Below are 57,671 nucleotides of genomic sequence, written 5' to 3' on the forward strand. Positions count from 1 at the left end.
AGGGACTCCAGGGAGCCCCCTTCCCCCTGGCCCCCTATGAGCTTTATCTGGGAAGCATTCTGGCCAATCCTTACTGTCTGCTCACGTTGCTCCTGATTCCGCTGGCGATCGCCTGGGACTACGAGCCCGCCGCGATGCGGGCCTGCCGCCCCGTGAGCATGGCGCCCGAGGAGAGCGCGGCGACGAAGCCAGGTCGTCGAAGGGTTGTCCTGGTCCCCCTGGCCGTCCTGAGCCCCGCCATCCTGCTGGGTTTCCCGCTCTTCTGCGGCACGCCGGTCGACATGTTCAGTGCGGCCGGCTGGCAGACGGCCTTCGGCGGCGATGGGGGACCCTATGCCCTGCTGGTCGGCAGCCTGCTGGGCCTCGGCGCGGCCTGGGCACTGTTTCCACGGGACCGCGGCATCCAGCCCGGCGAGGCAGCCAGCCAGGGAGCCGGCAGCTTGTTACCAGCGTTGCTGGTGCTGGTACTGGCCTGGACGCTCGGTAGCGTCCTGGAAGCCCTGGGCGCCTCTCAGCAGATCGCCGGCTGGTTCAGTCTGGCCCAAAGCCCTTTCTGGCTGCCGCTGCTGGTGTTCGTGGTCGGCTGCGGCATGTCGTTTGTCACCGGCAGTTCTTGGGGCACGATGGGTCTGCTGACGCCGCTGGCCCTGTCCGCGACCCTGATCGCCGGCAAGCAGGCCGGCCTGGACCCGGCAGCCTTGCAAACGCTCAGCACCATGGTGATCGGGGCCGTGTTCGGTGGTGCCACTTTTGGCGACCATTGCAGCCCGTTCTCCGACACCACCATTGTGAGTGCCCTGGCCAGCGGCTGCAGCACCCCCGCTCATGTCTGGACCCAGCTGCCATTCGCGGCCCTGTCCGCCGGTTGCTCGCTCGTCGCCTATAGCGGGATGGCCAGCGGATTGGCGGCCTGGCAGGCGACCGGGCTGGCCGCGATCTTGATGGTGCTGTGGCTGCAAGCCGCCCGGACGAGGGCTTTCACCAGAACTTAAACTCTGACACGGCAATCTGTCAGACGATTGTCACACCGGTCTTGGATATCCCTCCCGTGAGTGAAATCGGAGTCGCCCAGCCGCTCCGACTTGTGGAAGGGGAACCGCATCATGACCAGCACCAAGAACGACAACGCGTTTCGGACCATCACCCTGCGGGCGGTCGGCCGCGCGCTGTTGCTGTCCAGCCTGTTCGCCACCGCGGCCTGCAGCCCCAACGCCGGGCGCGCCCAGCTGGTCACGGTCCCTGGCGCCAAGGTGGCCGATGTTGAGCGTTTCGAGCAGGAGCAACACGGCGAAAACCATCCCAACGCAGTGGAACACCTGCTCGACGAATCGTCCGCCGACCGCACCCTGCAGGCCATTCCCACGGCGCAGATCAAGCCGGCCAACGAACTGATGATCACCGACCTTGGCGTGGTGGAGGACAAGCTGCGCGCGGCGCCCGGAGGAGCCTGGCACTTTGGCACGCTGATGCGCAAGATGGCCGGAAAGCAAAACCCCGCCGTCTTCACCCTGAACTGGCTGCGCACCTGGGAAAGCAATCAGGCCATCAACGGCGACGTCGCCGCGGCCCGCGGCAAAATCCGCCGGACCGTGATCGCCCCCTGGCTGAAGGCCAGCGGCGGGCAAAGCCTCGACCTCGCCAAGGCCCCCTTCCGGTTGCTGGCGATCGTCAACCGCATCGACCTGCGCAAGCCCGGCAATGCCGGCGAGGGCCGCTTCGTATACGGCCTGACCGACAGCCTTGGCAATTCCCTGCCCTTCACCGTGATTTTCGAGTACGGCATTCCGCTCAGCGTGGCCGGCTCCCCGGAGCGCTGGGCCACCCGCTGGCACGCCCTCGCCGGACAGACCCCCGGAACGCCCGCCTTCAATCAGACGCTGCAAGGCATCACGGATGCCTTCAGCAACGCCAACGCCGACCCCTCCAAGCCGAATGGCAGCAGCCTCAACCAGCTGCGCACGAACGAGAATGCGCTCAACTTCACCTGGGAACTGCGGGAATTTCAAATTTCGGCCGCCTCCGGCATGTTGCGCCAGGTGAGCGTGAAGCAGTCGCCGAAACAATCGCTCAACAACTCGGCCGAACTCGCCAATTTCGTCAAGGCCAACCAGACGGCTGTTGAAAACGGTAAGCACATCGTTCCGAACGCCCTGCTCGGCAGCGCCTCCTCCACCGAAGTCGGCCAGTGGAAGGTGCCTGGCGTCTCGGAGAAAGCGCGCAAAGGCCTGGCGATCGCCACCTGCATCGGCTGCCACCAGTCGGAAACCAACACCCCCTTCCTCCACGTGAACCTGCGTGCTGCCGGTCAGGCCGCCACCGTCTCCGAGTTCGTGCAAACCAAGGAGTTCCCTGCCCGCAGCCAGGATATGGCCAGCCTCCTGACCTCAAGCGCCACGGGGGTCAGCCCCAAGCCGACCGTGGTCCCCACGGTGAAGCCGACGGTCACCCCCACCGCGAAACCAACGGTCGCCCCCACCGCGAAACCAATGGTCGCCCCCACGGTGAAGCCGAGCATCAAATCCACCCCGGCACCGAAACGCCGCTGAGGCCCGCGGCGCGCTGAAGGTCACGCCGTCTTCCCCCCCCCTCCTGCTCCATCCACACACAACGACTTCCCTCACGCCCGACGCCCGCCGCTTGCCACAAGCGGTGGGCGTTCGGGTAGGAAAGGGGGGTGAACGACGTTGATTGGTTCCTCGATTCACTGGTGACGCCACCCGCAGCGCCTGCGGAGGTGATGCCAGCACGCTGGCTGCGACCATTCGCGGATTGGGCGCCACTGCAGGTGCTGACCGCGGGCCACGGCTCAGGCAAAACGGTGGCGCTGCGCCATTGCCACGACGCGGTTCCGGCTTCTCATCTCAAGGTCTGGCTGTCGCTCGAAGGGGGCGACTGGGACACGGTGGGATTGTTCCGGACCCTTCTTCACGGAATCCGGCAAAAGGTGCCAGGATTTGGCGAGGGCCTGCTGGGTCGTCTGGTGGGCCCGGGCCTGGAGGCCCGGGGCATCTGGCTGGCCCTCACCCAGGAACTCCAGACCTATGCCATTGCAGGCTTGGTGGTGTTGTTGGATGATGTCCACGTCCTGGACGGAGAAGCAGACGTCTGGCTGGCCAGCCTGGTCCACCTGCTGGCCCGCCGCCCCCCGCACCTGCGCGGCGTGATCGCCTCGCGCCGCCATCTGAACCTGGGCCTCTCCAAGCTGGAGGCCCAGGGTATTGCGAGAATCCTGGGCCCTCAGGCCTTGCATTGGCAGCCTGAAGAGGTGGCGGACTGGTTGACACGACGGGGGGGCGACCAACCGGCTTTGAATGCCCTGGCAGAGCGGCTGGAGGGTTGGCCCCTGGGGCTAATCCTGCTCACGCGCGGACATCAGGCTCCTGAGTCCGCCTTTGAGGCCGCCGCGGGCCCCACGGCGATCGCCGCCTACCTGGCTGAAGACGTCTACGCCGCCTGCGCCCCGGAACAGCGGACCTTTTTACGTCGGCTGGCGCTGCTCACCACCATCACGCCGGCGGCGGCCCACGTGTTGTGCCCCGAGTTGGAGGTGGAAGGGCTGCTGGCGCAGGCCGAACGCGCCCACCTGATTCAACGCCTGGAGGGTGGGCTGCGTTTCCGCTTTCCCGCCTATTTGCACGACTTTCTGCGTGTGGAGCTGACCCGCTGCGAGCATCCGGACCAGCTGCGACAGTGGCACCGGCAGCTCATGACCGCCCACATCAGCTGGCAACAACCCGAAGAAGCCTTCTCGCACGCGCTGGCGGCAGATGCCTGGGGCGAGGCGATGGCAGCGGCCCACCAGATTTTCCCGGCCATGCGCTACGACGGCCGGATCGACACGATCGCCCGGCGCCTGAGCGCCTTTCCGGAAAACGCCGCCCAGAATCTTCCGCTCTGGTGGCTGTGGCGCGGCCACGTGCTGGCGCATACCGGGGATTACGACTCAGCCCGTCAGGCCTACCTGGTCGCGCTTCAGCACAGTGAGGCGGGAAACCAGCAGGCCCTGTGCGCCAAGTTGCAAGTGGTGCTGGCGAACCTGGCCCTGAACACGGGAGACGACGAGGGGCTCCGGTCACGCCTGACCGCGGCTCAGCGCTTGCAAACGGCGGGTTGGGAGGAAGACCGGGTCGATCTGGCGTTGCTGCAGGCGGCGCTCGCGGAGCGCGAGGGAGACCTCGTGCGCATGCAACACGAAAACGAAGCCGTCCTGGCAGTGCCCTGCGGCACGAATGTGGAGCTGATCGCCAGCCACGGCATCGCCCTGCGCAACCTCTTCAGCCTCGCCTATCACCGGGGTGATCGCGTGCTCGGCCTGCGCCACCTCGACGCCATGGTGGCGCACGCCACCAGCCACCGCCTGCCGGCCTACCGTCTCTTCGCGGAGTTCATGCGGGCCCTGCTTCACCTGGAAGAGGGCGAGGCCGCCCTGGCGGACCAGTTCTTCCGAAGTCTCCCCACGGATTGGCAGGAACAGCTGGACTGGTTCGATCGCAGCATGGCCCGGATCGCGCTGGCCGAGTGGCACACCGCCCACGGGCGCTGGCTGGAGGGGGAACGGGAACTCAAGCTGTCACAGCTGGCACTGGCCGATGCCGGAATGCGGGAGGGCAGCCTGGTCCCGCTGGAGCGTCTCATCTGGCTTCGTCTGCGCCACGGCGGGGCCGGTGATATCGAGGACGTGTTGCTCCAGGCAGGCGAAGGGGCGCTGTTGAGCGAGGGGGGCTGGCCGTCTCTGAACCTCCACGGGGCCGGGCTCATGCTGGCCGTCGCGCGCAGCTGGCAGCAGCGCGGAGAGGCGTCCCGGGCCGAGGTGGCCTATCAGGCGCTGGGCGATCGCCTCGCGCAACTGTCGGCCCTGGGCTATGCCGCTAGGGCACGCTTGCTGCAAGCCAGCGCCTGCCTGGCCCAAGGAAAACGCGAAGCGGCCCACGAGGCCTACACAGCGGCCCGTCGTCTCAGCGTGGGCTCGCTCCAGGCCACCTGCCCGGACCGGGCCGTGTGGCTGGAGTTGGCACCACTTCTGGCCGCCGAAAGCCTCTCGGCGCAACCCTCCCCACCACCCGACTCGGTCGGGCTACCGGCGGAGTCGGGGCACCCCCGCCAAGCAGGAGCGCTGCCGACACCCGAAATGTCCACACCGCCGGAAAGTCCGGCACCGGGCGCCCTCCCCCCTGGGACACGCCAGTCCCTGGAACTCCGAGGGCTCGGCACTTTCGAGGTTCGCGTCGACGGCATTCGCATCGAAGCCTGGCCCAGAAAGCGAGCGCAGCACTTGCTGCAAGCCTTGTTGCTGTATCCCAGAGGGCTGACGCGCCCGGCGCTGGCGGAAGCCATCGGTGAGCAATCGGCCGACGGGCTGCGAACCGCCTGGTCGGCCCTGCGCAAGATTCTGGAGCCGGACCTCGGTGCGCGGGCTCCCTCGCGTTTTCTGTATTCCGACGACGAGCGCTGCGGCCTGGTGCTGGAGCAGATCAGCTACTGTGATGTTCACGCCTTCGAAAAGGCCGTGACGGAAGCGGCCCGACTGGAAGCCACAGACCCCTCGGCGGCTGCCGGATGCTACAGCGAAGCCGTTCGCCATGTCCGGGGCCCCCTGCAGGGGGGAGAAAGCTTCTCCGCTGAGCGGGAAGCGATCGCCGGCCGTGCACGGGCCGCGTGGCTCTGGCTGGTGGAGTATCACCAGCGCCGCGGCGATGGGCGTGCTGCCGAGTCGGTGTTGCAGGATGCAAGCAGCGTGGCGCCTGATGACGAAGCGATCTGCCTGGCCTTGATGAAACACCACCATCAGCAGGCGCGCACGGATCGCGTGAGGTTGACCTACTGGGACTTCCGCAAAGCGCTCAACACCCTGCAAGGTCTCAAGCCCTCGGAGGAACTCGAGCGCTTCTACCGCGAGCTAAGTGCCTGATCAGCGTCGCGGCCGTCAGCCCTTGAGCACCCCGATGGGCCGCAAGCGGGCGACGCGACGAGCCAACCCCGCTCCCGTGAGCACATCCACCACCGCCTCGATGTCCTTGTAGGCCTCGGGCGCCTCTTCCGCCACTCCCCGCCGGGAGGCACCGTACACCATCACCCCGGCTGCCGCCAGGCGCGCTTCGAGCTGGTCACAGCGCTGCAGGCGTCGAGCGGCCGTGCGGCTGAGCAGTCGACCAGCGCCGTGGCACACGCTGCCAAAGGTCCGGGCCATGGCGCCCGGCAAGCCCACCAGCACGTAGGAGGCACGGCCCATGTCACCGGGCACCAGGACGGGGTGGCCCGTTTCACGAAATGGCGCACTCAGCTCAACGTGACCCGCCGGAAAGGCCCGCGTTGCGCCCTTGCGGTGAACCAGCAGGTTATGCCGCTGACCGTCCTCGCCCTGGTGGCCCTCGACCCGTGCCATGTTGTGCGAGACGTCGTACAGCGTTCGCAGCGTGGCCTTGAAGTGCCTGAAAAAGGCCGCCCGCACCTGTTCGGTGAGCATCTGGCGATTGCACCAGGCAAAATGACTGGCGGCCGCCATCGCGGCCATGTAGCGTCGTCCCTCGCTGCTCCCGATCGGGGCACAAGCCAGCTGGCGGTCAGGCAAGACGATACCCTCGCGCGCCATGACCGCGCCCATCAGGCGAATGTAATCGCTGGCGACCTGATGTCCCAGGCCGCGAGAGCCTGAATGAAGCATGACCACCACCTGGCCAAGACCCAGGCCAAATCGCTCGGCCAGTGGCGGATGGAAGACCCGCTCGACGACCTGAATTTCGAGAAAATGATTGCCGCTTCCCAGACTGCCCAGCTGCCCTCGACCGCGTGCTTTGGCCTCAGGGCTGACGCAGTCAGGGTCGGCTTCCGGGCAATGTCCCCCCATCTCGCACGCCAGCAAATCCTCCTCCGAAGCCAATCCTCGGACCAACAGAGCAGGCAATCCCTCGCGCAGGATGGTGTCGAGTTCCCCAGGAGACAAGGACACCTTGGCTTGACTCCCGACGCCGAGCGGGATGGCATCGACCAGGGTTCGCAGCAACGCGCGGAGTTCGGGACGGATTTCCGCCTCGGTCAACGAACTGATGAGCAGGCGCACCCCGCAACTGATGTCAAAGCCGACCCCACCGGGGGAAACGACCCCATCGTTCAGCCCCATGGCGGCCACCCCACCAATCGGAAATCCATAGCCCTGATGGACATCCGGCATCACCAGAGAGGCGGTCCTGATGCCGGGCAACGCGGCGACGTTGACGCACTGAAAGAGGGACAGGTCGGCCAGGATCGCCGGCAGCAGCCGCTCAGAGGCAAATACGCGCCCCTCGACTCGCATGCCAGCCCGGAAACGGCGGGGGATCCGCCAACACCAGGGGTCGATTCGTTCCAGGACATCTCCGGGAAATCCTGAGCCGTGAGGGGGCATCTGCCCCGCCTCGAAGGGCGACGGTCCGAACTCCTGCCCCTCCCGTGTTTCCGGCAGGCAGGGCTGTCCTGGGTGGACGCATTCAGACATCGCAACTCCCCTGGCCGTCTAGCTCCAAACGGAGGCCTCAACGCGATCCTCAGACATCAAAAAACACCTGCCCGGCCCAGCCCTCCGGCGATGGTTGAAAGGCCAATTGATGGTAAGTGACCGCCTTGACGTCGTAGCCGCCAGAACGACGCCGGGCGTGCCCGGCTGCCGTCACCCGCACCGGCTCACTCTGCCGAGCGTCGACACGAAACGAGCTGAACAGGCGTCCTTCCGCATCCGCGCTCCAGACCAAGCGCGACAGCAAGTCCACCAGGCGTTCCGAATCGTCATGCCCAGCCAGCTGCCAATTCACCGCTCGTCGCCGAGAATGGTCGTCGCACACGCCCCCCAGCAGCGCCGTCAGACCGTAGGCGGCTTGCGCGAAGGCCGCTGCCCGGGTCGGCCCCCAGAAGGCCAGGCCAATATCGGCTGGGTGGGGTAGCAGCCGATACCCCGCCGTCCGGGCGGAGATTCCCGCGATGAGCGCGCTTCGCGTCGCGGCGCTCACCGCGCACTTCTCAGGAGCGGCAGCCCCCGATAGCGCAAGGTTTCCCGCGCAATCGTCAGGGCCTGCCCGGCCCGCTCGTCAAGGCGGATTTCGGTAAAGACCCGACCCGCCCCGGCCGCCAGCACGGCCCGATGGGCCTCGCGGGCCACGCGCAGCACGTCATCCAACTCACCCTGCAAGGTCGTGCCCAGCGCATCAACCTCGAAGAGGAGGCCACTCGCGCGAACCTTCGCCACCGCCGCTTCAACATAACGCCGGGTATCCTGGACCCCTCCTGCGGGGATCACCGTCAGTTCTGCGACCAGCACCATCACGCCCTCCTACACCCCGTGCGCCTACGCGAGGGCATCATGGGGCTGGCCAAGGCGTGCGCCTAGAGTCGGGCAGGCCCTGGTGATACGAATGCCCCCGCCGGAAACCCGTCTGCGCGTCGACCGAAAATCGGAGCGTTCACAGGGCGCACCCCCATGGTTCAGAGGGGCGGACGAGGGGCGGGGCGCACATCGATGGTGACGGCTCGGCGCCCCACTTCGCGTCCGTCTCGCGTGGCGGCCACGCACATCACACGGTAACGCCCAGGCGCCGTGGGCCAGAAATGAAACAAGCGTTGATTGGACCAGCCGACAAAAGAGGCTTCAGAGTCCCAGGCATAAACCAGACGCGCAGGATCGGCGCCCACGACAACCGGTTCGAAGGTCATCGGCCGCATGGATTCCCCCACGAAAGCCTCCGCCAAGTGACCATCAAACGAAATGCCCTGCAGCACCGGGCGACCCTCATCCGCAGCAAGCCGCACGACCGTCTGTGAACGCACGAGTGGCGCGACAGGTCCCTTACTGCATCCGCCCAGGCCCAACGCGAGCGCCAACGACAACACCCAGGAAGCCTGAACAAGCCGAACCGCGCGCACCATTCCCGCCTCCTGCAGCTGTCCAGCGCGCCGAGCGCCCGCCGAGTTTAAAGCAACTGAACTCCAAAATTTTATCACACCTTAACCTAGATACCCGCCACCTGACAGAGGCTCCCAGGTTTCCCGCATTGACCCTGGCCGCAACTCCCTCGGTAACCCTCACCCAGCTCTCCTCAGGGATGGGCGTTCCATCTCCCCACCCCCCGCCGCCTTCACGCGCCAAAACCTATGAGTCCAAGCGCTTCTCCATCTGAAGGGGCAAGGACTTCAGGACCACGAGCCGCGAGCAAAAAGAAAAACCCCCTCTCCGAAAAGGGGAGAGAGGGTTTGCTGTAAAGAGCCAGCGACGAGACTCGAACTCGTGACCTGCTGATTACGAATCAGCTGCTCTACCGACTGAGCTACGCTGGCAAACACGGGCCAATGGCAGGTTCCAAGTTACCAGACCACAGGCACGCTGTAAAGCGACCGGGGCCTCAACGGCGGATGGGGGGCGAGATCAGAGACTGGATCGAAGCCTCGGCCCTGCCCACCAACGGCGAGAGGCCAGGCAGCAAGGGCGTGATGTTGAAGGTACCCAGGCCGGCCCACACCACGGCACACGTCGTGTATCCAAGCACCAGCTGGGTGGCAACCGGCAATGCAGGACGAGCAGCCGCTGCATCCGTTTCTGGCTGCATGTACATGGTCACCACCACCCGCAGGTAGTAGTAAACCGACAGGATGCTGTTGACGATCGCCACCAGCACCAGTGACAGCATGTTGGCCTTCAAGGCGGCGGCAAACAGCATGTACTTGCCGAAGAAACCCGCCGTGAGCGGGAATCCAATCAGGGAGAACATGCAAACCGCCATGCAAATGCCCGCGAGGGGATAGCGCCAGGCCAACCCGGCGAAGTCCTCCACGTTCGAGAGACCCTCCTCGCGACCGCCGAGGAAGGTCACGACACCCAAAGCACCCAGGTTCGTGAAGGCATAGGCCACGAGGTAAAACAACAGCGCCGCCCCAGCATCCGGTGAAGGCAAGGCCGCCAAACCGACCAGCAAGTAGCCGGTATGGGCGATCCCCGAATAGGCCAGCATTCGCTTCACATTGCGCTGCACCAGCGCGAACATGTTGCCCACGAACATCGTCAACACGGCCAGGTTAAAGAGCAGGAACTGCGCGATGGCGTGCAATTGCTCAGCGGCAAAGAAACAAAGGGAAAGCCGCACGGCCAGCGCGAAAGCTGCTGCCTTGACGGCCGTCGCCATGAAGGCCGTCACCGGCGCAGGCGCCCCTTCGTACACGTCAGGCGCCCACATGTGGAACGGCACGGCCGCGACCTTGAAGGCCACGCCCACCAGCACCAACAGAACGCCAGCCGTGAACATCGCGTTGAGTTTCAAGGTGCTGTCAGCCGCCACCAGCGAAGCCCCAATCGACTGCAGGTTGACGCTGCCAGCTGACCCGTAAATCAAGGCAATGCCGTACAGGAAGATGGCGGCAGCCAAGGAGCCGAGGAAGAAGTACTTGAGAACCGCCTCGTTGGACCGCAGCAGATGCCGACGCCAGCCCACCAGCACATAGATGGCCAGGGACATCGTCTCGAATCCGAGGAACAGCGTCATCAGGTCATCCGAGGACACCATCACGAACATGCCCAGCAGGCTGAACAGCATGAGCGTGTAGAATTCTCCGCGATTCGCCCCTTCGCTCTCGAACTGAGGCAGGGCCATCAAGACCACCACCATCCCGATGATGGAGAACAGCACGTAGAAGAAATAGGAGAACCCATCCACGGTCACGGCGCCACCAAACAGGCTCGTCGCCTCCGGGCGTTGGGACCATTGGTGAACCGAGAGGCCCAATACCGCGAGCAACCCAGCCGCAGAGAAATACGCGACGCGCGTCGCATCGCGCAACATGGCCGACATCAGCATGGCCACCAGCGCGATGCCGGTCAGCAAAAATAGAGGGAAGAGTGGCGCGAGGGTGGTCATGATGAGGATCCTGTGTCAGTGCTCGATTTAATGGGGGTGGCGTTCGGGCGCCTTGAGCGACTTGGGAGAAGCAGTGGGAGGCGCGTCGGCCTTCAGACCGAAGGTCGCGAGGTAACGCACGGAGGCCGGGGCGATCGCCGCCACCACAGGTTGCGGGTATACACCCAGCACAATCACGGCCACCACGATCGGCATGAGGGCCGCGCCTTCTCGCAGGTTGAGGTCGGGCAAGCGAGCCACCTCGGGCTGCGAGACGGGGCCGAACATGGCCCGCTGATACCACCACAACATGTAGGCGGCCCCCAGAATAATGGAGGTGGCGGCCAGGGCCGTCGGGATCGCCTGGCCCTTCCAGGCGCCCAGCAGAATCATGAACTCACCCACGAAGGCCGACAAACCTGGCAGGCCGACCGACGCGAGCATCACCAGCATGAAGAAGGTGGCAAAAACCGGCATCACACGGGCCGCACCACCCCAGTCAGCGATCAACGTAGAGCCGCGACGCTCGGCCATGAAGCCGACCAGCAGGAACAGCGCCCCCGTGGTGACGGCGTGGCCCACAAGGTGGAAGACGGAGCCGACCACCGCTTGCTGGGTGAAGCTGAAAGCGCCAAGCAGAATCACACCCAGGTGACTGATCGATGCATAGGCCACCACCAAACGAGCGTCGTCCTGCGCCAGTGCCGTGAAGGCCGCATAGACCACCCCGGTCACGGCCAGGGCCACCAGCACCGAGGCCGCTTGTTCGGCAGCGGCCGGAAACAGCGGGAAGGCGATGCGCAACAAGCCATAGATACCAAGCTTGGCCATCACCGCGGACAGCAAGAAGGTGACCGGCATGGGAGCCTGGCTGTAAGCGGCTGGCAGCCAGGTATGGAAGGGAAACAGCGCCGCCTTGATTCCGAAGGCCAGCACGAAGGTCAGGAACATCAGCATCGCGGTGCGAGGCCCAGCCGCCAGCGGCAGGCCGGTCAGCGCATCCAAGGCGAAACTCCAGTTACCGCGGGCCTGCATGTGCTGCCATCCCAGGAAAACCACCCCTACCAGCATCAGCAGGGAGCCGACCATGGTGTAGAGCACAAACTTGATCACTGCCGGCCGGCGTTCAGGTCCACCGAAAAGGCCGACCAGGAAGAACGCCGGAATCAGCATCAATTCCCAGAACACGTAGAACAGGAAGAGGTCAGCCGCCGCCAGGACCCCGATCATGGCGCCGGACAGCATCAACATGCAGCCGAAGTACACGTGCGCGCGGTCACGGGCCAGATTCCAACTGGCAGCGACCGCCACGGCGGTCGCCACGGCGGCCAGCACGATCAGGAAGGTCGAAAAACCATCGACCCGCAGCCAGTAAGTGATGCCAAAGCTTTCCACCCAGGCCCGCTTTTCCTCAAAGGCCAACAGGTCGAGCCCGTGAGGCCCTGGCCGCATACCGGCCAGCAAGCCGAAAGAGGCCAGCGCATTGGCCACGGAGACGACCAGCGCGGCCCAACGCGAAAAGGCCGCGTCCTCCCGGCCGGAGAAGACCATCAGGGCAAGGCCGGCGAGTAAAGGAAAGACAATGAGAGAGGTCAGAAAGATCGACATCGAAAACCCTTCGTCAGAAGGACCACTTGGTCAGGACAACGTAGAGCACGGTCAAGGTGCCGAGCAGCATCACGTAAGCGTAAACACGAACAGCCCCTGTCTGGATCAGCTGAACAGACTGGGAGAGTGCCAGGTAGAAGCGGGGGATCACACGCACCAGTCCATCGACAATGAACGGCTCGATGACGTGACGGTTGCCCCAACCCACCAGATGGATGGCGGGCTTCACCAACACGGCGTCGTAGACGTGGTCGAAGTACCAGCGGTCCTGGAAGACCGCAAACAGGCCCTTGGCCCGCCCGAACACGGGTGCACGATGGCTGCCGTGGCGCAGATAGGCGAGCAGAATGCCCAACCCGCCAGCGATCACGGCAAAGGAAGCCAGCAAAAGTTCCTTCTGATGCAACCATAACGTGGTCGCTTCATCGGCCCCTGCCGGCAGGTGGGCGTGCGCGCCAACGGCCGGCGCAAGCCAGGCGGCCAAAGCCGACCCGCCCATCACCTCCGGGAGCCCCACGAACCCGACCACCAGGGTACCGAGCGCCAAGATGGCAAGCGGTCCGTTCATCACGGATGGTCCCTCGTGGGCATGGGCAAACAGGTCCGCCTGGCGAGGGGCGCCGGTGAACGTCAGGATCCACATCCGGAACATGTAGAACGCCGTCAGGAAGGACGTGAAAAGTCCCACGCCATAAAGCCAGAGCCAGCCATTCTCCCACTGAGCAAACAAGATCGCGTCCTTCGAAAAGAAGCCGGCCAAAGGAGGAATGCCGGCGATCGCCACGCAACCAATGAGCATGATCGTGGCGGTGAATGGCAGTTTCCTGCGCAAACCACCGTAGTGGTCCATCTCCTCCTCGTGGTGCATCGCGTGAATCACCGCACCAGCCCCGAGGAACAGCAGGGCCTTGAAGAAGGCGTGGGTGAAGAGGTGGAAGATACCGGCCGCGTAGGCTCCAGCGCCCACGGCCGCGAACATGTAGCCCAACTGAGAGACCGTCGAGTAGGCCAGAACTTTCTTGATGTTGTGCTGGGTGATCGCGATGGTGGCTGCCATAATGGCCGTCACCATCCCGATCACCGACACGAGGTGGCCGGCCTGCGGAGCCAGGTCGTACAACGTGGCCATGCGGGCGACCATGTAAACGCCTGCCGTCACCATCGTGGCCGCGTGGATGAGGGCCGAAACGGGCGTTGGACCCGCCATCGCATCCGCCAACCACGTGTGCAAGGGAATTTGGGCGCTCTTGCCCATGGCCCCGACGAAAAGCAACAGCCCAATCACCGCGGCCATCGAGGGGCCGACCAGGTGGGCGCTGTCGCGCACGGTGGCGAAATCAACCGTCCAAACACCCTTGCTGCCGAGGTACCAGAACAAAGTAAAGAGGCCCAGCAGGAAGCCAAAGTCGCCCACGCGGTTGACGATGAACGCCTTGTTGGCCGCCAACGCCTTCTCCGTCTCCGTGAAGTAATAGCCAATCAGCAGATAGGAACAAGCACCCACGCCTTCCCAGCCGAGGAACAGCAGCGGCATGTTCTTGCCGAGCACCAATACCAGCATGGAAAAGGTGAACAGATTCAAGTAGGTGAAGAAGCGGGTAAAGCCCCGTTCGTGCCCCATGTAACCGATCGAGTAGATGTGGATCAGAGAGCCCACGAAGGTCACGATCATGATCATCACACCGCTCAGGCGGTCGACCCAGAACTCGACGGGCACGTGCAGCGAGCCAACCGAAAACCAGGTAAAGGCCGTATGGACGTAACCCTGAGGATGTTCGGAAAGCCCAAGGAACAACCGAGTCGCCACCACGCAAGACAGCACAGGACCAAGGCAAGCAATCAAGGCCACCAGGGTTTTATTGGGCCCCTCCGGCTTGTGCGCATAGAACAGCGCGGTCAAGCCCAGCACAATGGCCCCGAGGAGGGGGAAGAGGGGTACGAGGCTGACGAGGTGGCTGGAAGTCATGGCGAGTGTCTCTGTGGTCTCAAACGAACGAGCTGGGATTTCAGTGCTTCAGGGCCTGGTAATTGTCCACGGAGAGGGCATCACTCTCCGCCGTTTCGCCGGCATTCTTGAAGATCAGGATCACGATGGCCAAGCCGATCGCGGCTTCGGCGGCCGCGAGGGCAATAACAAGGAAGGTGAAGATGTGGCCGCCGAGGTCACCGAGGTGGCGGGCAAAGGCCAAAAAGCTCAGGTTCACGCCATTGAGCATCAACTCAACAGACATGAAGATGATAAAAAGATTGCGCCGGGCAACAAAGCCGGCGAGCCCGATGCAAAACAGGGCCGCGCTGACGATGAGAAAATGGCTGGTAGGCACCATGAACGGACTCCTGCTTCAGATTCGGCGCTTGGCCAACACCACGACCCCGACGACGGCGACCGTCAGGAGAATCGAGATGACTTCGAATGGGAAGGTGTAACGCGTGAACAACTCCAGGCCGACCGCATCAATGCCACCGAAGCGCGGCTCACCGGAAGCGTGCGCGCCGTAACGAGCGACCAGTTGGGCCGGGGGGGCGGGAAGAGTTACAAAGCGCGCAATCACCGAGTTCAACAAGGAGAAAAGCACGGCCGACACAGCCAGCGCGCCACCCAGGTGCCAGGCCAGATGAGGTTCGTGCGGCAGATCAGCCTCCCGCACGTTCAATAGCATAATGACAAACACCACCAGGGCCATGATGGCGCCGGCATAGACCAGCACCTGAAGAATCGCCAGCAGGGGTGCCATCAGCATGGCATACAGCCCGGCCAAGCCCAAGAAGCTCACCACGAGCAAAAAGGCAGCGGTCAGGGGCTGTCGCTGCGTGATCATGGCGAGCGCAGCGACAATCGCCAGAGCCGAGAGCAGATAGAAGAAGAGCGGGTGCATGATGGGGGGGGTTTCCTGCTGAGATGTTTCGGTGAGACCGGATATCAGTACGTCTGGCCGGCGGGATGTGGGTCAGGCTTGACCTGCATCAGTTCTTCCTTGGTCACCCAGAAGCTTTCGCGGTCGAAGGCGGTGAGGGAGTAAACGCCCGAGTCCATCCGGATCGCATCCACCGGGCAAGCCTCCACGCACATCCCGCAGAACACACACTCCAGCAGATCGATGTCGAAACGATCCGGATAGCGCTCGATGTCGGGATCTTCGCTTTCGGCGGGCACGATGTGAATACATTCGGCGGGACACGCCGTGGCGCACATCATGCAGGCCACGCACTTGGTGCTGCCGTCCACCCGAGTGGTCAAGCGATGCTTGCCGCGGTAGCCCTCGGGAATCGCGCGCTTCACCTCAGGATAGCCGACCGTGTTCATCGGCTTGAGACCAATCAGGTTCTTGACCACGTGGCCGGCCGTGACCGCCAAACCCTTGGCAATCTCCAGCAAATAAACCGATTCCCCCAGGGTGTTGATGTTGCGGTCAACCGTCTGAACCGGCTCGTGAAAACCGTCCGGCGCGACCGGGAAGGCGTCCGAGGACTCCGCGCGGGCGAAGCGAGACAGGTCAATGGGTGCGTTGTGACTCATGGTTTCATCACCGTGATCACCACCCCCGTGAGCAGAATGTTCACAAGGGCTAGAGGGAGGAGGGTGCGCCAACCCAGGTTCATCACCTGGTCATACCGGAAGCGCGGCAGGGTCCAGCGAACCCAGACGAACACCCAGCAGAGAAAGAGAACCTTGGCAAGAAAAACGTGAAATTGCAGCACCGCGGCGAAGATTGGGGCGAACCACACCGGCAACGCCACGATTTTGACGACAATGGCCGCGCCCAAGAAGGTCACGGCGCCGCCGGCCAGAAGGCCCGCGATCAACAGCCCTTCAAAGTCACGAACGTCGTTCCAGCGTCCGGCTTGCTCCACAAACTTGACGAGCGCCACGGCCGTCAGGGCCAGGAACAGGGTGCCTACCCCGGCTAACGTCCAGAAGGCGACGGGCCCGATGTGGGCAATGATGGTCTCGGTCGGGAGGAAGGGCACCTGCCAGCCCCCGAGGAAAAGGGTGGCAAACAAGGCCGAGCTCACCACCATCGCGGAATACTCCGCCAAAAAGAACATGCCGAACTTCATCGCAGAGTACTCGGTGTGATAACCGGCGACCAGCTCCGATTCCGACTCGGCGAGATCGAATGGCACGCGGTTGGTTTCGGCAAAGGCACAGACAATGAAAATGATGGCGGCGATGGGCTGCAAGAAGATCCCCCAGGTGTGGGCCCCTTGCCAGCGTGCAATCTCGGGCAAGCTCACCGTGCCATACAGCATCAGGGCGCCGATCACCGAGAGGCCGAGGGGAATCTCGTAGCTCAGCACCGCGGCCGACGCACGCATGGCCCCCAGCAATGAGTACTTGTTGTTACTGGACCAGCCGGCAAAGATGATGCCATATACCGTCAGCGAGGCAATCGCGAAAAACCAGAGGATGCCTGGGTCGATGTCCAGCACCTGCCCCCACACGGTCGGCCATCCGGAGAGCCCCACGCGATTGAAGTCTACCGTGTCGAAAAAGGGCACGATGCAAATGGTCGAAAAGGCAATGGCGACCACGATGACCGGAGCCGCAATGTAATAGAAGCGGTTCGCGCCAGCCGGAATCACGCTTTCTTTGAAGAACAGCTTGATGGCGTCGGCCACCACGTGAAACAGACCGGCCAGGCGCAACGGACCGACCGCTGCACGTTCAGGACCAGGTCGATCCTGAATGTACGCAGCCCCTTTCCGTTCGAGCCAGATCAGCAAAGGCACGATCTGCAAGACCACGCCGATGACAACGAGATTGAGAATGATGGCGATGATGGGGTCGAGCCAGTGGGACATGAAAGGGCTCCGTCAGTGAGAAGAAGAGGTGGCCAGGGCGCGCCCACGACCAACACCGAGCGGTGCCGCCTGGACGTCTCCCAGGGAAGGAATCTGGAAGCCCTCGTCGGGAATGCCATACCAGCTGAGCGAGGCCAGTTCGGCGTGGGCAGCGCGTAGGTCCGCCCACACCTCCTCGACGTCGGCCCAGCCGAACGTCCGATCCAATTCGCGCCCGATCCGGGAGAGCAGTTCCCACTCGGGAACCGCGTCTCCGGGTGCCTCGAACGCTTGGAAAAACCGCTGAAGGCGACCCTGGAAATTGATGAAACTGCCGTACTGCTCGGCGTGAGTCGCCACCGGAAGGACGTGCGTGGCGAGCGCCGATGTCGCATTGGTGTGAGCGCCCAGGTAAATGCGGACAGGCACCTTACGCAGGGCTTCGGCCACCTCGGCATCCTGAGCCAGGTCGTTGTTCAGGATGAACAGCACCTGCAGACGCCCGCCTTGCAAGGCCTGCAGAAGGGCCTGACGGGAGCCGTCGAAGCCGAGGTAGCGCACCCCCGCTCGGTTGGGGGATTGGTCCGCCTCGCGCAAAAAGTCGTCTTGTGGCCCAGCCGCGGTCGAGTCCCAGGCCAGACGGGTGACCCCCGGCATGAATCGCGCCGCCAGCGCCAACAACGCCTGGTTCGCCTCCAGCGAACTGAACGGCGAACCGACGACCGCGTAAGCGTCCGCAGGGCGGTCGCCCAGCATCAAGCCCGACACCTCTCGCAGAGCATCCATGAAGGGCGCCTGCTGACCGCGAATCGAAACGTGCGACAGTCGGTTTTCGTGGATGGCTTTGTAACTCAGGCGACCCGCGTCACACATCCAGTGGCCGTTCACGTGAGCATTGGCGCGTGGGCGGTAACGATAGGCCACCTCATCCTTGTAATCAAGCAAGACGTTGCAGCCGCGGCTGCAACCCGTGCAAACGCTCTTGACCGTCTTCATGAACCAGACCCGCATCTTGAAACGGAAATCCTTGCTGGTCAGGGCGCCCACCGGACACACGTCCACGACGTTGCCCGAGTAAGGATTGTCGAGTTGTTTGCCCGGGAAGGTCTCGATGACGGAGGTGTCACCGCGTCCACTCACAATCAGCTCGTGCGAGTCAGAAATTTCCTCACAGAAACGTACACAGCGGGTGCAAAGGATGCAGCGCTCCTGGTCCAGAACCACCATCGGTCCAATATCAAGGGCCTTTTCCTTCTGGACCTTGTTGACGTCGGAGCGGTTGTCGTACTTCCCGTACTCCATGTAGTAGTCCTGCAGACGACACTCGCCGGCCTGGTCGCAGATCGGACAATCGATGGGGTGATTGAGCAACAAGAACTCTTGCACCCCCTTGCGCATTTTCTCGACCGCCGGCGTGTCCGTGCGCACCACCAGACCGTCTTTCACCTGCTGTGCGCAGGCGATCTGCGGACCACGCGCTCCCTCGACCTCGCAAAGGCACATGCGGCAGTTGCCTGCCACGCTCAAACCAGGGTGGTAGCAATAGTGGGGAATCTCGACGCCGTGAAGCTTGGCCGCCTCGATGAGGTTCATCCCATCCGGCGCGTCGACCTGCTTGCCATTGAGCGAGAAGGTAGCCATGACCAGTCCTCAGTTCTAATGCGCCGCGCCAACCGGCGCGGGCGAGAGTAGGTAGCGACCACGGCGATCGACGGGCCGCCCACCTTTGACAAAATACGAGACGAATTCTTCACGGAACTTCTGGATGTAACTGCGCGTGGGCATGGTGGCTGCGGCCGCCAGCGCACAGATGGTACGTCCCTCCATGTTGTCCGCGATATCGAGAATCTCCTGGAGGTCAGCTTCCGTGCCCTTGCCCTGCAGCATGCGCCCGAGAATCTTGTACAGCCAATCCGTGCCTTCGCGGCAGGGAGTACACTGCCCGCACGATTCGTGCGAATAAAAGCGCAGCAGGTTGTGCAAGGCCCAAACCAAACTGGTTTCGCGATCAATCACGATCAATCCGCCAGAGCCGAACATCGTGCCGTGCTTGGCCATCGATTCATAGGTCATTTCCACGGTGTGAACTTCCTCAGCCGTCAAAATCGGGCAGGAAGACCCTCCCGGGATCGCCGCCTTGAGTTCGCCCTTGACCCCACCGCAGTACTCGTTGATGTAGTCGATGAGCTTGATCCCTAGCGGAATCTCATGAACGCCAGGCTTGTTGACCGCCCCCGAGGCGCACATCAAGCGCGTGCCGCGCGAGTCGATCTGCGGGCGCCCGTCAGGCCCCACAACGTACTTACCGACATGAGAGTAGGCATCTCCACCGTGGCGCACAATCCAGGGCACGTTGGCGATCGTTTCCACGTTGTTGACCACGGTGGGACACTGAAACAAACCGTGGGTGGCCGGAAATGGCGGTTTGAGCCGCGGGTATCCGCGTTCGCCTTCCAGGGAAGACAGCAAGGCGGTCTCCTCGCCACAGATGTAGGCGCCGGCCCCCGTGTGGACCGTGATGTCCAGGTGAAAGTCAGTTCCGAAGCAAGACTTCCCGAGGAAGCCCTTGTTATACGCTTCCTGCACGGCCTGCCGAAGGACGGCCTGCTGGTGCCAGAACTCCCCGCGCACGTAGATGTAGCAAGCGTGGGATCGAATGGCATAACAAGCGAGGATGCAGCCCTCGATCAGCATGTGGGGATCGTTCTCGAGGATCCGCCGGTCCTTGTAGGTTCCAGGCTCGGATTCATCCGCGTTGATGACCAAATAGCGGGGACGGCCGTCGTCCTTCGGAAGGAAGCCCCACTTCATGCCCGCAGGGAAGCCGGCGCCGCCACGACCACGCAGGCCACTCTTCTTGACCTCGTTCACGACGTCTTCTGGCGACTTACCGCCACGAAGGACTTCCGCCGCCACCTCGTACTGTCCCCGCGACATCGCCACGTTGATGTGGTGGCTGTCGGGAACGCCCCAGTTGCCGGAAAGGATTTTGGGAAAAGACATCTGCAACTCCTAGGCCAGGCTCGCCAGAATCTCATCCACCTTGGCGGGCGTGAGGTTCTCGTGATAACGCTTGCCATTGATCTGCATCAGGGGCCCCGTCCCGCAGGACGCGAGACATTCCTGGGTCATCAAGGTGAATCGACCATCTGCCGTGGTTTCACCCACATGAATTCCCAGACGTTGCTCAAGGTGGTCCAGAATTTCAAACGCCCCGCACATAGCGCAGGAGAGAGTCCGGCAGACTTCAATCTTGTATTTACCGACCGGCTTCAGATTGAACATCGTGTAGAACGACGCGACGCTGAGTGCCTTGGACGGAGGGAGATCCAGCATTTCCGCGCAGTAAGCTAGTGCCTCGGGCGGCAACCAACCCAACTCTTCCTGGGCGAGCCAGAGCGTCGGGATCAAGGCCGCTTTTTTCTGCGGATAGCGAGTGACCAGATGGTCGAACTTCGCCTTGGTCTCGGGGGAAAACGAATAGGCCATAACGACAAGCGCTCCTGAGAACCCGGCTACCGCTCCAGCTCGCCGGCGATGATATTGATGGACCCCAAGGTCGCCACGGCATCCGCGATCATGTGCCCCTCGATCATCTCGTGGAAGGCATTGAATGCGTAGAAGCACGGCGGCCGACACTTGATGCGGTAGGGGTAACCGCTGCCGTCCGACACGATGTAGAAGCCAAGCTCACCGTTACCAGCTTCAGTGGCATCGTAGATCTCACCGGGCGGAACCTTGACCCCCTCGAACACCAGCTTGAAATGGTTGATCAGGCCTTCGATGTTCTGGTAGGTATCGGCCTTGGGAGGCAGGGTCACCCGCTTGTCATCCACGTTGACCGGTCCACCAGGCAGTTGCTTGACGGCTTGCCGGATGATTCGCAAGGACTGCTCGATCTCGACAAACCGAATCATGATGCGGTCGTAAGTATCGCCGGTCGACCCTAACGCCACCTCCCAATCGAAGGTGTCGTAGTAGTAGTAGGGATGCGCCTTTCGAATATCGAACGGAACCCCCGCGGCCCGCAGATTCGGACCAGTAAAGCCATAAGAGATGGCCCGTTCGGGGGTCAAAATGCAGATACCCTGGGTGCGGTCCACAAAGATGCGATTTTTGGCGACCAGGCCCTGCACCTCGGCAGCCGCCTGTTCCAGACCCTTGCAGACCTCAAGAACGTCGGCCTCGAAACCGTCGTAAGCATCACGATACAACCCCCCGATCCGGGTGAAGCTGTTCGTCAAGCGCGCGCCCGTCAACTTCTCGAGGATGGTGTAGACCTCTTCGCGCTTGTTGAAGAGATACCAGAAGTTGGTCAACGCGCCGATATCGACGAGGTTGGTGCCGATGCAGATACAGTGGTCCACAATCCGCATCAGTTCTCCCACAATCACGCGCAGGAACTTGCAGCGGTCCGTGATTTCAATCTCGAGCATCCGTTCCACCGCCTTGGCGAAACCGATGTTATTGAGAATGGCCGAGCAGTAATTGAGCCGATCGGTGTAGGGAATGCACTGGTTGTAGGTGCGCTGCTCGCAAGTCTTTTCAAATCCGCGATGCAAGTAGCCAATCTCGGTCACCGCCGCCGCGATGGTTTCCCCATCGAGTGCCACAAAGGCCCGCAAGGTGCCGTGGCTGGCCGGGTGAGATGGCCCAAGATTGAGGAACATCAGCTCCGTGTGCAGGTCCTTGTAAAACTGTGGCTGCTCGCCAGGGGCAAGGACCTGTGGCTTTTGGTCGAGTGACGGTATCTGCATGGGGTTCACCTCCTCGTCCCTACTTCAACCCCTTGAAGCGAAGACGCTGTTCCATTTCGTCCACCAAGGTGTCCGATTCGGAGAGGGCTTGGCGCTTCTTGGTGGGGTAATCCTTGCGCAGAGGATGCCCGACGAAGTCCTTATGCGTCAGCAAACGCTTCAAATTGGGATGTCCGTCGAACACGATGCCATACATCTCCCAGGTTTCGCGCTCACCCCAATCCGCGCTGGCCCAGAGGTCACTCACGGTCGGAACCGACTCCCCAGGGTTGAGCGCCACACGGATGCGCAGCCGGTGCCCCCAACGCAGGGAGTAGAGCTGGTAGGCCACCTCATAACGCTTGGGGCGAGGCGTCGGATGCGTCAGGTAGTCGACCCCGGAGACGTCCATCAGGAAATTGAATTCAAGTCCGGGCTCATCTCGCAGAAAACCCAAGACCTCGCGCAGGGACGCCGGCTCGGTGCGGAAAGCGAGGTCTCCCCCCAGCACGTCCCCGCACGGGATTACCCCAGGATAGCGAGCGGCGAGCGCCTCAGCAGGATTGGCTTTGGTTCCGGAAATGGTCATGTGGTGTGCCTTGTTGACTGAAGGTCAGCGAGAGGGGGCTTCGAGACGCCGTTGGGGCAGGGCGTCTCCGCCGCCGGTATAGCCCTTGTCCTTGACCGAAGCCGCCTCCATCTTGCCCTGGAGCTTCATAATGGCGTCCAGCACGGCTTCGGGACGCGGAGGGCAGCCCCCGATGTACACGTCAACCGGTACGATCTCATCCACCCCCTGCACCACGGCGTAGTTGTCGTAGAATCCGCCGCTGCTGGCACAAACCCCCATCGAAATGACCCACTTGGGTGAGGCCATCTGTTCATAAATGCGCCTGAGGATGGGGGCCTGCTTGTAGTTGATGGTGCCGGCGATGATCATCAGATCGGCCTGTCGAGGAGAGAAACGCACCAACTCGGCCCCGAAGCGGCTGATGTCGTAGGCCGATGACACGGTCCCCATGAATTCAATGGCGCAGCAAGCCGTGCCAAAGGGCATGGGCCACAAAGAGTGTTCCCGGCCCCAATTCAACACCGCATCGATGGTGGTCGTAATGACGCCGTCGGGCAGTCTTGATTCCAGCGAATCTAGTCCCATTTGAGCGCCCCTTTCTTCAGCACGTAAATGAACCCGGCGAACAACACGCCGATAAAGATGAACATTTCGACCAGGCCAAACAGACCGAGGTCACGGAAATTGACCGCCCACGGGAAGAGAAAGACCGCTTCCACGTCGAAGACAATGAAAAGGATGGCGACCAGATAGAACTTGATCGAAAACCGCTCACGCGCGGAGCCAACCGGGGCCGTGATGCCCGACTCGTAAGGCTCGAACTTGTGGGCCCCGACCTTGCGAGGTCCCAAGACCGTGTTCAGGGCCAGGATGATGAGGGGAAGGCCGATGGCGATCGCCAAGGCGACGATCAAGCTGAAAACGGTATGACTCATGGCGGCGTCAGATTCTCGTGAGGTGGTCGAGGCGTGGGCAAAGGGCGGCGATGCCGGGTGCGATGAGAAAAATGACCGGTCGTATCTTCGCACGCTTTGGGCGAGACGTCCACGCAGTCGCTGGGAGCAGGGGCGCGCCGGACCCGTCGGCATCCCGAACGATGGCCAGGCGTTAATTTAGCGCGCGATCTGGTTATATAGGGAATGAAGCGCCCGGGAGGTGATCAATTTAACATCCTCGGCGCTGACGCAACTCTATGCTGGGCGTGATCGGGCCGAAATCCTCCTCGGGGGGCATTCCGATGAAAACCTGCGGCTCGCTGCCGCGGAACTGGCACCATCGCAGAACACATCAATCATTGAAGAGGTTGGCGCCCCATGTTGGCAGACGCGAACGACTCCCCCGTCGAAGCGAATTCCGTGTCCACTGAACTCGACGACATCTCTTCCGAGATGTCGCTGCTGTTGCAGTTGCTCGAGCAAGCCGGCTCCACCATTGAGAGCACGGCATTGTCCGGCTGCGAGCTGGTAAGTGAAACCGTCGCGGACCAGGCCCCCAGAGATCGGTACAAGCTGATCGGGCCAGCCGTCACCAAGGTTGCGGCGGCCGGTATCGCGACTCTGCCTGCCGTCCTCGCGCCAATTCCCGCCTTTGCGGGCACCCCTCACGCCCCGAATCTGATGCTGGCGATGGCCGCCCGGCCGGTATCGACGCCTAACCACAACGTGCCGCCTGCGCTGGCGGCGACGGGGCCCCAGCTGTTTCCCTTCTCCCGCCCGATGCAAACCGTGCGAAGCCAGGCAGTGATGCCGATGGCCGAACCCACGGTGTCACGGGCTGCGGACAAGTCTGCGTTCGTGCTGAACCCTCGGCTGCGCTCGATTTTCTCCGAGCAACGCAAGGTGGCCGTGACGAGCAAACTGCAAGCTGAGCGCACCTTCTACCGCGTCCAGCAAGGCGATTCGCTCTATTCGATCTCGCGGGAATTGCTGGGCAGTGGCGCGCGCTGGCGCGAGATCTACGCAGCAAATGAGGATCTGGTGGGCACCGGCTACCTGTTGCGGCCGGGCCAGCGTCTGGTGATCAAGACCTCTCCCGTCAAGGAGGCGCCCTCGCTGGCGTCCAAGGGCTACATGGTCAGCATCGGCGACAACCTGTACTCGATTGCGGCCAAGAAGCTGGGTGATGCGAATCGCTGGCGTGAGATCGTGGCGCTGAACAAGGCCGCGCTGAAGGGCCGGACCACGATCTACCCCAACCAGTGGTTGATGCTGCCGGTACAGCCGGCCTGACCCGTTGGCCGCCTGACCGCTGAGACGGAACCTCGATGAGCGAACAAGACCTCGTCTTTCACCCGGGAGAGCGCCTCGCCCTGAACCTCGAGGGGCAAGAGGCGGTGGGGGAAGTGGTCGAGATGCGTGGTCACAACCTGGTGATGCGCGTACCCGTCCGCTACGCCGCCCAGCACTACAGTGGCCTGATCGGGCGAGCGGCACTCCCGGACGGGCGGGAATTGCGGTTCGATCTGGGCGCGGTGGGCCATTTCGTCATGCTCGAGGTGGAAATCCCGCTGGTCGCTCACACGGAGCCCATTGAGGCAGCGCCGCCGGTGGAAAGACGCAAGTTCTATCGACTGGCCTGCGAGTTGGATCTGGAAGTGCTCGAGTCGATCGGCATCACAGGGGGCGCGGTCCGCAAAGGGTTTGGCGCGGAAATCGTGAAAACACGCGGCCGTACCGTCAACCTGAGTGGCGGTGGACTGATGGCTGCATTGGACCAACCTTTGATGCCGGGACTCTATACCGTCCGCATCCATATGCCGCAGGAATCGGTGACCGTGTCTGCCAAGGTCCTGCGCAAACCCCTGGCCTCGCCAGTGTTTTCAGCGATGGAATTCGTGAACATCCACGAACTGGACCGTTCCAAGATCATCCGCATGATCTTCAATCGAATGCGGCACGTGCGAGACAAATCGAACAAAGAGCCAGAGCGCATCAAGACCAAGCGCACGGAAGGGCCCTCGCGTCACGCGCAACGTCGCGAGAAATATTACTCCCCGCCCAAAATCCGCTACTGGTAGCCGGTCGCACTTCCTCATTGACGCCAATGAGGCCCTGCTCCCAGCAATTGAGCGCACCTGGCAACCGTCAAGTCTCTCCTGCTTGTGGGTATTTAGAAGCGGACAGCGTTCACCTGTCCCTCTCTCCCGGCCGGTTTCAGGAGGCGGATTTGACAGCTCCCACAGGGCCCCGTTCGTGCCCTTCCCCCTTCATCTCCGCGCGCAAACAGACTCGGACGTCAGCGGTTCGGGGCGCTCTCGGTCTGGCCTGCTGGTTGTCCCTGGCTGCTCCCGGTCTCGCGGCAAGTGTCTCGGAGATGTCAGACCTGCCCGGTGACCACTGGGCCTACAAGGCCATCCAGCAGCTCGCAGAACGCTATGGCGTCATGGAGGGATTTCCCGACAATACCTTCCGAGGCGCCAAGACCGTCAGCCGGTACGAACTGGCGGCGGCCCTGACCAAGGTGATGCAACGGATGGACGCGCTGTCCGTGCAACCGGCTCCCCCCTTGCCAACCGCCCAGACGAATGCAGCTGGCGCACCGGCGTTAGACCACACCTCAACGGATCGCGCCACGCTGGAGCGTTTGCGCACAGAGTTCAGGAAAGAACTTCAGGACGTGGAGGAGCGCCTCAAGCGAAGCGATGAAACCCTGAAGGGCCTTCAGGACAAGCTCAACAAAATGGTCACGGTGAAGGGGCGAGTGGATACCCTGTTCGGTGACGAAACACTGGATGTGGGCAAAGACCGAACAGCCCCCTACGTGGGCAGCAATCTGTCGTTGACCTTCAAGGGCAGCGTTTCCGAGCAAACCACCTACGACGCCACGATCGGAGGCGCCCTGAAAGCGGCCGGTTCTGGCGATGTGCCGGCGGTCATGGCGGGCGCCTTGGGCCGCACCCCCACCGCCGATACGGTGTCTCTGCGCGGAGCACGGGTGACCAGCAAGGTGGGGGCCGCCACCGTCAATCTGGGGCGTTTCCCGCTCTGGCTGGTGGGGTTCGGCCCCAGTTCAGACCAACCATTCAAAGCGGGCGACTTTCTGGTAGGCGTCGGGGCCCTGTCTCCGGACTCCGCCGCCTTGCGGGTCGGCAGCGACGTGGGCCTGGCTGTGGAAGCCCCGGTCGGCCCCGTTACCGTGCTGGGGGGCCTGAACTCGAACATTCTGATCACGCAGGTGAACGCCAGTTGGGGCCTGTTCTCGCTCAAGGCCGGATTCGAAACCGACCACAAGGCGATCACGCAACAACTGCTGAATACCACCCAACGCGTCAAGACTACCTACAACACGGCGGCTGTGGTGGACATTGGTGGAGAAGGGCCGATCGGTGGAACGGTGCAACTCAATGTGACCAATGACGCGCTCACGCAATTCGGGGGAGGCATCCGGGGGACGTTTGCCGACATCGCGCTCAATGGTGTTGTGCTCTCCGCATCCGATCCGGGTCGCAGTGTGGACGTCCTCAGTTACGGCGCGCTGGCCGCCTTTCCCAGCTACAAATGGTTCGGGGAGCGTCTGACCCTGCCCAGCTTCAATCTGGCGCTGGTAGACAATTTCACTTACAACGCCCCTGCGCGTCGTGATGCCAAGGCCACCACCGGTCCAGGGGGGCAGGCGCTCGGTAAGAACGCTGGTCTCAGTCTCCAGGTCGCGCTCGAAAATCCACTCATTCCAGGCCTCATCCTGGAATACAACGCGCAAGCAAAACTGATCGAGGACATCTTTCTTCCGAATCCCCAGGACCCCATCACCTCGGAGTCGGTCTTGCTCAAATCGACCCTGCGGTTCTGAATCACGGCGGGGGACAGCGGCATGACGCGCTGGAGGCAAGGCCCACGGGGTCTCTGGACTTTCATCCCCTTGGCCTGCGTCGCGGCCACAGTCCACGGATGCTGGGGAGGCGTGGGACCTGGGATCGTGACAGGAACGGTGACTTGGAACGGGCAACCGGCGGCCGGCAAACGGGTGTTTTTGTTGGGTGGGGAGAGCCGGGTCGTGGCGACCGACGGCAACGGCCGTTACACCTTCTCCAACATCTCGGCACGCCGAGGACAGGTGCTCTATCGCGGCGAGGGCGATAGCAGCCGCATCCCCCCCAACGAAATCTCAGAGTGGCGAAGCCTCCCTTTTGAACTGGGCGAGGGGGCGGGTAAGGACGTCCCTGCGATTGAAGTGGCCTATAATGGACTGCTGTACCCGGACGAGGGAATGGCCTTGCTGGTGAGCGGGGAAGCGGTGGTGCCATTCCATTGGTCCACCCATCCGAGGGCTCAGCGTTATCGGGTCAAGCTCGAGTCCGAAGCCGGCGGGTTCCGCTGGTACAGCCCATGGAGCACGGACCCCACGGCCATTTTCGGGCAAACCGTGAACACGGGGAGATACCGCTGGACGGTGGAAATTGACGGGGGAGAAACGGGCCTCGGCGCCAGTCGCTCCCGACAGGTAGATTTCTAAATGGAACCTTACATCGGGCAAGCCCTCGACCAAGACGCGCCGATCGCCCCGGAGGCGGAGCGGACGGCGGAGCTACGAATCAAACGCCTCATGCCCAGCAGGCTGCACGAGGCCCTTCAGGACCTGCGTTTTCGAAGCCTTTACGAACCCTTTGCCGGCCAATGCCAGATCTCGCGCTACTTCAAGCGACAAGGCAAGCGGGTCTTCGCCGGGGATCTGCTGGAGGGCCATTACTGCATGGCCAAGGCCTTGATCGCCAACAACGACAAGCTGGTCTCGCCCGAACGGCTAAACACCTGGCAAGAGGTCATTCGCGACCCACGGATCGCGACGCGTTTCAGCCCCTGGGCCCACCAGCATTTCACACCGGAGGAAACGATCTGGCTGGGTATCTGGAATGCGCACCTCGCCGCCAGTGACGTGGACGTGACCGAACGTGCCCTGGGAGCTACCGCTGTGGCCTACACCATGCGTTACTGGCTCTCTCTGCGAAACAGCGAAATCAAGGGCAGCCCCCTCACGCCCTCACAGGCCTTCTCCCATTACGTACAAACGCTCAATGCGTGGGTATTCAACAATGGAGTCCAGAATCGCGCCCTGTGGGGAGACGCCTATCAGCAGGCCTCCCGTGTTGAAGCGGACCTCCTTTTCTGCTATCCTCCCACCCACCTTGGTTTCCACCAATATCCTCTGGCCCTCACCTTGTTTGAGGGATGGCTCAAGGGGGATCCCCACCTGACCCTACCCGGCCAAGTCGAAATGATCCCGGGCCCCCCAACCCTCGGGATGAGTCTCACCTCCGCATCGCTATACGCGGAAGCCCTGCGGCGTTTCCTTTCCCGTTGCACGCACATTCCGCTGTGGGTCGTGGCTTATCATGAAGGTTATCTTCTCGACGAGACGGCATGGACGGAGCTGGTGGGAGAATTCCGCACGATTGTCCGGCATGTCACGCTCAGTCCCCCGGACTCCCTTCATCCTCGGCGACACGCGGAAAAACTGTTAGTCGCCCGCTGACCACCTGGCCACCAGTACAAGGAACCCGTCATGCTCAAAGAGGGCAGCCTTCAGGACTTCAGCCTACCTGACTTGTTGCAGATTCTCGTGCTCGGCAAAGCATCCGGCACGCTCTCGATGCGACGGGATGGACGAACGGGCAGCCTGACCTTTGTGGACGGGCAACTCGTGCAGGCACGCACGGGCGAACGTTTCGGGGAAGACGTGGCCGCGGACCTGTTCCTGTGGACGTCGGGCGTCTTCGATTTCGCTGAAGGAATGCCGCCCACCGCCCCCGCAGACGTCTTACCACTGGATAGCATCACCCAGGAGGGCATCCGGCGACTGGATCGTTGGCGACAGGTGCGCGAGAGCTTACCCTCATTCTTCTCGTCGCGAGCCTGGCTGCATCCCACGCAGATGTACCAGGCCGAACCATCACCGCTGTTGCAAACCCTCGGCAGCGGTAAAACCTACGGTGACCTGGTCAAGGACTGGGCGGCAAGTGAACTGGAGTTGCTTGAAGAACTTGCCCGCCTTTACCACGAGGATCAGTTGGGCATTTCGTGTGCCCCCGAGGAACAACTGCGCCAGCTGTTCGACAATGTGGCCACTGAGTTGTTCAGCCAGTTTGCCTCGATCAGTGGCGTCAAGATGGTGGAAGGACTGGAAGCGCGGCTCAACGAAGATGCCCGTCTGGCAGCGCTCGGCCTGCGCTGGCGCGCTGGTAAGCCCCAGGACAGCCTCCCCGGCAATTGGCCGAAGGCCCAGTTGATGGGGGCTTATCGCTCCCAGTTTCACGTGATGTCGGATTTCATTTCGAGGGTGTATGGAGCGGCCTTCGTGGAGCGTGTCATCCAGCCCGTCCTCGAGGAAGCGACGGCCCCCCAGCGGGCCCTCTGGCTGGAATTGACGGCAACCGCCCCGTCGTCCTCTTCGAGCGGGCACTCGGGAGGCTGAGAATGGCGAAACCGAATGGCAATCTGGTCCTCACGGAGGCAGGGGTTCACGCCCTGAACAGTCTGACGTCCCAGTTGCAACTTGACACGCAGGCGCGGGCGGTTTTGCTGATCGAAAAGAGCGGGCAGATCATCACGGCCCAAGGCCAAACCAGCACCCTCGACACGCTCTCTCTGGCCGCCCTGATCAGTGGTTCGTTTGCCTCGACCAAAGCCCTGGCACGGCTCCTCGGAGAGAAGAACTTCAAGACCCTGTTTCAGCAGGGCAAAACCGAAAGCATCTTCGTGGTACAACTCGAAACCACGGATACCTTGGCCGTGGTGTTCGGTGCCAACGTGACGATCGGCCTGGTGAAGTTCAAGACGATGCAGGCCCTGGAGCGAATCAATTCCCAAATGCAGGCGCTTTACACCGACAAGAAGCCCACGCTGTCGAATCTTTCCCAGTCCATCGACAATCTGTTCTAGCAGACGCCCTGACATCGGAGGAACCCGACGTGGCACTGATCAACTACGCCACCCGCGAAGTCAATTGCAAAATTGTCTATTACGGGACGGGGCTCGGTGGCAAGACCACCAACCTGGAGTTCATCCACAAGCAGGTGCCTCCTCATGTGAGGGGGGAAATGGTCAATCTGGCGACGCCAACGGAACGCACCCTGTATTTCGACTTTCTCTCCCTCGACCTCGGCAGCGTGCAGGGGTTCAAGACCAGATTTGCGCTGTATACCGTGCCCGGGCAAGTGGAATACAATGCGAGCCGAAAGCTGATTCTCAACGGGGTCGATGGCATCGTTTTTGTGGCCGATTCCCAGATCAGCCGCTGGAACGAGAACATCGAATCGATGCGCAACATGGCAGAAAACCTGGCAGAATACGGACTGAAGACCGATGAAGTGCCCTGGGTGCTGCAGTTGAACAAGCGCGATCTGCCACAGGTGAGCCCGATCGATGAGCTCAATCGGGCCCTGAATCCCAAGGGAGTTCCTCATTTTGCGGCCGCAGCGCATCAAGGTTTGGGGGTGTTTGACACCCTCAAGGCCGTGAGTCGTTCCGTCCTGACCCGACTGTCATAGGGCGCGCTTGCCACCAGCGTTAAGACTGGACTAAGTTCCAGTTCCGTGGTACGTTGGAAGGCCGCTCAAGTACGGTCTGCCCGACTCCACGCTGCAAGTCGAGCCCGTTGTGTTTATCGCCGTCTGGCGGTCCCGAACCACCAAGGAGTTCCTGTCCCATGTCCAAGTTCAACGCCGGCGAAATCCTCAAGTCGATCGAACAGCCTCACCTGAAGGCAAGTGTGCCTGATATGGCACCGGGCGACACCGTCAAGGTGTTTGCCAAGATTCGGGAAGGCGGCAAAGAGCGCATCCAGGCCTACGAAGGAACCGTCATCAAGCTCCAGGGCGCCGGAGTGAACCGCGCCGTGGTCGTGCGCCGCATCTTCCAAGGTGTCGGCGTGGAACGGACCTTCCCTGTCCACTCTCCCCGCGTCGATCGCATTGAGGTCCTTCGCAAGGGCGACGTGCGTCGCGCCCGCCTGTACTACCTCCGGGGCCTGCAAGGTAAGGCCACCCGGATCAAGGAAAAATCGTCCAGCCGGCCGGCCAAGTAGCCTTCCCCCGTTGAGGCCCCGAGCGAAAACTCGCTCGGGGCCTTGTTTTATCGTCGCGAACACGGGGAAAAATACGGTCGCAACTTGTTGGAAGGACTGAACGGGATGGCCCTCTGCGCGTATCACGAAGACACCGAGAGCGAAGCCGTTTGCGTCTCCTGCAAGTCTCCCATCTGCGCCAAGTGCAGAGATTACGGGGCGGATGGCATGTGTGGCATGTGCCTGGAAATGTCGAACGCGCGTCGTTTCAAGCCGGACGTGGCGGCACCCAGTGCAGACCCGGACGCCCAACCCAAACCACGCCAACCCACCGTCCTGAAGAGCGCCGCCGCAACAGCGCGCAGTTCGCAAAAAGGACCCAAAGAAGGCGCTCCCCCAGGCCCACGCTTACCGGTCACCAGAAAGGCAGCGCCCAAGAATGCCGCTGGTAAGCGCGCAGCTGCCCCCACTGGCACGGCCCCGCGCGGGAACGCCAAAGGACCAGCCTGGCTCCATCAGACGCGGTATCGCCTCTACCTGATCGTGACCGTGGCTCTCCTGGGCTCCCTGGGGGGATTCTCCTGGTGGTCAGGCCAGTTGGGGGCCGATGATGAACTGCAGCTGCAGATGCGGCAACACATGGGCATGGTGAAAGCCGCCGTGCTGACGTTACAAGAGCGCACGGGCAATCTGCCTACCGACGTTTCTGCCATCGAGACCCAACTCCGCTTGCGGGGCGTCGACCCGGAAGGCTTGGTGCCGCCGCTGCGAATGGAGTTGAACCCGCGCACCCCGGCAGCCTGCACGGTCTTGCTACGCCAGACACCCGAGGGCCTTGAGATTCGAGCCACTGATGGCGCCGGGGCCGAGGTCACCTTGGATGACAAACCTCACGTGCTGGTCGCCCTCAAGCGCGAGGTATCAGCCGTTCCCGCCGCCACGGAGACTTTGCCATCTCCGGGGACGCCCTGAGAAGCACGCCGCCCTCGACGCGCCGGCATCAGTCGGGGAGCGAGCCCCCTCCCCCGTGTTCTGCCCCCCTGAGGCACGGCCGGCCGCTCCCGCAACGAGAGAACACCAGCCTCCGTCAGCAGGCCTTCGGGACCACACCCCCGTGGTCCCGTGTTCACTGGGTAAAGGCAAAATTGAACTGATTCCAGGCCGGCGCGTTGAAACTCCACCCGCGCAGATCCTGCTTTCGAAGTTCCCATTGACCGCCCAATTTCTCGTTCAGGTCACGAATGCCGTTGCGGTTGATATCGTCCCAGGCGAATACGTTGATCAGCCCATAGCGTGTTCGCACGGAGAAGGTCTTTTTAAAGCGATTTTCGGAATCGACCAGGACAATCTCACTCGGGACATAAATACCAGTCGCCAGGAGTCCAGCCCCTTGGGGTCCCAGGATGCGAAAACTGCCCCGGTCGGTGCTGTTGCCTTCCCCCTGCACGAAGCCCACGCGAGGATAACTGGCATAGCCCCGCGTGACGGCGCCCTCGATCATGTAGGTCTCGGCATCCGGGCGCCAGAGCGTTTCAAAATTGGGGTTCATAGGGGCACAGGCCGCCGCAGAGAGGGCAAGCAGGGGGGCTGGAAGGAGGCGGAGGCAGGCGAACATGACAGGCGGAAACGGGTATGTTGAGGGGGTGGGTCGACACGAGGCGGCCAGGCCACCCGGTCGGTATATACCCGCTGGCTCCCCCCCATCGCACCCGGAGGTTCCGCGTTGACGACGAAGCCGCTGGAAAAAGTTGAATCCAAGCAACGTCTGTTTGACCCCTACAAGGTTCTGCTTCACAACGACGACCACAATGAAATGATGCATGTGGTCCAATCCATTGTGAAGTCTGTGCCGCAGATCGCCCAGCGCGAAGCGGTCTCGATCATGGAAGAGGCCCATCTCACCGGCGTGGCCGTGGTGATTGCTGCGCCCTTGGAATACGCCGAAATGTACTGCGACCGTCTGCGCAGCTTCGGGCTGGTGGCCTCGATCGAGCAGGACGTTTAGCGACGCACCGTTCGCCCGGAAGGAAAGAATTGAGCCCCGCCCCCCTCGTTCAGCGAGACGCGGGGCTCAGTGCGCGGAGCCCACAGGCGGCAATGCCCCCATGTAGACCGGCGTCACCCAGTCCGTGAAACTCGGATGATTGCCTCGAACGGCCCGGTTGTAGATCTCCATGATCTGGCGCGTGACAGGTCCCACTTGCTCTGTCCCGCCAACAGGCCGATGGTCAATCGAGGTCACCGGCGAGATCTGGGCACCCGTCCCGCAAAGAAACATCTCGTCCGCGATATAGAGTTCGGTGCGGTCCACGGAGCGCTCATCCGTCGCGATACCCAGCTCCTCGCGGGCAATCCGCATCACAGCCCGGCGCGTGACCCCCTCCAAAATGTTGTGCTGAACGCCCGGCGTCACCAGTTCACCGTGCCGCACGAGGAACAGGTTCATCGCGCTGCCCTCCGACACGTGACCATCCGCATTCAGAAAGATCGCGTCATCAAAGCCGTTGTGGTAAGCCTCGGTCTTCGCCAGGGCAGAGTTGATGTAGGCGCCCGTGATCTTGGCCCTGGCCGGTACTGCGTTGTCATCCAAGCGGCGCCAGCTGGAAACCCCGACCTTGATGCCGGTGGTGTCGATGTAATCGCCCATGGGGGTCGCAAACATCGTGAAGTCCGTATTCAGCTTGTGCAGACGGACCCCGATAATCTCATCCCCCATGTAGAGCAGGGGACGAATGTAAACATCTTCCCGAAATCCATTGCGCCGGATCAGTTCGAGCGTGATCTCACACAGCTCATCAACCGAGTACGGAAGGTTCATGTACAGGATGCGCGCAGACTGGTGGAGACGCTCGAAGTGCGGCCGCATCTTCAGAACGAACAGCTCGTTCTTGTCGGCATTCCAGTAGCCGCGAATTCCTTCGAAGCAGCCAGTGCCGTAGTTCAGACCGTGGGTCATCACCCCCACCTTGGCTTCCTCGAAGGGCACAAACTGGCCTCGAAAAAAGACAAAGGATGGTTTGGTCGCCATGGGGGCTCCTTTCAGGTCCGGCCATCTCACGCGCGCGACGCTGCGCACTCACCGGCCGTAGGCTTGAATTCCCGATTATAGCAGTTTCGAGGGGTCCGACAGGCCCGAGAGCGTTTCAGCCCGTCCAGAGAACAAAGGGGTAAAGGAAGCCGGGTGAGGCAGCCCCAGATGCGCATAGGCCTTGGGATTCACCACCCGTCCGCGGGGGGTGCGGGCCAGGAAGCCTGCCTGCATGAGGTAGGGCTCATAAATGTCCTCGATGGTGGCCGGATCCTCACCCAGCGCGGCAGCCACCGTTTCGAGCCCCACCGGCCCCCCTCGGTGATGGTCGATGATGACCGTGAGCAACTGGCGGTCGAGGGGCTCCAGGCCAGAGGGATCCACGCCAAGACGATCGAGAGCGGCAGCCGCCACCGGCTCCGTGATGGCCCCCCCTCCGTTCACTTCGGAAAAGTCACGTACTCGCCTCAGCAAGCGGTTCGCGACGCGGGGGGTGCCCCTGGCCCGACGTGCCATGGCCAAAGCCCCGGAAGGTTCCAGGACCAGCCCGAAAATGTCGGCAGCCCGATGCAGGATCGCAACGAGTTCGTCTTCGCGGTAGAAATTGAGGCGCTGAATCAACCCAAACCGATCACGCAGCGGCGCACTGAGGGCACCCGCGCGGGTGGTGGCCCCGATCAGGGTGAAGCGAGGCAACGGCAAGCGACGCGTCCGGGCCGTTTGTCCCTTGCCTATCGTGATATCCAGGCTGAAATCTTCCATGGCCGGATAGAGCAGTTCTTCAGCCAGACGACTCAACCGGTGGATTTCATCGATGAACAGGACTTCACCCGGTTGCAGGGTGGCCAGCAAGCCCGCAATATCGCGCGGACGTTCAAGGGCAGGCGCCGAGGTGATGCGAACGGGCACGCCCATCTCTGCCGCGACAATCTGGGCCATGGTGGTCTTTCCAAGGCCCGGAGGCCCGTGCAGCAACAAATGGTCCAGCGGCTCCTGGCGACGACGCGCGGCATCGATCGCCACCTGCAGAACGTCCTTGAGCTCGCTCTGACCCGCATAATCCGCCAAGCGCCGCGGTCTCAGGCCACCATTCTCCGCCTGATCTTCGGGTTGTACTTCGGGCGTCAATAGACGCACGGGCGGCGTGACGGGCGCACTCAGCGTGTCACGCACCCGTTTCGGAATGGGGTCCTCGGAAGAATTGATGATGGCCAATGGGCTGTCTCACCACGTCGGCCGACACCGGCCTGGAGGCATGGTAGCATAGAACAAGTGTTCCAGGTACCACAGGGCTCACGCAGGGGGCGAGAGAACCTGAGCCAGAGCGTCGAGCAGCATTTGACTGCGAATGGCTTTCTCCAGACACAGGGTGTGATGGGGGCGCAGCAAGTCCATCACGCGCGTTTCCGATTCGGCCGTCACGAACACCATCGGGATGTCCCGCGTGGCCGTCTGACCACGTAACCTACGGGCCACCTCATCGCCATCCAACAAGGGCAGGTTGACGTCGAGCACAATGGCTGCCGGCAACTCAGCCTCCGCGATGCGCAGAGCGTCCAAGCCGTTCCGTGCGATCAACACCTCGTAGCCGCGATCACGCAGGCGACGAGAGAGAAACTCGACGGTGTCTGGGTTGTCCTCAACCAGCAAGATCGTGGGCATGGCAGGTACCGCGCACCCAAGCTCAGGCAGTCATCGCACGGAATGGTGACACGCAAGCCCGGCCCTGTTCGACCGGGCCACAGATTCAGTTCAATCCAAAAGTGGTTTGGAGGGCTTGGACGCAGTGAGGCAGGTCCACAGATTGCACCTGGCCCATCACGATCAAGCGCACGTCTTGTTCGGAGACACCCGCCTCTTCTGCCACCTGGCGAACTCCGAGGCCACGCCTCCCCATTTCGCGAAACAATTCTCTGACCCAAGGCTCATAGCGATCATCGGGGGGGAAAATTTTCAGCATCTCATCGGAAAGGTGACGGGCCGAGGAGACCTGGGCGGCGTATCCACGCGCCACCAACATTTTGGATACCAGCAGGTTCATAAAGACGTGTTCGATGGCCCCCGGATTGCGGTCCGCCCAGTCCTGGACCGGCGCAAGATACTCGGAGAAGGCTTCCGGCGCCATTCCAGCGGCCGTGGCAATCTTCTCAATCACCTCGGGGTTGCGCGGAAATGGGACATCTCCACGCAGAATTTCGTACATGTAGGTGCGGCTGACCGGGACCTGGCGTGCGAATTCCTGCCGGCTGAGACCGAGGTCCTGTAGACGTTCCCACAGCTTACGCGTCGAAACGGGCAGGACGCTGACGAGTTGTTGATACTCGACGAACAGCATGGGGTCGATCCGGGCCACTTCGGCGAACTTCTCAAGCGTTTCCCGGACCGCTGGAAATTTGACCTTGCTGTTGAATATGCGCGACACATACTCGTAGCTCAGGCCGGTCTCGTTGACGAACGTGCGGCGGTTAACGCCGGCCGCATCCAAGCTTCGCTTGAGAATCTCGATCGACGGTGAGCGCGGCTTGATGCCGGCAGAATCGCGGCGCACAGGCCGACGAGAAGGAAGAGCACGAGCGCGTTCGGACACGTTGAACCACCCTTTCTGCGACGCTGTTCAGGTCATCGCGAGGTGCTGATAAACGCTGTCCCACCAGCTGAGCTGATAACGCTCCAGTGTCACTATAGCACGAAGGATGGGTGAGCAAACAAGCCCCTGGCCGGCCTTCCTTGGAGCGGAGCGGGACTCCGATGACGCAAGGGCCGCCAGACGGCGGCCCTTGGGTGGTGATTCGGTCAGATCAAACGATCGGCCGCGCGCGGACGACTCCCCCCGGTGCTCGGTGTTCCTCGCTTGAGCCCAGGCAGCAGCGCGAGGCCGGCCCGCTGCCATCAGCGCGTTTCGGGAGCGAGGATGGCAGTCTGATGGGCCTCAAGTTTGTCGAGGCGAACGGAACCACCGACCACCGTGACCGTCCGCCGCGAGAGCAGGTCACGCAGCCGCGTGCCCTCAGGGTAGATCTGGCCCACGCTGAAGGCCAGATCACGCGTTTCGTCGCCGCTGTTCATCGCCACGACCACCTGTTGCCCCTGATCGGCCCGCGCGAAGACGAACTGACGGTAGTGATTGTGACGCATCAAGGTGCGAACTTCCCCCCCACGCAGGGCCGGGTTGGACTTGCGCAACGCCACCAGCCGCTTCACGAAGCGCAGCATGTCGTTGCCCTCGTTGGCCTCCTCCCAGGGAAAACAGCGCCGGTTATCCGGGTCCTTGCCGCCCAGCATGCCGATTTCATCCCCGTAATAGATCACGGGAGCGCCGGGCTGAGTGAACATGTAGAGCAAGGCTTCCTTGGTTCGAACGAGATCGCCGCCGGCCTCGGTGCGCACCCGCGCCACGTCGTGGCTGCCGAGGATGTTGAAGCTGGCCTCCGTCACCTCCTGGCCATAATGCCGGCGCAGGGAACTCTGACGCGCATCAAGGTCGTCCACGCTGGATTTGCGGTAAGCGAAGAAATCGAGAATGGCGGAACGCCCCACATAGTTCATGACCGCATCGAACTGGTCCCCTTGCAACCACTGAGAGCCGTCCTCCCAGATTTCACCCACAATGTAGGCTTCTGGATTGATGGCGCGCACGCGACGCCGCCACTCCCGCCAGAAATCCGCGTTGTCGATCTCATTGGGCACGTCGAGGCGCCAGCCATCGATGCCCTGGCGGGTCCAGTACTCGGTGACGTCGAACAGGTACTCCTGAACCTTCCGGTTGCGGGCCGCCGTCAATTGAGGCAAGGTCCCAAACCCCCACCAGGCGTTGTAATTCGGCTTTGGCGAAGTGACCACCGGGAAGCCCCAGATGCTGTAATAGCTCCAGTAGGGGCTCTGGGGACCGTTTTGCTTGCAGTCCAGGAAGAACGGATGGTCATCGCCGGTATGGTTGAAGACCCCATCCAGCAGAACCCGGATTCCCGCCGCGTGCAAGGCGTCCAGCGTGGCCTTGAAATCCGCATTGGTCCCGAAGGCCGGGTCAATCTGCATGTAGTCGGCGGTGTTGTACTTGTGGTTGGAACTGGCCTTGAACAGCGGATTGAAGTAAACCGCATTGATCCCCAGCGACTTCAAGTAGGGAATTTTGGCCTTCACGCCGGCCAGGTCGCCACCAAAAAAGTTTTCGTATTCAGGCTTTCCTCCCCAGGGTTGCGCGCCGGCAGGGTCATTGGCCCGGCTTCCGTTGGCAAAGCGCTCGGGGAAGATCTGGTAGAAAACAGCGTCCTTGACCCACTTCGGCGTGAAACCCTGGCGCTTGATGGCGGGTCCCCGCCGTTGCGCCTGCTGAACGAGACCGGAGCGCTTGGTTTGTGATTGCGCGGCCCCTAGCACAGCGCCACAGCCCGTCAAAGCGAGAGACGCGACCAGGCAAGCAGACCCCCAGGTTTTGGCACCCATTGCGTTGCGCACAGCTTCACTCCATCCAACTTATCAATGCGACCCGTCAAGCGATAGACGTCTTTTTATTTTACGCGAATTTAAACTAAATTCAACCTTTATTTTTTATTTTCTTAACTATCGCGACCAGGCGGCCAGCTGTCGGTCACTCAGGTGTCGTTCTGTCCCCAAAACCGCGTCCGGGTGGCGGTTGCATCAGGCGCCCCCCTGCCAGCCGAGAAGAGCACCCCTGCGCGCCGGCCTCGCATCCCCCCAGGGCATCGGGATTCAGATCGTGTGGCGACGAGCACCGGGCAGGCCAGGTTGCTCGCCGGGTCGCCCCGTGAGGGTCAAGCCACGGCATAAGGCCGCACATGGCGCGGGACTTGCGACACCAACCATGCCGATGGAGGGGGGCGTTCAGTACCGTTCGGCGAACAAGGGCGCTTCGACCGCAGCCCGCCAGACGACCTCGCGTGCCGGACTCACCTCGATCACGCGCTGGTTGCCCGTGTCGGCAATCAGCGTGTTCCCGTTCGGCAGACGCACCGCAGAATTGGGCAGAAAACAGGTGGCACGATTGCCGTCGCCACCAAAGTCCCAAGCCAGGCGGTGGTCTGGGGTGATCTCCAGAATTCGGCTGTTCCCGGTGTCGGTCACCAGGGTGTTGCCGTTGGGCAAGCGCGTGGCGTGCGTCGGGCGATTGAGATTGCTCAGATCGCCGTCCCCGAAGCCCCAGACAATGCGACCCGCATCATTGACTTCGATCACGCGATGATGGCCCGTATCAGCCACCAGAGTGGTCTTGCTGAGGTCGAGGCGCTCCACGCTCATCGGGCGAGCCAGATCGACCTTCAGCGTCCGCTGAACCTGCTGGGAAGACGAGACCTCGATGACCCGGTCATTGCCGGTATCGGCAATGAACGTGTTGCCGCTGGCCGCGCGATGAACACCCTGTGGCTGACTCAAGCGACCGAGCACGAGCGGCTTGTAGGACCACACAGAGGTCCCGGTCGGGGTAACCTCTTCCACCCCCTGAGAGGTGGCCAGCAACAGGTGACCATTCGCCAGCACGCGAACCTGGCCCGCCCCTCGCCGGAGTTGCGCCAGTCGACTGGTCGCAGAGTCGAGTTCCAGGACGGCCTGCGAGGTGGCGATCCAGGTGTGTCCCAACCGGTTCAGATCACGGGCAGGCACCAGGCGAAAGTCCGCCCGCATCGAAGCACCAGCCCGCAGGGCCACCCCGAGCCGTTGCTCCCGGAAACCCGGAAAGTGGGCCAAGACGATGGGAGTCCCGACAGGCACGGCTTTCAGAAGAAAAGAACCATCGGCATTGGAACGGGTTGAACCGGAAATCCCCACCACCGAAACGGTGGCTCCGTGCAAGGGGCGCCCCGTGACGGCATCCAGGACCGCGCCCCCGATGGTTCCCCTTGGCGCGTTGGCCGGCGCCACCAGCACGGTGACCAGCACAGGCGCTTCATTCTCCACATCCAGCGCGTGAGTGGCGCGCAGTTCCTGCAGGCGAGCCACGGCCTGGTATCCCTTCCCTGGCGGAACCTTCGGGAAGCTGGCGCGACCCTCGACGTCGGTCTTGATTTCCGGCCCCACGGAAGCGCCGCCGGCATCCAGCAGGGCCACACTGGCGCCTGCCAGCGGCCTGGCCGCGGCGTCAATCACGGTGATCGTCACGCCGGAGGTTCGTCCCTTGGCCTCCGCGGCAGGGGCCGCCCCCAGGGCCGAGGGAGCGGGCGTGTTGAATTCTTGACGAGAGCCGCAGGCCGAAAGGACGACACTCGCCCCGGTCAGGGCGACCATCATCCATCGGCGAGTATGCGGCAGCAGCATCAGCAGCACTCAGGGCACGAAGTAACCGAGCGGAGCGATCGCCTTGGCGATCGCCTTGGCGTTGTGCATGTTATGGGTATCCGTCCGAACCGCGCAAACGGTCCAGGTATAGCGTGTACCGACATTCAGAGGAACCGACCACTGCATCGGGCGGGTGCCTTCGAAGACGTCCATCTGTTGGCCATACATCATGACGCTGGCGTCCGTGTCGGTCCGGAAGCCACGCCACATCGGCAACGACGGAAGCACGCCCCGCACGGTCTTGAAGACCTCGACGTAGTAACCATCCGCCCCCCGAGAAGGGGTCCACTTGAAATAAGGCGTCTGCCCCACCTGGCTCGCCCCCTGGCCTGGCTCACGCAGGTAAGGAACGTCCAGTGGAGAGAGCGGCGCGCAGTTGTCCTGGCCCGCCGCAATCACGTTGCCGGCTCGGTCCAGCGCTTCGACGGTGAAGACGTATTCCTGGCCGACGTTGAGATTCCCAAGTCCGCCCATCCCGCCCCCGACGATGGCCACGGGCATCCACTGGGGCAGGTAGTAGCACAACTTGCCCTTGTCCCCGGAGGCCTGACCTTCACGGGAAGCCAGGGAATAGATGCGATAAGCCCCGGCGCCCTTCACGGGGGTCCAGGTCACGCGCGCCCGGATCACGGTGGCTTTGAGATTCCCCATGCTCGGAGCCGGCATCAAGGTGTGAGTCGAGGCCAGGGCGCGCACCTGCAAGCTGGCCGGCTCGACCGGAGTGGAGGAGGCCTTCGGGATCGGCGGAAGGTTGACAGGGCCTTCGACCGGATCGGACTCGGCCATCTCCGGTTGGGTCTCCTGGTAGACCTCGTTCACGATCGGGTTGCGCGGCGCTGCGGGAGCGGCCTTGTCGCTGAGTGCGGTCTGGCTGCCGAAATTGGGCGTGGGGCGACCACAGCCAGCCACCCAGGTCGCGCAGAGAATCGCCAGGGCGAGTGACTTCGCCACGTCGTTCTGGCACCACATTCCGGCCATCACAGGTCCCCTTCCATCACGTGGCGACTCGCCACGGTGCTCTTCACACGAGGGCCACCCTGACGTGGCACCTGATGAATCTATCGCTGATGATCCGAGTGGGGTTGCGTCCAGAAGTTGAAGAAAACGTTAAGTTATACTTAACTGGGCGCTAATTCACAGCATCTTGACGCGGCGAAGGGGAGCCGAAGCCGCAAACAAAACAGCCATCCAAAATGGATGGCTGTCGGAGGAGCGGGAAAAGGGATTCGAACCCTCGACCCCCACCTTGGCAAGGTGGTGTTCTACCACTGAACTATTCCCGCAATTTGTTTGGCGCGCCTTAACGACACCGCAAACGTGTTTAAACAATAGCACGGGTGGTGCCCGCTGTAAAGTGGGTCGGGAGATTCTCGTGACAATTGCCGGAGTCCGCTCGGCGACAAGCGCCCTGCGGGCTGAACGTCCGTCAAGTCAAGCGCAAGCGCTGCTGAAGCGCCGTGAGACGAGCCTGAAGCTCGGACGTCTCCAGGTCCCGGTACAAGGGAGGCAACAAGCGACGACTGGAACATTCGAAGATGGCCAGCAACTCCATGAAGGCGATCATGTCCCGATCGCGGTGGGGAATGTAATCCCGACACGCCGCGTCCGCATCGGAGCGCGTGATCTCTTCCCGCGCCTCCAGGGCCGCGAAGCGCGCGGCGATCAGCAAGACGGCCTCAAGTTCCGCCCCGGAATACCCTTCCAGCAGGCTCAACGGCTCCAGCGCATCGGTGGTCGCGCAGCGCAGTCGATTCTTTCGCACGAGCGCCTCCACCAGCGCCCGGCGTGCCTCCCGGTGATGGGGAAAGAACAGCGGAATTTTCAGGTCAAACCGCCCCGGCCGCTTGAGATCGACATCCAGCTTGTCGGGGCGGTTGGTCATCACCAACCAGAGCACCCGCCCACGCTGACGCGTGTCGGCCATGAAAGCCTTCAAGGTGGCAAACACCCGGCTACTGGTTCCAGAGTCGCCATCCTCCCCTCCGAAAGCCCGCTCCACCTCATCCACCACCACCATGACCGAGCCCATGGTCTGGATCAGGCCCAGAATTTTTTGCAGATTGGCCTCGGTGGACCCGACCCATTTTTCCCGAAAGTTCTTCAAGACCAGGCACGTGAGTCCCGACTCCCGTGCGAAGGCAGCGGCCAAGAAGCTCTTGCCCGTTCCCATGGGCCCTACCAGCATCACGCCCATCGGCACCTGCTGCGTCTGCCCCTCCCGGATCGCCCGGGCCGCCGCCAGCAAGACCCCCTTGGGCTCCTCCAGCCCGCCGACGGCATCCAGTCCGTGCGGGGCCTCCATCAACTCCACCAGGCCCTGGCACTCGGCCTCGATCACCTCTTTGCGACGCTGCGACACCAGGGCAAAATCCACCGGCAACGCGGATTGCCTGGCCATGCGGAACATGTTGTCGATCTGAATGAAGCGCAACCCACTGGTGATGCGCGCCAGCGTCGCATCGTCCAGCACGCTTTCAAAAGCCCCCTCGCTCCGCCGGCGTGCGATCAGGGCGCAGCGATCCGCTTCAGGGGGACGTGGAATGACCAGTTGGGCCAGTTGCGGACTGCCTGCGACGCGGCGATTCAGGTCCGCGACGTGCTCGCTGACCAGCAAGATCAGGTTGTCACCGCCCAAAATCCGGGCGTCCTTGGCCCAACGTTGCAAGGTCAGCACACAGACCCGGTCGTCGGCACTCAGCATGGCCAGGTCGGCCGCCGGGGCGATCGCCTCGGCAAAGTCGATCACGAGCGCCAAGCGCGAGCCCGGCGCCAGCAAAAAACGCTCGAGCAATGGCAGAACCTGGGCGGCCGCCGTGGGCAATTCCGCGGGTTCGAAGACCTCACCATCGGCCAGCGCCAGCGTCGCCCGCTGTTGCAAGAAGCGTCGTTTCATCTCGGGCTGCGCAAACGTGAGCCCTTCTGACGGGTCGTAGAAGACGACCAGTTCCTTGGCCGCCAGCAACCCCTCGGCCAGGAACGTTCGCAGCGGCACGAAGCCGCTCCGCCAGGGCACCAGGTCATGAACGTTTCCGTGAAGCAAGAACTGCGCGGATTCGCCAGCCAGATAGCGGCGCCGGAGGTCCTGGGCCCAGCCCGGTAGCGCCACGATGTCCTGGGAGGTGTCGGTCACGGGAGGCCCTTACAAGGTCTTTTCCGCTCCAGCTTGCTGCTGAGCGGCCATCTGACGCTTGAGGGCTTCCAACTCACTGCGTGCCACGGAGGTGGTCGTCGCGGCCTTGATCTGGCGCAATTTGTGATCGACCCCGGCCCCCTGGACCTCGCTGGCCACGTCCGCCTGAGCCTCCAGTTTGTGGATGCTCTCCCGGACCGCAGCCAGGGCACGAGTTTCTGCGGCCGTGCTGAGACCGGATAGCTGTTCTTGAATCTTGAGACGCGCCCGGGCGTGCTCTCGCTTGGCGAGCATGCGATCGCGCTCGGCCTTGAGCTTCTCGATCTCGCCCTGAAAGCTGACCAGGCCCGCTTTGGCCTCGTCGGCCTGCTGCGTGACCTCCTTGAGTTCCCGTTCGGTTTCGGCCAGTTCCGCGGTGAGCTGATTCTTCCGTTCGATCAGGAGCAAAGCGGCTTCTTCCTCCCCCTGCTGCACGGCCACGGGGATCTGGGCCGTCACCTCTTCCAGCGCCTTGCGCTGGGCCTGCAGGTCTCGGGAGAGCTTGTTGCGCAGCGTGACGATGCTCGCCACCGCGCCCAGTAACTTTTGATGCTGGGTCACCCGTTCATTGATGGCTTGCTGATAAACGATCTCCGGGTTGTCCTTTTCCAGGTCCTCGACCCAAACGGAAAAGAACCCTTTGAACACGTTCAGGAAGCGAGCGAAGAAACCCATGCCGTCGTTCCTTTCCGAGGTTGGTGCCGGGGCGCCCGGCGATCGTCCCCAGGCCCCGCAGGGCGCCCAGGCGATGGAGCGTGCCGCTCCAAGCTGCTCCCAACATACCCTCTGACAGTGCTTTAATGATCGGGCCACCGGGCGGCCTTGGCCCTGTCCATTTTTCCGGGGAGTTCCCGCGCGTGACCTTCCAGCCTGAGCCTGGCACCTTGTATCTCGTCGGCACGCCGATCGGCAACCGGGGAGACCTCTCGCCGCGCGCCAAAGCCGTCCTTGAGGGCGTGAACGTGATCGCGGCCGAGGATACCCGGGAAACCCTCAACTTGTTGCGGGCCGAGGGGATCGACACCCCACTGGTCAGCCACCACGCGCACAACGAGGCCGCCTCCGCGGCGCGCCTGGTGGGGCGGCTGCAGCAGGGGGAGGCGATCGCCCTGGTGTCGGATGCCGGCATGCCGGCCATCTCGGACCCCGGGGAACGACTGGTGCGCGAGGTGGCGGAGGCCGGCCTGCCGATGACGGCGGTGCCGGGCCCGACCGCCTTCGTGACGGCCCTGGCACTGTCGGGCCTGCCCACGGCCCGGTTCGTGTTCGAGGGTTTCCTGCCCCGCGAAGCCAAGCTGCGCCGGCGGCGGCTGCGGGCCTTGCAGGGGGAGACCCGCACGATGATCTTCTACGAGGCCCCCCACCGCCTGCTCGACACGTTGCAGGACATGGCCGGCTTGTTCGGTCCAACGCGCCCCGCCGCGGCCGCCCGAGAACTCACGAAACGCTTCGAAGAGGTTCGACGCGGCTCCATCGGCGAGTTGGAAAGCCACTTTGCGACGTCGGCACCACGCGGCGAATTCGTTCTGGTGGTCGGTGGCGGCGAGCCGGCGGCCGCCGAGGCAGCCTCTGCCGCCGATTGGGAAGCGGCCCTGTCAGCCCTGCTGGCGGAAGGAGTGAGGCCCAGCGAGGCGGCCCGCCAGATCGCGCAAAGCCACGGCGTGGCGAAAAAGGTCGCATACGACGCGGCGCAGCGCCTGCGGACCTGAGCCAGACCTGACGCGCGCGGGGGAGGCCGCGGCCATCCGGGATTTTCCCGCTGTCCCCTCGGGGAAGGGCGGCCTGGGCCGCTGGCTCAGCGCGGCGTCGGCTACAACTTGAGGTCCTGCCCGGGGGCCAGCACGTGCAGCTTGAGGTCCCGCGCACTGGCCAGGGCGGGATTGGCCAGGCTGACGCGCCCCGTCTCCACCACCACCGCGGGGGTCTCGCCCCAGACGCGCAACTGTCCGCTTTCGATGCGAACCCCATTGTTGGACGACAGGCCGACCCCCAGCGCGCCACCGGCCAGCATGGCATCCACCACCAGGCGGTCCAGCGAACCGGGCGCCCACACGTCCGCCGAGGTGATCACCCCGGGAACGATACGCAAGCCCGAGGAAAGGTCTTGCAAGCCGGTGCCCCCCCGCGTAGCCGGTTCTCCCACCGTGCCGACGGCGCCGCCCGCCGCCACCACTTGCAAGCTGGTCGCCGCCTGTCGCAACAACTGGCCTGGTTCCCCCATGAGGGCGTTGGCCAGGGACCCATCGGCATCGTCCAGCAGCACGACCCCGCCGGCGATGCCCAGATATTGCCGCAAGATCGGGCTGCGCACCTGCGCGGCTGACAACACGCGCAGGGTGGTGCGTCCCTCCGCAGCCAGGCTGCGCTGCCAGGCCTGGGCTTGCGGCATCGCCAGATGCCCGGCCAGGATCAGCAGTTCGTCAGGGAGCGGCCAGAACGGCCCTCGAAAGGAGCTACCGAGTCCGGCAAACCAGGCGGGGGGCGGCAGGGCATCACCGCCCTGGAGCCAGAGCGAGGTGGCACCCAGGGGTTCTCGGCCCCGGCTTGGCAGCATGGGCGCCCGCTCCTGGTTCTCCCGGCGCCAGCGGAAGGTCTCGCCCGCGGAGAGCGTGTGGAGGTCCACGTCACGGATCGAGACCGGCCCGCGCGCAGGGGTGGTCACCCGGGCCTTGGCCACATCCAGCACCGTCACCCGCCCACTGCCGAGAACCCGCACCCCCTCGGCGGTGAAAACGGCGGCCGTGCCTTCATCCACGCCCACGCCCAGCATGCGCGGGGTCTGGGCTGCAGCCAGCAGCAGGCGTCCCAGGCGCCCTTCTCGCCCGAAATGCGTGTCGATGATCGCGTTGGGCAAAACGGCCAGACCATCCCGCACCTCCAGGCTGCCAGGCCCGATCCCCCGCTGCAAGGCGGGCACGCTGGCCCCTGAGGTGATGTAACTGGGACCCCAGACCATGGCCCCCGCGCTGGTTCCGGCCAGCACCACGCCACGTTGCCAGGCCGCCAGCAGCGCCCCGTGGGCCGGTGTGCCGGTGATGGTTTGGACCAGGCGGATCTGGTTGCCGCCCGTGGCGTAGATCAGATCCGCCTGGGCGATCGCCTCGATGACGGTGGGCTCATAGGCCTGCTCGCGGGAGAGCAAGGGCAGCACCGAGACCTGAGACACCCCGAGGCTTTGCTGAAAGAACCGCGTGTAGACCGTTCCGCTCTGGGTCGGATTGCCGGAGGCGGTGTTCACGATCAACACCTTGCTCGCCCGGCCTCGGGCCAGTTCAATCACGTCTTGCATCAGTTCGACGTTCTCGGAACCGCCCCCCACGGCCACCAAGGTGCCGCCCTGCGCCTCGGCGTCGGCACGGAGCCCCAGCAAGGTCCCCAGCAGCACGCAGGCGAGCGCGACAGGCAACAATCGCTTGACCGGGAGGCCCCGGTTCGGTCGTGACGGGTTCAAGGCGCTTCCAACTTCCATTCCCAGACGTTCCACAAGTTGCCGCGGATCGTCGGGTTGGGACGAAATCCGCGCAGCCGCGTGCTGGTCGCATCCGTGCCCGACCAATATAACAGGGGGATCACCGGAAGATCGAGGCGCAGGTGACGCGCCACTTCACGATAGATCGCGGCCCGCTCGCGCTGTCGCAGGGTACGTAGGCCGGCGTCGAGCAGGGCGTCCACGCGGGCGTTGCGATATCGCGCCCGATTTTGCCCCAGCGGGGGAATCTGGTCCGAGCGCCAACGAAAACTCGTGTCGGGGTCCGGACGGGACATGGAGGCCAGCAAGGCCAGATCGAAGGTGCCGTCGACCAGGCGCCCGTGAGGCGAGCCCAGCAGCACGGAGGGCGGCCATTTCTCCAGCGTGAGTTCGATCCCGGCTGCCTGCCACTGCTTTCGCCAGATCTGCGCCGCCAGGGAGCGGGCCGGCTTGTCGGCCGTGGTCAGCAAGGTGAGGCTGAGACGGGCCGCGCCGCGCCGCCGGATCCCGTCCGGGCCCACGCGCCAACCCGCGGCGTCGAGGAGCGCGGCAGCGGCCCGTGGGTCGTGGGGATAGGCGTTCACCGCCTGCGGGTCGAAAGCCCAGTGAGACGGGGGCAACTCGCTCCAGGCGGGCTGCATCAAGCCCCCGTAGGCCCGGGCATTCAGCTGCTGACGGTCGATCAGGTGGGCGATCGCCTGACGCACCCGTCGGTCTGCCAGGACCGGCCGTGACAGGTTGAAGACCAGATGCTCCCAGGAGCCTGAATGGCTGACGTGCACGCGTTCTGCGGCCTCCCGTTGCAAGGCGTCGAAGGCCGTCGGGGGAGCCCCCTGCAGCAGGTCCACTTCCCCCGTGCGCCACAGTTGATAGGACGTGGCCTCCTGCGGGATGAATCGCAGATCCAGGCGCGCCACCGCCGGCTTGCCGCGGAAATAATCGGGGTTGGCCTCGGCCAGGATGCGATCCCCGGTGCGCCAACCCGCGAAGCGGTAGGGGCCGGTGCCGATCGGCTCCCGATTCCAGCGCTGCCGCGCCAGGTCGCGCGACGCCGAGGCCAGCTGATGAGCGGGCAACACGAATGGAAACAGTTCGGCGTAAGGCGCGTAGGGGCGTCGGAACTCCAGCCGCACCGTATGAGCATCAAGGGGCACCACCTGCTGAATCTGCTCGAATCCGGCGCGCGAAATGGCCGGAAAGTCCGGGTTCATCAGCAGGCGCCAGGTGGCCTGGACATCGCGCGAGGTGAAGGGCTTGCCGTCGTGCCAGCGCACCCCGCGCCGCAGCCGGTAGGTCACGTGCATGCCGGCCCCGACGGGGCGAACCCCGCCATTCTCCAGCGTGGGCACTTGCTCGGCCAGATCGGGCAACCAGTGCCCCTGCGGGTCGAGCAGCAGCAAGCCACTATGAAAGGCCGCCGCGGTGGTGCCCACCACCGCCATTGGCGAGAGGTAGGGATTGAGCGTCTCCGGCTCCTGAGCGAACACCACGACGGCCGTGTCGCGAGATGGCGCCTGCGAGGCTCCCCCCCGCGCGCAACCCGGCGCAAGCATCAGCACGGCCAGTCCCAGGCCAAGCGCAGGTCTTGCTGCCGTCTTCCAGCGCGCCAGGCCCGGCAGCGCCCCGCCATGTCGCCTCAAACGCGTCACGGCTGGTCTGCCTCCAACCAGGTGGGCGCGGCCCAGTCCTCCCCGGGTTCCGCCAATCCGTCAGGCTCAGCTTGGCCGGGCGCGCGGCGGAAGGCCTGTTCGAGGTCATCTCGGACGGCGACCAGACTCACCTCCAGTTGATCGAGGATGAACAGCGCCCCACCGACATCGAGGTCCAGCAAGGCCAGCAACAGATGCCCCGTCCCCACCTGAGCGAGGCCCGCGGCCCGGGCGATCGCCCAGGCGTTCTCGCAAACCTCCTCGCTCCAGCGCGAGAGTTTCAAGCGCCCGGGCATCGTCCCGCTTCCCCGACCAATCGCCTGATAGGCCACGGCCTCCACCTCCAGGGGGTCGACCCCGTGGGCCTCCAGCAGTTTGGCGGCAAGCCCGCTGCGCACGTACAGCAGGCCCGTGAACAGCTGCTCCGTGCCCACGATCGTGTGCCCATAAAAACGCGCGGCGGCATAGGCGTAACTGAGCACGGACTGGGCCGCCGGCGTCAGCAGTCGCCGGGCAAAGCGCCTGGGGCGCAGCGGCAGCTCCTCCGCGTGTTCTGCCGCTTGTTCCGCTTCGCTCTGCGCCGCCAGGGCCTGAAACGCCTCCAGCAAGGGCTCACGCTCGAGGCCCAGCTGGGCCAGCAGGCGCTGCGCCACCGTATCCGGCTCTTCCAGCAAGGCCTTGAAGAGGTCCTGGCTCTCGACCAGACGAAGTGCGGGTTGATTGAGTCGTGCCAGCACCCGCAGGGTTCCAGGCGCGAAGACCAGCTCTTCCTGACGTGCCAGGCTGTAGCCACGCCCGCTCAGATGCTCCACGGCCAGCCGGAGCTTTTTTGCGTGCAACCCCTGGCGCTGCAACAGACGATTGGCCAGGCCGCGCTGCTCATGCAGCAAGCCCAGCAACAGATGGTCCGTGTCGACCTGGTGGAAGGCCAGGCGCAAGGCCTCTTCACGGGCCGCGTTCAGGGCCTGGATCGCGCCAGCAGAGAATTTTTCTAACAGGAGAAACCTCCCTCGTCACGCCCGGGTGCCGTCAATCGGCGACAGCCTGGCGCACGGGCAAGGCCAGATAGACGGTGGTGCCCTGTCCTTCGGTCGATTCTACGTGAATCTCGCCCCGGTGCGCATCCACGGCCTGTTTCACGATCGTGAGGCCCAATCCGCTGCCGCCCTGAAGGCGAGAGCGGTTGCGGGTGACCCGGAAGAAGCGGTCAAAAATATGCGGCAGATCTTTGGCGGGGATCCCGATGCCGGTGTCGGCGATGGCCAGATGGACGCGTTCCGATTCTCCCCAGGCCCGCAGCGTCACCGTTCCCCCGGAGGGGGTGAACTTGACCGCATTGGCCACCAGATTGACCAGCACCTGGCGGAGCCGTGAGGCGTCCCCCTCCAGGTCCAGCGACGTCTCGGGCAGGTCGGTGCGCAGCGCCACCTCGCGCTGCTTGGCCTGCGGAGCCACCGTCTCGACGGCCTCGGCGATCACCGTGGCGATCGCCAGCGGGGCGATCTGCAGGGTGTCACGGCCCGACTCCAGGGCCGCCAGGTCGAGCAGATCGTTCACCAAGGTGTGCATCCGCTCCATCTCCCGCAAGGCATCGGCCAGGAACTCGTCCGCCACGGCAGGATCGTCCTTGGCTCCCTCGACGAGATTCTCCAGCAGCAGCTTGACCGACGTCACCGGGGTGCGCAGTTCGTGCGAGGCGTTGGCGATGAAATCCTGCCGCAACCGATCTTGTTCCACCTCCCGCGTGATGTCCTGATAGCTGACCAGAAAGCCGGCGCACCGGCCCCGGTCATCCTGAAGCGGTGCCCCGTAGCGACGCAGGAACTGGCGGGGACGCTCGAGCTGGATGATGTCGGTGCGGGGCCGGTCGGGATGATGACGCATCTCGTCTTCGATCAGGGCCAGCTGATCCGGCACGAAGCAGCGCGTGTGAAAGGCGGTGCGATAGCCGCTCAGTCCGGTGCCCTCACTGGTTTCAGCCGTGGCCATCGAGCGCAGCGCGAGGTTCGCCAGCAGCGGCTCGAAGTCGCGGTCCAGCAGCAGCACCCCTTCACTCAAGCCGTCCAGCACCAGGCCGAGCGCAGCGGGCAGGGGACGCAACTCCCCGTGTTCGACCGTGCCCCCACGGGGCTCGGAAAGTGCCGGCCCCGAGGCCTGCCCAGCGTCCGCCGGGCCGCGTGCCGCCAGACGCGCCAAGAGCGCCTCGTGGACCCGCCGCCAGGCCGCCCCATCCGGCCCAGGCAAGGGCCCCAGAGGCACGGGTACCCCCTGCGAGAGGCGTTGGAGGGCCTGCAGGAGCTGGTCCAGGGGATGCAGCAGCAGACCGACGACCAGGGCCGACAGCAACCAGGCGACGCCGGCCACCACCATCAGCGAGAGCGGCTCCGGCCAATCCCAGCGAATCGCCAGAAGCCAGAAGACCGCGCCCGCCAGGCCCACCAGCAGGAAGTGGAAAAACATCAGGCGAGCGTACAGGGAGCGAACCATGGAAATGTGGTCTCGGGCGCGCGCGGGGGTTCAGGTCACCTCGGCCGGGCGCGTGCGACGCTCGAAGCGATAGCCCACGCCACGAACCGTCTGGATGCGCATGGGGTGGTTGGGATCCTTTTCAATTTTTTCGCGCAGCCAGTGGATGTGAACATCGACGGTGCGGCCTTCTCCGGTGAAGTCGTAGCCCCACACCTGTTCGATCAGATACTCGCGGCTCAGCACCTTGTTCGCGTTCAGGGCCAGCAGTTTCAACAACTCGTATTCTTTCAGCGTGAGGTTGAGCACCCGGCCTCCCAGCGTCACCTCGTGCCGGGTCAGGTCGATGATCAGGTCTCCAATTTCGATCTTGTCGGGCTGGGCCTGCTTCTGTTCCCCGTATCGCGTCACCAGGCGCAGCAGCGCCTTCACGCGGGCCAACAATTCGCGCAAGCTGAACGGCTTGGTCACATACTCGTCCGCCCCAATCTCGAGGCCGACCACCTTGTCGATTTCCTCGCCCTTGGCCGTGAGCATGATGACGGGAATCGGCATCTCCTGGCGCAACTGCCGGCAGACCTCGTAGCCATCCAGATGGGGCAGCATCACGTCCAACACCATCAGGTTCGGCTTCTCCCGCCGGGCCACCTCGAGCGCCTGCTGGCCGTCCTGGGCCGTGACCACCACGTAGCCCTCTTTTTCGAGACTGTACTGGATGCTTTTGACGATGGAGGGTTCGTCATCCACGACCAGGATCTTGGCAGCCGGCATACGCCTCGCGCTCCTTGAGTTCTGCCGCCGGGGCGTGGTCACGCTGCGACGGGCTTCGTTTACGGACGAGAAATTGACCCTTGTCAGTTCCTTGATCCAATTTTCAAAAACTTAATCGCGTTATACCCATCCGCCGGAGAGGTAGCAGGCCTTCACGAAGATTTACCCAAAATTACCCTTGAAAGCCTGTCACAGCGCTCATTTCCGCCGCCCCAAAGGGGAACGATCGGGAGGACCATCCGAGTCCCCCTCGCGCTTGCCCCGGAGGCCGCATGCCCCCCACGGTCTTGCCCCTCGCCAGTCTGCTCACCACTCTGGCATTGCTGTGGACGGCTCCAGCCGCCCACGGGGCCGAGCCACAGAAAGAGGGCTGGCAGGTGTGGCACAGCCCTCACTTCGTGGTGCACTTCCCGCCCGGCCTGACACGCACCGCGCGCCGGGTGATCACGGCAGCGGAACGGGTTTACCCTCGTCTTCAGCAAGATTTCGAGGTGCCGCCTGGTCCCCCGATTCCGATCATTCTGACCCCGGAAGCCCTGTTCAATGGCGAGGCGGAACCGCTCAAGGAACGCATCACCCTCGATCCGGGCCTGACCGTGTCATCCGTCGTCGGCACCGAGCGATTCGTGGCGCACGAACTGGCCCACGTCCTGACCTTTCGCGCCCTCTCGACGGGGGCCCCGCTGAGCAGACTGAATGCCCTGACCGGGCTACCAACCTGGTTCCTGGAGGGTCTGGCCCAGTTCGAAGCGGAGGCCTGGACCCCAGCCCTGGACCGCATGCTGCGCCTCGCGAGCCTGGAGGGTCGCCTGCTGAGCACCTCGGAGCGACAACATTTCCGCGTCCTCGGGATGCATGCGGGTGCGGCCGGCTACAACGAGGGGTTTTCGTTGTGTCGCCACCTGTTCGTCAACCCCGAAGGGAGCCAGAGGCGACAGCTGATGCGCCTCCTCAAGGAGGGGCGAGGTTCCTTCGAACAGGCCTTGCAACGCTGTTTCGGAAAGTCGTGGCCGGCGCTCGAAAGCCAGTGGCGACAAACCCTCACGACCCATTATCAGCAGCAGGTGGTGGGCAGGGACGGCACCGTCCCAGGCGCGGTGACCCTGGTGGAAAGCCAGGAGGGAGCCTTCAACGTCCAAGCCGTGCCCTCGCCGGATGGTCGCCGCCTGGCTTACATGACCAGCGCGCCGCAGCGACGCTGCCTGTATCTGCGCGGGCAGGTGCTGGGGCTGCTTTCCTTGATGGTGGCCGACCGTGACGGAAAACATCCCCTGCCGCTCCCGGAGGCCGAGGGACTGGTCAGCCAGTTTGCCTGGGCCCCCGATGGCGATCGCCTGGCCACCGTCCAGCTGTCACGCGATGGCGGAAGCAGCCCCAGCTTCGACATCTTCCTGTACGACCTGCCGCACGGGGCGCGAACGCGCCTGACGCGGGGCGAACGGGTCGAGGCCATCGGTTGGCATCCGACGCACGACGAGTTGCTCTACGTCGCCAACACAGACGGCCGCAACACGCTGCATGCCATCCATCGACGCACCCTGAAACGACGGCTGTTGCAGGCCGCGCCGGGGGACACCCAGTGGCGGGAGATCCAGGTGTCACCGGATGGCAAACGCCTGGCCATGGTCTCGTTCCAGCCGGGCGAGAGCGGTCGGCTCGCCTTGCTGCAGCTGAGCCGCGGCCAGGTGCAGTTCGTCAGGGGGAGGCGCGATGACGCGCGCACGCCCCGTTGGCTGCCGGATGGACGCCAGCTGATTTACAGTTCGGAGCGAAGTGGCTTCTCCGATCTGTACCTGCGCGATGTCGCGAGCGGGAAGGACCGAGCACTCACTCACAGCTATGCCGGCGTGGAGGCACCGGCCATCTCGGCCGACGCCAAGATGGTCTATTTCACGACCTTTGCAGCGCGCGGCAGCCACCTCGCCCGCGTGCCGCTGGCAACGCTCCGGGACAGGCTGCCCGGCACGCGCGCTGCCGCCTCGGGGCGCCCCCGGACAAGCCCGGCTGGGCAGCTCGAGGACGAGGCGGAGGAGGCCTCCTGGGGCTCGCCCCTGGCGGACATCCGCCCTTATCGCGCCACCCTCACGCACGACCTGATGGTGCCCCGAGTCAGCAACGACGAGCGAGGCTATCAGGTCGGGCTGACCAACTATTACAGCGACATTCTGCGCCGCCACGAAGTGGGCGTCGACGTCGGCTATGGACTGCAGAGTGGGCGATTTGGCTACAGCGCGAGCTACCAGAATCGAATGGGAGCGACCCCCTGGGAGCTCCGGCTCCAGGACGTGCCTCAGCTCGCCATCGCCCCCGAACTGGGCGGCTCGGGACGTCCCGTTCTCGAGCATCTCTACCTGCAACGAGACACCGGCGTGTCGCTTCGATTTCAGCAGCGCCTGGGGGGCGGCCGAAGCCTGCAATGGGGAGGGCAGCTGGGCACGCTGGGCAGCCTGACCCGCCCGACGGCCGGCAGCCCCCTGCCGGAGGCCCCTCTGCACACCCTGAGTGCCACCTGGCAGGAGGAGAATGTGCCAGGCAATCCGGTGGAGGGGCTGCTGCCCCGAAGGGGCCACCGCCTGGCCCTGAACGGCAGCCTGAGCGACCCCAGCTTCGGCAGCGGCTACCGCTTCCAGCGCTGGCTGTTTCAGGGCGAACGCTATTTCGGACTCCCGGGTGGGCCGCGCCAGAATCTGGTCTGGCAATGGAATCTGGGACTTCAGAGCGGAGAGGCCCCCCAGCCGTTCCTGCTCGGTGGCGCGAACACCGCCGGCCCGCTGGCGGCCTTGCGAGGCCACAGCGTCGGCATCCAGAGCGGCCAGCGTCTGGCGGTCTCCTCGCTGGCCTGGAATGCGCAGCTCGCCAATCATCTCGATGTCAGCCTGGGGGCTTTCTACCTGGACCGGCTCTCGCTCTCGGTATTTTCAGAGCTCGGCAGTGCCTGGCGCGAGGAGGCACGCCCGCTGGGACTGGGCAGTTCAGGCTTGGAGCTGCGCGGGGAAGGCGTCGTCATGGGCCGCCAGCCGTTCTCCCTGCGGCTCGGGGGGGCCTACCGCTGGGGACAGGCCGATTGGCCGGCCTTTTACCTCACCTTCTGATGGGCCGGGGACGACGGGCCCCCACACCCCTGCCAAGCTCTGATACCATGAGCCCCCGATTGAGAGGAGGCTCCGCGATGCCGTCCATGGCTTTTTCCGACCTGATGCGCCTGAAGGAACAACTTGGACGCCCCTTGATCATGGGGCACCGCGGCGCCATGGGGCACGCCCCGGAAAACACCATGGCCAGCTTTCAGCTTGCGCAACGCATGGGGGTGGAAGCGATTGAACTGGATGTTCATCTCTCCCGGGATGGCGTGCTGGTGGTGCATCATGACGAAACCTTGGAGCGCACCACAAACGGCCAGGGCGAGCTGTCGGCGCTGACGCTGGCGCAGTTGCAGGAACTGGACGCCGGCCGTCACTTCTCGAGCGAGTTCGCGGGGGAGCGCATTCCCACCCTGGAAGAGGTGCTGGTCTGGGCCCGCGGCCACGCCCTGCCGGTGGTGATCGAATTCAAGCGCAACCTCAACGTGAAGGCGATCGTGCAAGCAGCGATCGCCCTGGTGGAGCGTCTGGAGGCCGGTGACAACGTCGCCTTCATCTCGTTCGACCACTTCGTCCCGGCCGGCCTGAAGCAGGCACGTCCAGACTGGTGTACCGGTGTGCTCTATGCCGGTCGGCCGATTGACTCCGTGGAACTGGCCCACAAGGCGGGGGCCGATGGTCTGCTGCCCAATTTTTATTTCGTGGAAAAGGACATGGTTGAAGCCGCACACGCCGCCGGCAAGTGGGTCGGCTGCTGGGCGCCCAACACGCCCCGCGAAATGGCCTACGCGCTCTCGCAGGACGTCGACATGATCGGCACCAACTTCCCCGATCGCCTGCACGATTTGCTGAAGCAGGGCTGAGCCGGTGTCCGCCAAGCCGCCTCGCCACAAGCTCCGCGTCGGGGAGCGCATCACCCTGGAACCAGATTGCCTGGTCGCGGGCGGGGAAGCGCTGGGACGACTCGACGGGCTGCCGGTCTTCGTTCCCTTCGCCGTGCCGGGGGATCGCCTGCAGGCCCGGGTCATCAGCACCAAGCCCGATTACGCCCGCGCCCTGATCACGACGGTCGAGACGCCAGGGACCGACCGGCAAGACCCGCCCTGCCCGGTCTTCGGCCAGTGTGGCGGGTGCCAGTGGCAGATGCTCGGCCCGGCCGCGCAGCTGCGCTGGAAAACGCGCCTGGTGGGCGAGGCGCTGCAGCGCACGGGAGGATTCGGCCCGGACACCCTGGTGGCGCCTTGCCTGCCGTCCCCGGAGATCTGGCATTACCGCAACAAGGTCCACTGGGCGATCGCCAAGCCCGGCACGCAATGGGAACTCGGGCTTTACGAGGCGCGCAGCCATTCCGTCGTGATGACCTCCGCCTGCGCCATTCAGCATCCCCGTCTCAATGCCGTCCAGCAGGCTCTCAAGGAAGTCTTGCCGATGCTCGACCTGAGCCCCTACGACGAGCGACGCGGCACGGGCTTTTTGCGTTCCGCCTTTGCCAAGGTCGGGCACCGCACCGGCGCGCTCATGGTCGGCCTGGTGACCCGCGAAGCCGCCTTTCCCCAGGGGCCGGCCCTGGTGGCTGCGCTACGCGAGCGCCTGCCAGACGTCCACAGCATCGTGCAGAATGTCCATCCGGGCGTTGGGAACAAGTTGCTCGGGCCGCGCAATCTGGTGCTCGACGGGGCCGAGGCCATCGAGGAAACGCTGGCCGTCAGCCCGGAGAGGGCCCCTTTGCGTCTGTCCATCTCGCCCTTGGCCTTCTTCCAGGTCAATGGCGCTGCGGTCGAAGTGCTGTATGACCAGGTGGCCCGCGCGTGCGGGCTTCCGCCGGAGCCGTCGGCCCAGCGTGTCCCCTCGCTGATCGTGGATGCCTACAGCGGGACCGGGGCGATCGCGATGTTTCTGGCGGCGCGCGGCGCGCCGCGGGTGGTGGGCATCGAAGTGGTGGCGGAAGCCACGCGGGACGCCGAACGAGGCGCCAGCAACAACGGTCTGACCGAGCGCTGTCGCTTCAAGACCGGCAAGGTGGAGGACCTGCTGGCGGGTGTGCTGGCCGCCGCCCCGGGCGATACCCTGGTGGTCCTCGACCCGCCGAGGAAAGGCTGCGAAGAGAGCGTTCTCCAGTGCCTGCTGCAGGCCCGCCCCAGCGTGATCGTGTACGTCTCGTGTCATCCCGTCACGCTCGCGCGCGACCTCAAGCGATTGGCTGC

The 57,671-nt window shown here is 63.7% G+C and carries 49 protein-coding genes, 2 tRNA genes and 1 pseudogene (1 of these 52 running past the window's edge); 18 read left to right on the forward strand and 34 right to left on the reverse strand.

Annotation, left to right across the window (positions count from 1 at the left end; translation table 11 throughout):
- From VKP62_14755 to VKP62_14765, 3 genes are all read left to right on the forward strand, one after another.
- The coding region (locus tag VKP62_14755) for a Na+/H+ antiporter NhaC family protein (GenBank protein MEB3198457.1) at positions 1 to 992 on the forward strand (992 nt) is incomplete at its 5' end.
- Between the two features lie 111 nt (positions 993 to 1,103).
- Positions 1,104 to 2,546 (forward strand): PT domain-containing protein, encoded by a 1,443-nt coding sequence (locus VKP62_14760; GenBank protein MEB3198458.1) that lies wholly within the window; start codon positions 1,104 to 1,106, stop codon positions 2,544 to 2,546.
- A 128-nt stretch (positions 2,547 to 2,674) separates the two neighbouring features.
- Positions 2,675 to 5,908: a BTAD domain-containing putative transcriptional regulator gene (locus VKP62_14765; GenBank protein MEB3198459.1), complete on the forward strand. Its 3,234-nt coding sequence runs from the start codon at positions 2,675 to 2,677 to the stop codon at positions 5,906 to 5,908.
- Positions 5,909 to 5,923: 15 nt separating this feature from the next.
- Here the strand turns inward: VKP62_14765 and VKP62_14770 are convergent, their stop codons facing one another.
- The 18 genes and pseudogenes from VKP62_14770 to ndhC all read right to left on the reverse strand — a co-directional run bounded on the left by VKP62_14770 (position 5,924) and on the right by ndhC (position 23,482).
- Positions 5,924 to 7,381 (reverse strand): RtcB family protein, encoded by a 1,458-nt coding sequence (locus tag VKP62_14770; GenBank protein ID MEB3198460.1) that lies wholly within the window; start codon positions 7,379 to 7,381, stop codon positions 5,924 to 5,926.
- A 139-nt stretch (positions 7,382 to 7,520) separates the two neighbouring features.
- Positions 7,521 to 7,979, reverse strand: coding sequence for an archease (locus tag VKP62_14775; GenBank protein MEB3198461.1), 459 nt, complete (start codon positions 7,977 to 7,979; stop codon positions 7,521 to 7,523).
- Positions 7,976 to 8,290 (reverse strand): MTH1187 family thiamine-binding protein, encoded by a 315-nt coding sequence (locus VKP62_14780; protein MEB3198462.1) that lies wholly within the window; start codon positions 8,288 to 8,290, stop codon positions 7,976 to 7,978. Before VKP62_14780 ends, VKP62_14775 begins: the two co-directional genes overlap by 4 nt.
- A 161-nt stretch (positions 8,291 to 8,451) precedes the next feature.
- Complete coding sequence (locus VKP62_14785; GenBank protein ID MEB3198463.1) at positions 8,452 to 8,745, reverse strand: hypothetical protein; 294 nt, start codon at positions 8,743 to 8,745, stop codon at positions 8,452 to 8,454.
- A 482-nt stretch (positions 8,746 to 9,227) separates the two neighbouring features.
- A tRNA-Thr gene (locus VKP62_14790) sits at positions 9,228 to 9,300 on the reverse strand.
- 65 nt (positions 9,301 to 9,365) lie between these two features.
- Positions 9,366 to 10,871 (reverse strand): NADH-quinone oxidoreductase subunit N, encoded by a 1,506-nt coding sequence (locus VKP62_14795; protein ID MEB3198464.1) that lies wholly within the window; start codon positions 10,869 to 10,871, stop codon positions 9,366 to 9,368.
- 27 nt (positions 10,872 to 10,898) lie between these two features.
- Positions 10,899 to 12,458: an NADH-quinone oxidoreductase subunit M gene (locus tag VKP62_14800; GenBank protein ID MEB3198465.1), complete on the reverse strand. Its 1,560-nt coding sequence runs from the start codon at positions 12,456 to 12,458 to the stop codon at positions 10,899 to 10,901.
- A 13-nt stretch (positions 12,459 to 12,471) separates the two neighbouring features.
- A complete protein-coding gene (gene nuoL / locus VKP62_14805) occupies positions 12,472 to 14,424 on the reverse strand; it encodes an NADH-quinone oxidoreductase subunit L (protein ID MEB3198466.1) in 1,953 nt (650 codons plus the stop codon).
- Positions 14,425 to 14,464: 40 nt separating this feature from the next.
- A complete protein-coding gene (gene nuoK, locus VKP62_14810; GenBank protein ID MEB3198467.1) occupies positions 14,465 to 14,785 on the reverse strand; it encodes an NADH-quinone oxidoreductase subunit NuoK in 321 nt (106 codons plus the stop codon).
- Positions 14,786 to 14,800: 15 nt separating this feature from the next.
- Complete coding sequence (locus VKP62_14815) at positions 14,801 to 15,334, reverse strand: NADH-quinone oxidoreductase subunit J (GenBank protein ID MEB3198468.1); 534 nt, start codon at positions 15,332 to 15,334, stop codon at positions 14,801 to 14,803.
- A 44-nt stretch (positions 15,335 to 15,378) separates the two neighbouring features.
- Complete coding sequence (locus tag VKP62_14820) at positions 15,379 to 15,975, reverse strand: NADH-quinone oxidoreductase subunit I (protein MEB3198469.1); 597 nt, start codon at positions 15,973 to 15,975, stop codon at positions 15,379 to 15,381.
- Complete coding sequence (locus VKP62_14825) at positions 15,972 to 17,261, reverse strand: complex I subunit 1 family protein (GenBank protein ID MEB3198470.1); 1,290 nt, start codon at positions 17,259 to 17,261, stop codon at positions 15,972 to 15,974. The genes VKP62_14820 and VKP62_14825 overlap by 4 nt, the downstream gene beginning before the upstream one ends.
- Positions 17,262 to 17,273: 12 nt before the next feature.
- Complete coding sequence (locus tag VKP62_14830; GenBank protein ID MEB3198471.1) at positions 17,274 to 18,881, reverse strand: 2Fe-2S iron-sulfur cluster-binding protein; 1,608 nt, start codon at positions 18,879 to 18,881, stop codon at positions 17,274 to 17,276.
- Between the two features lie 15 nt (positions 18,882 to 18,896).
- A complete protein-coding gene (gene nuoF, locus VKP62_14835; protein MEB3198472.1) occupies positions 18,897 to 20,243 on the reverse strand; it encodes an NADH-quinone oxidoreductase subunit NuoF in 1,347 nt (448 codons plus the stop codon).
- Between the two features lie 9 nt (positions 20,244 to 20,252).
- Positions 20,253 to 20,729 carry an NAD(P)H-dependent oxidoreductase subunit E gene (locus VKP62_14840; GenBank protein ID MEB3198473.1) on the reverse strand — a complete coding sequence of 159 codons (477 nt, stop codon included), beginning with the start codon at positions 20,727 to 20,729 and terminating at the stop codon, positions 20,253 to 20,255.
- Positions 20,730 to 20,755: 26 nt separating this feature from the next.
- A pseudogene (gene nuoD / locus VKP62_14845) lies at positions 20,756 to 22,565 on the reverse strand (NADH dehydrogenase (quinone) subunit D).
- A 24-nt stretch (positions 22,566 to 22,589) separates the two neighbouring features.
- Positions 22,590 to 23,132 carry an NADH-quinone oxidoreductase subunit NuoB gene (nuoB, locus tag VKP62_14850; protein ID MEB3198474.1) on the reverse strand — a complete coding sequence of 181 codons (543 nt, stop codon included), beginning with the start codon at positions 23,130 to 23,132 and terminating at the stop codon, positions 22,590 to 22,592.
- Complete coding sequence (ndhC, locus tag VKP62_14855) at positions 23,123 to 23,482, reverse strand: NADH-quinone oxidoreductase subunit A (GenBank protein MEB3198475.1); 360 nt, start codon at positions 23,480 to 23,482, stop codon at positions 23,123 to 23,125. Before ndhC ends, nuoB begins: the two co-directional genes overlap by 10 nt.
- Before the next feature lie 378 nt (positions 23,483 to 23,860).
- Here ndhC and VKP62_14860 point away from each other — a divergent pair, with 378 nt between their 5' ends.
- The 10 genes from VKP62_14860 to VKP62_14905 all read left to right on the forward strand — a co-directional run bounded on the left by VKP62_14860 (position 23,861) and on the right by VKP62_14905 (position 32,516).
- Complete coding sequence (locus tag VKP62_14860) at positions 23,861 to 24,775, forward strand: LysM peptidoglycan-binding domain-containing protein (protein ID MEB3198476.1); 915 nt, start codon at positions 23,861 to 23,863, stop codon at positions 24,773 to 24,775.
- Positions 24,776 to 24,810: 35 nt separating this feature from the next.
- Positions 24,811 to 25,563, forward strand: a complete 753-nt coding sequence (locus VKP62_14865; GenBank protein MEB3198477.1) for a PilZ domain-containing protein — start codon at positions 24,811 to 24,813, stop codon at positions 25,561 to 25,563.
- Positions 25,564 to 25,859: 296 nt separating this feature from the next.
- Entirely contained in the window at positions 25,860 to 27,335 is a 1,476-nt protein-coding gene (locus tag VKP62_14870) for an S-layer homology domain-containing protein (GenBank protein MEB3198478.1), read from the forward strand.
- 111 nt (positions 27,336 to 27,446) lie between these two features.
- Positions 27,447 to 27,998 carry a hypothetical protein gene (locus tag VKP62_14875; protein ID MEB3198479.1) on the forward strand — a complete coding sequence of 184 codons (552 nt, stop codon included), beginning with the start codon at positions 27,447 to 27,449 and terminating at the stop codon, positions 27,996 to 27,998.
- Positions 27,999 to 29,015, forward strand: coding sequence for a DNA adenine methylase (locus VKP62_14880; GenBank protein MEB3198480.1), 1,017 nt, complete (start codon positions 27,999 to 28,001; stop codon positions 29,013 to 29,015).
- A gap of 30 nt (positions 29,016 to 29,045) precedes the next feature.
- Positions 29,046 to 29,954, forward strand: coding sequence for a DUF4388 domain-containing protein (locus VKP62_14885; GenBank protein ID MEB3198481.1), 909 nt, complete (start codon positions 29,046 to 29,048; stop codon positions 29,952 to 29,954).
- Between the two features lie 2 nt (positions 29,955 to 29,956).
- Positions 29,957 to 30,421 carry a roadblock/LC7 domain-containing protein gene (locus VKP62_14890; protein MEB3198482.1) on the forward strand — a complete coding sequence of 155 codons (465 nt, stop codon included), beginning with the start codon at positions 29,957 to 29,959 and terminating at the stop codon, positions 30,419 to 30,421.
- Positions 30,422 to 30,450: 29 nt separating this feature from the next.
- Positions 30,451 to 31,029, forward strand: a complete 579-nt coding sequence (locus tag VKP62_14895; protein MEB3198483.1) for a GTPase domain-containing protein — start codon at positions 30,451 to 30,453, stop codon at positions 31,027 to 31,029.
- Between the two features lie 158 nt (positions 31,030 to 31,187).
- A complete protein-coding gene (gene rplS / locus VKP62_14900; protein ID MEB3198484.1) occupies positions 31,188 to 31,565 on the forward strand; it encodes a 50S ribosomal protein L19 in 378 nt (125 codons plus the stop codon).
- Between the two features lie 42 nt (positions 31,566 to 31,607).
- Positions 31,608 to 32,516, forward strand: coding sequence for a hypothetical protein (locus tag VKP62_14905; GenBank protein MEB3198485.1), 909 nt, complete (start codon positions 31,608 to 31,610; stop codon positions 32,514 to 32,516).
- A gap of 154 nt (positions 32,517 to 32,670) precedes the next feature.
- Here VKP62_14905 and VKP62_14910 read toward each other — a convergent pair whose 3' ends face one another.
- Positions 32,671 to 33,093 (reverse strand): hypothetical protein, encoded by a 423-nt coding sequence (locus VKP62_14910; protein MEB3198486.1) that lies wholly within the window; start codon positions 33,091 to 33,093, stop codon positions 32,671 to 32,673.
- 174 nt (positions 33,094 to 33,267) lie between these two features.
- Here VKP62_14910 and VKP62_14915 point away from each other — a divergent pair, with 174 nt between their 5' ends.
- Positions 33,268 to 33,549, forward strand: a complete 282-nt coding sequence (locus VKP62_14915; GenBank protein MEB3198487.1) for an ATP-dependent Clp protease adaptor ClpS — start codon at positions 33,268 to 33,270, stop codon at positions 33,547 to 33,549.
- A 66-nt stretch (positions 33,550 to 33,615) separates the two neighbouring features.
- Here the strand turns inward: VKP62_14915 and VKP62_14920 are convergent, their stop codons facing one another.
- The 10 genes from VKP62_14920 to VKP62_14965 all read right to left on the reverse strand — a co-directional run bounded on the left by VKP62_14920 (position 33,616) and on the right by VKP62_14965 (position 44,707).
- Positions 33,616 to 34,572: a branched-chain amino acid transaminase gene (locus VKP62_14920; protein MEB3198488.1), complete on the reverse strand. Its 957-nt coding sequence runs from the start codon at positions 34,570 to 34,572 to the stop codon at positions 33,616 to 33,618.
- Between the two features lie 75 nt (positions 34,573 to 34,647).
- On the reverse strand, positions 34,648 to 35,787 hold the full coding sequence (gene ruvB / locus VKP62_14925; GenBank protein ID MEB3198489.1) for a Holliday junction branch migration DNA helicase RuvB: 1,140 nt from the start codon (positions 35,785 to 35,787) through the stop codon (positions 34,648 to 34,650).
- A gap of 78 nt (positions 35,788 to 35,865) precedes the next feature.
- The gene (locus VKP62_14930) at positions 35,866 to 36,234 is read right to left on the reverse strand and encodes a response regulator (GenBank protein MEB3198490.1); all 369 of its coding nucleotides are present in this window, start codon (positions 36,232 to 36,234) and stop codon (positions 35,866 to 35,868) included.
- Positions 36,235 to 36,319: 85 nt separating this feature from the next.
- A complete protein-coding gene (locus VKP62_14935) occupies positions 36,320 to 37,159 on the reverse strand; it encodes a helix-turn-helix transcriptional regulator (GenBank protein ID MEB3198491.1) in 840 nt (279 codons plus the stop codon).
- A gap of 302 nt (positions 37,160 to 37,461) precedes the next feature.
- Complete coding sequence (locus VKP62_14940) at positions 37,462 to 39,027, reverse strand: alpha-amylase family glycosyl hydrolase (GenBank protein ID MEB3198492.1); 1,566 nt, start codon at positions 39,025 to 39,027, stop codon at positions 37,462 to 37,464.
- A gap of 387 nt (positions 39,028 to 39,414) precedes the next feature.
- A complete protein-coding gene (locus VKP62_14945) occupies positions 39,415 to 40,842 on the reverse strand; it encodes a carboxypeptidase regulatory-like domain-containing protein (protein MEB3198493.1) in 1,428 nt (475 codons plus the stop codon).
- Positions 40,843 to 40,851: 9 nt separating this feature from the next.
- Positions 40,852 to 41,841: a hypothetical protein gene (locus VKP62_14950; GenBank protein MEB3198494.1), complete on the reverse strand. Its 990-nt coding sequence runs from the start codon at positions 41,839 to 41,841 to the stop codon at positions 40,852 to 40,854.
- A 233-nt stretch (positions 41,842 to 42,074) separates the two neighbouring features.
- Positions 42,075 to 42,146, reverse strand: a tRNA-Gly gene (locus VKP62_14955).
- 143 nt (positions 42,147 to 42,289) lie between these two features.
- On the reverse strand, positions 42,290 to 43,993 hold the full coding sequence (locus VKP62_14960) for an ATP-binding protein (protein ID MEB3198495.1): 1,704 nt from the start codon (positions 43,991 to 43,993) through the stop codon (positions 42,290 to 42,292).
- A gap of 9 nt (positions 43,994 to 44,002) precedes the next feature.
- The gene (locus VKP62_14965) at positions 44,003 to 44,707 is read right to left on the reverse strand and encodes a PspA/IM30 family protein (protein ID MEB3198496.1); all 705 of its coding nucleotides are present in this window, start codon (positions 44,705 to 44,707) and stop codon (positions 44,003 to 44,005) included.
- A gap of 182 nt (positions 44,708 to 44,889) precedes the next feature.
- Here VKP62_14965 and rsmI point away from each other — a divergent pair, with 182 nt between their 5' ends.
- Positions 44,890 to 45,741 carry a 16S rRNA (cytidine(1402)-2'-O)-methyltransferase gene (gene rsmI, locus VKP62_14970; protein MEB3198497.1) on the forward strand — a complete coding sequence of 284 codons (852 nt, stop codon included), beginning with the start codon at positions 44,890 to 44,892 and terminating at the stop codon, positions 45,739 to 45,741.
- Between the two features lie 101 nt (positions 45,742 to 45,842).
- Here rsmI and VKP62_14975 read toward each other — a convergent pair whose 3' ends face one another.
- The 5 genes from VKP62_14975 to VKP62_14995 are packed head-to-tail and all read right to left on the reverse strand — an operon-like array spanning position 45,843 to position 52,387.
- Positions 45,843 to 47,483, reverse strand: coding sequence for a cyanophycinase (locus VKP62_14975; GenBank protein ID MEB3198498.1), 1,641 nt, complete (start codon positions 47,481 to 47,483; stop codon positions 45,843 to 45,845).
- Positions 47,480 to 49,150 carry a peptide ABC transporter substrate-binding protein gene (locus VKP62_14980; protein MEB3198499.1) on the reverse strand — a complete coding sequence of 557 codons (1,671 nt, stop codon included), beginning with the start codon at positions 49,148 to 49,150 and terminating at the stop codon, positions 47,480 to 47,482. Before VKP62_14980 ends, VKP62_14975 begins: the two co-directional genes overlap by 4 nt.
- On the reverse strand, positions 49,147 to 50,148 hold the full coding sequence (locus tag VKP62_14985) for a Clp protease N-terminal domain-containing protein (GenBank protein MEB3198500.1): 1,002 nt from the start codon (positions 50,146 to 50,148) through the stop codon (positions 49,147 to 49,149). The genes VKP62_14980 and VKP62_14985 overlap by 4 nt, the downstream gene beginning before the upstream one ends.
- 31 nt (positions 50,149 to 50,179) lie before the next feature.
- A complete protein-coding gene (locus VKP62_14990; GenBank protein ID MEB3198501.1) occupies positions 50,180 to 51,637 on the reverse strand; it encodes an ATP-binding protein in 1,458 nt (485 codons plus the stop codon).
- A gap of 30 nt (positions 51,638 to 51,667) precedes the next feature.
- On the reverse strand, positions 51,668 to 52,387 hold the full coding sequence (locus tag VKP62_14995; GenBank protein ID MEB3198502.1) for a response regulator transcription factor: 720 nt from the start codon (positions 52,385 to 52,387) through the stop codon (positions 51,668 to 51,670).
- A gap of 272 nt (positions 52,388 to 52,659) precedes the next feature.
- On the opposite strand from VKP62_14995, the gene VKP62_15000 reads away from it, so the two are divergent.
- From VKP62_15000 to rlmD, 3 genes are all read left to right on the forward strand, one after another.
- Entirely contained in the window at positions 52,660 to 55,479 is a 2,820-nt protein-coding gene (locus VKP62_15000) for a hypothetical protein (GenBank protein MEB3198503.1), read from the forward strand.
- Positions 55,480 to 55,556: 77 nt separating this feature from the next.
- Positions 55,557 to 56,330, forward strand: coding sequence for a glycerophosphodiester phosphodiesterase family protein (locus VKP62_15005; GenBank protein ID MEB3198504.1), 774 nt, complete (start codon positions 55,557 to 55,559; stop codon positions 56,328 to 56,330).
- Positions 56,331 to 56,334: 4 nt separating this feature from the next.
- Positions 56,335 to 57,671, forward strand: partial view of a 23S rRNA (uracil(1939)-C(5))-methyltransferase RlmD gene (rlmD, locus tag VKP62_15010; protein ID MEB3198505.1) — the 5' portion only. It continues 103 nt past the right edge of the window; 1,337 of the gene's 1,440 nt are visible here — the first part of the coding sequence; its start codon is at positions 56,335 to 56,337; the stop codon falls past the right edge of the window.

It is taken from the genome of Candidatus Sericytochromatia bacterium (assembly GCA_035285325.1).
In the GTDB taxonomy this organism is placed as follows: domain Bacteria; phylum Cyanobacteriota; class Sericytochromatia; order S15B-MN24; family JAQBPE01; genus JAYKJB01.

What these genes read in the sequence shown, in the direction of transcription:
- VKP62_14760 (MEB3198458.1), top strand. Translation starts at nt 1,104, where the DNA reads ATGACCAGCACCAAGAACGACAACGCGTTTCGGACCATCACCCTGCGG.
- VKP62_14770 (MEB3198460.1), bottom strand. Translation starts at nt 7,381, where the DNA reads ATGCCCCCTCACGGCTCAGGATTTCCCGGAGATGTCCTGGAACGAATC.
- VKP62_14780 (MEB3198462.1), bottom strand. Translation starts at nt 8,290, where the DNA reads ATGGTGCTGGTCGCAGAACTGACGGTGATCCCCGCAGGAGGGGTCCAG.
- VKP62_14795 (MEB3198464.1), bottom strand. Translation starts at nt 10,871, where the DNA reads ATGACCACCCTCGCGCCACTCTTCCCTCTATTTTTGCTGACCGGCATC.
- VKP62_14800 (MEB3198465.1), bottom strand. Translation starts at nt 12,458, where the DNA reads ATGTCGATCTTTCTGACCTCTCTCATTGTCTTTCCTTTACTCGCCGGC.
- nuoL (MEB3198466.1), bottom strand. Translation starts at nt 14,424, where the DNA reads ATGACTTCCAGCCACCTCGTCAGCCTCGTACCCCTCTTCCCCCTCCTC.
- nuoK (MEB3198467.1), bottom strand. Translation starts at nt 14,785, where the DNA reads ATGGTGCCTACCAGCCATTTTCTCATCGTCAGCGCGGCCCTGTTTTGC.
- VKP62_14815 (MEB3198468.1), bottom strand. Translation starts at nt 15,334, where the DNA reads ATGCACCCGCTCTTCTTCTATCTGCTCTCGGCTCTGGCGATTGTCGCT.
- VKP62_14820 (MEB3198469.1), bottom strand. Translation starts at nt 15,975, where the DNA reads ATGAGTCACAACGCACCCATTGACCTGTCTCGCTTCGCCCGCGCGGAG.
- VKP62_14825 (MEB3198470.1), bottom strand. Translation starts at nt 17,261, where the DNA reads ATGTCCCACTGGCTCGACCCCATCATCGCCATCATTCTCAATCTCGTT.
- VKP62_14830 (MEB3198471.1), bottom strand. Translation starts at nt 18,881, where the DNA reads ATGGCTACCTTCTCGCTCAATGGCAAGCAGGTCGACGCGCCGGATGGG.
- nuoF (MEB3198472.1), bottom strand. Translation starts at nt 20,243, where the DNA reads ATGTCTTTTCCCAAAATCCTTTCCGGCAACTGGGGCGTTCCCGACAGC.
- VKP62_14840 (MEB3198473.1), bottom strand. Translation starts at nt 20,729, where the DNA reads ATGGCCTATTCGTTTTCCCCCGAGACCAAGGCGAAGTTCGACCATCTG.
- nuoB (MEB3198474.1), bottom strand. Translation starts at nt 23,132, where the DNA reads ATGGGACTAGATTCGCTGGAATCAAGACTGCCCGACGGCGTCATTACG.
- ndhC (MEB3198475.1), bottom strand. Translation starts at nt 23,482, where the DNA reads ATGAGTCATACCGTTTTCAGCTTGATCGTCGCCTTGGCGATCGCCATC.
- VKP62_14860 (MEB3198476.1), top strand. Translation starts at nt 23,861, where the DNA reads ATGTTGGCAGACGCGAACGACTCCCCCGTCGAAGCGAATTCCGTGTCC.
- VKP62_14865 (MEB3198477.1), top strand. Translation starts at nt 24,811, where the DNA reads ATGAGCGAACAAGACCTCGTCTTTCACCCGGGAGAGCGCCTCGCCCTG.
- VKP62_14870 (MEB3198478.1), top strand. Translation starts at nt 25,860, where the DNA reads ATGTCAGACCTGCCCGGTGACCACTGGGCCTACAAGGCCATCCAGCAG.
- VKP62_14880 (MEB3198480.1), top strand. Translation starts at nt 27,999, where the DNA reads ATGGAACCTTACATCGGGCAAGCCCTCGACCAAGACGCGCCGATCGCC.
- VKP62_14885 (MEB3198481.1), top strand. Translation starts at nt 29,046, where the DNA reads ATGCTCAAAGAGGGCAGCCTTCAGGACTTCAGCCTACCTGACTTGTTG.
- VKP62_14890 (MEB3198482.1), top strand. Translation starts at nt 29,957, where the DNA reads ATGGCGAAACCGAATGGCAATCTGGTCCTCACGGAGGCAGGGGTTCAC.
- rplS (MEB3198484.1), top strand. Translation starts at nt 31,188, where the DNA reads ATGTCCAAGTTCAACGCCGGCGAAATCCTCAAGTCGATCGAACAGCCT.
- VKP62_14910 (MEB3198486.1), bottom strand. Translation starts at nt 33,093, where the DNA reads ATGAACCCCAATTTTGAAACGCTCTGGCGCCCGGATGCCGAGACCTAC.
- VKP62_14920 (MEB3198488.1), bottom strand. Translation starts at nt 34,572, where the DNA reads ATGGCGACCAAACCATCCTTTGTCTTTTTTCGAGGCCAGTTTGTGCCC.
- VKP62_14930 (MEB3198490.1), bottom strand. Translation starts at nt 36,234, where the DNA reads ATGCCCACGATCTTGCTGGTTGAGGACAACCCAGACACCGTCGAGTTT.
- VKP62_14945 (MEB3198493.1), bottom strand. Translation starts at nt 40,842, where the DNA reads ATGCTGCTGCCGCATACTCGCCGATGGATGATGGTCGCCCTGACCGGG.
- VKP62_14950 (MEB3198494.1), bottom strand. Translation starts at nt 41,841, where the DNA reads ATGGCCGGAATGTGGTGCCAGAACGACGTGGCGAAGTCACTCGCCCTG.
- VKP62_14965 (MEB3198496.1), bottom strand. Translation starts at nt 44,707, where the DNA reads ATGGGTTTCTTCGCTCGCTTCCTGAACGTGTTCAAAGGGTTCTTTTCC.
- VKP62_14990 (MEB3198501.1), bottom strand. Translation starts at nt 51,637, where the DNA reads ATGGTTCGCTCCCTGTACGCTCGCCTGATGTTTTTCCACTTCCTGCTG.
- VKP62_14995 (MEB3198502.1), bottom strand. Translation starts at nt 52,387, where the DNA reads ATGCCGGCTGCCAAGATCCTGGTCGTGGATGACGAACCCTCCATCGTC.
- VKP62_15000 (MEB3198503.1), top strand. Translation starts at nt 52,660, where the DNA reads ATGCCCCCCACGGTCTTGCCCCTCGCCAGTCTGCTCACCACTCTGGCA.
- VKP62_15005 (MEB3198504.1), top strand. Translation starts at nt 55,557, where the DNA reads ATGCCGTCCATGGCTTTTTCCGACCTGATGCGCCTGAAGGAACAACTT.